The sequence below is a fragment of the Campylobacter sp. MG1 genome, from assembly GCF_026616895.1.
In the GTDB taxonomy this organism is placed as follows: Bacteria; Campylobacterota; Campylobacteria; order Campylobacterales; family Campylobacteraceae; genus Campylobacter_E.
In genome coordinates, this window is sequence record NZ_JANYME010000006.1 from 1 (window position 1) to 57671 (window position 57671).

The following is a 57671-nucleotide window of genomic DNA, read 5'->3' on the forward strand; positions in this document are numbered from 1 at the left end:
TAGTTACCGCCCACAGCAAAATCAGCGACTGGGGTGAAGTCGTAACAAGGTAACCGTAGGAGAACCTGCGGTTGGATCACCTCCTTTCTAGAGTACATACTCTTTAACTCACACTAAAGAGTAATAAATATTTCAAGAGCTCTTGAGAGCTTGTTTGGATATCAAAGGTTGAAATGAAATAAGATAACAATAATTCTACTTCTTAAGGGCCTATAGCTCAGCTGGTTAGAGTGCACCCCTGATAAGGGTGAGGTCACAAGTTCAAGTCTTGTTAGGCCCACCAGATTATCATTTATTATCCTTTATTTATTTTTTGTAAGTTTTTATTTTTAAGTGTGGTTTTTTATAAATTTTATATTAAAAATATTCATTATTAATTTATTTAGTTGTTTTTTGTTTTATTTTATACTATAATCGTTTTTTGAATTTGTAATAATTAGAAAATATGTTATATGGGATATACTTTTTTTATTACAATCAATAATATTACAAAAAGGAGAAATTATGAAAGTTTTATTAATTAAAGATGTAAAAGGCTTAGGTAAAGCCGGAGAAGTTAAAGAAGTAAAAGATGGTTATGGTCAAAATTTCTTAATCGGTAAAGGTTTTGCAAAAGTTGCTAGCACAGAAGTGCTTAGAAAACACGCAAGTGATTTAAAGAAAAAAGAAGAGCAAGACAGATATGAACTTGAATTAATGAATAAATTAAAAGATAGTTTAGCTGATAAAAAAGTTATTATTAAAAAACAATTAGGTGCTAATGGAGCATTATTTGGTGGAGTTACAAAAGATGAAATTTCACACGCTATTAAAGAGCAATTTAACCTTGAACTTGATAAAAAAAGTATTCAAGATTATGCTATTAAAGCAGAAGGTGAGTATAAAGTGAGTGCAAAATTAGGTCATGGCATTGTTGCTGAATTTGTAGTAGTGGTAAAAGGTGCTTAATGTTTCACGCTACTACGATTTTAGCTTATAAAGGAAAAGATGCTTCAGTAATTGGTGGTGACGGGCAAGTTACTTTTGGAAATACGGTTTTAAAGGGTAATGCAGTAAAACTTAGAAAGCTTTATGAAGGAAAAGTATTAGCAGGTTTTGCAGGAAGCACTGCTGATGCTTTTACTTTATTTGATATGTTTGAAAAAATGCTTGAGAGTAAAAAAGGAGATTTAGAAAGAGCTGTTATTGAGTTTTCAAAAGAGTGGAGAAAAGATAAATACTTAAGAAAACTTGAAGCTATGATGATAGTTTTAAACAGAAAACAAATCTTTTTATTAAGCGGGACAGGCGATGTAGTTGTGCCACAAGATGAGTGCATTTGTGCTATTGGAAGTGGTGGAGCATACGCACTTAGTGCTGCAAGAGCATTGCATAATCATGCGAATTTAGATGAATTAACTTTAGTTAAAGAAAGTCTTAAAATTGCAGGAGAGATTTGTATTTATACAAACACAAATATAACTACTTATGAATTAAGGGATTAAGAATGCAGATGTTACCTAAAGAAATTGTTGAATTTTTAGATGAATATGTAATAGGTCAAGAAAAAGCTAAAAAGGTAATTGCTATTGCTTTAAGAAATAGATATAGAAGATTAAAGCTTGAAGAAAGTATGCAAGATGATGTTGTTCCTAAAAATATTTTAATGATAGGAAGCACAGGTGTGGGTAAAACAGAAATTGCAAGAAGAATTGCTAAATTAATGGGCTTACCTTTTATTAAAGTAGAAGCTAGTAAATATACTGAAGTTGGTTTTGTTGGTCGTGATGTAGAAAGTATGGTAAGAGATTTAGCTAATGCGGCTTTAACTTTAGTAAAAAATGAACATTTAGAAAAAAACAAATCAAGATTAGCCGAACTAATAGAAAATAAAATTTTAGAAAAATTATTACCGCCATTACCAAAAGGTGTTAGTGAAGAAAAACAAGCAGAGTATGAAACTAGCTTAGAAAAGATGAAAGAGCGTCTAAGAAATAAAGAATTTGAAGATAAGGTTATAGAAATTTATGTAACCCAACGCTCACTTGAGACAAATCCAAATCTACCACCAGAACTTGCAAGTATGCAAGAGATGGTAAAAGTGATTGGTATTGCTGATAAAAAAGTAAAAAAAGAGTTAAAAATTAAAGACGCTAGAAAAGTTTTAGAAACTGAATTAACAGATAGTGTTTTAGATAATGAAAGTATTAAAGATGAAGCCTTAAAAAGAGTTCAAAATGAAGGAATAATCTTTATTGACGAGATAGATAAAGTTGCGGTAAGCTCGGGTAATTCAAGTAGACAAGACCCTAGCAAAGAAGGTGTTCAAAGAGATTTGTTACCTATCGTAGAAGGTAGTGTAGTAAATACTAAATTAGGTAATGTAAAAACTGATCATATATTATTTATTGCAGCAGGTGCATTTCATTTAAGTAAGCCAAGTGATTTAATCCCTGAATTACAAGGTAGATTTCCACTAAGAGTTGAGCTTGATAGCTTGGGTGCTGATGAATTGTATGAGATTTTAACAAGACCTAAAAACTCACTTTTAAAACAATATAAAGCACTTTTAGAAACTGAAGGAGTTAATTTAGTGTTTGAAGATGATGCTATTAAAAAAATTGCAAAAATAGCAGCACAAGCAAATGAAAGTATGGAAGATATAGGTGCTAGACGCTTACATACTGTTATTGAAAAATTAGTAGAAGATATTTCTTATGAGTGTGATAAATACAAAGATAAAGATTGTGTAATAGATACAAAATTAGTTGATGATAAATTAGGCTCTATTATAGAAAATCAAGATATAGCAAGATATATTTTATGAAAAGCGGTTTTGTAAGTGTAATCGGCAGAACAAATGCCGGTAAAAGCACAATGATTAATTCTTTACTAGGCGAAAATATTTGCCTAGTATCACATAAAGAAAATGCCACAAGAAGAAAAATGAATGTGGTAATAATGCACGATGAAAATCAAATAATATTAATAGATACTCCAGGCCTACACGAAAGCAATAAGAATTTCAATCAACTATTAATAGAAGCTGCTAAAAAGAGCTTAGATGAGTGTGATTTGATTGTATTCGTTATGAGTATTTTTGATAGTTTAGATGAATATAAAAAATTTTTAGATTTAAAGCCAAAGGTTGAGCATATTGTAGTTATAAACAAAGTTGATTTGGTTGAACCTAAAAAATTATTGGATAAATTAGAAGAATTTAATAAATTAGATATTGTTCCTAATATCATTCCTTATTCATCAAAAAATAAATTCTATAAAAATAAATTATTAGATGAGATGGTAAAGTATTTACCAGAACACCCATATTTTTTTGACCCAGAATTTAGCACTGATAAAACAACTAAAGATGTTATTAAAGAATTAATAATAGAAAGCATTTACCAAAATTTAAGTGATGAATTGCCATATTGTTGTGAAGTGTTAATTAATAAAATTATAGAAAAAGATAATTTTTTAACTATTTATGCCGATATTATTACAGATTCAGAAAATCATAAAGCAATGCTAATTGGTCGAAATGCTAATACAATTAAGCGTATTGGAATAGTTGCTAGGAAAAGAATTGCTGAAGTTTTTTTATTAAAAATTAACTTAAAGTTGGTTGCAAAAGTTCAAAAAAAATGGTATGATGACGAGAGATTTTTGAAAAAAATCGGTATTATGTCAAATCATTAAAAGGTGTTTAGATGTCTAAAGCGGTGAAAAAAAGGGATATTGTAGTTTTAGAGCCTAGTTCTAAAAAGCTTTATAAACTATCGGACAATATACTTAGTGAAATTACTGTCAAAGAAAAAAGTAATTCATCGTATAACTTAAGTTATATGCGTGGCGATAATGTTATGTACGCTTCAGTTGAGATTCCAAATGATAGTAAGGATGACGAGGTTAGCATAATTACTAATAAAGCTTATGAAATTTTAGGATTAGATATTGAAAAAGGATATAAAATATCATATAGTATATCTAATGCTAGTGTCGGTATTAATACTGTTTATAATGTTTTTGTTGTAGAAGATGAGAAAATAGACAGTGAATTTAAAGATGTAGCTAATAAAATGCAATATATTGATTATATTGATATGGAACCTTTGCTATATCAAAATTATTATTCTAATAAATTGATTGATAGTGCCGGTATTCAAGTATTTATATATTTTCATAAAACTTATACTACTCTTACTGTTTATAAGGATGGAGAACTTGTTAATTATAAAATTTTAAATATGATTAGCATAGATAAAGTTTATGGAGAATATGTTAGAGATTTAGGAGAAAGAATTCCAGAACATATTTTCATATCGGATTTAAATAAATATGGTTTTGATAATCCTGATAATATTAAAAGAGTATCTTTAAATACTATTTTTTGCAATTATTTTAGATTTGTTGGTTCAAATTTAGAATTAATATTAAGAGGCTTATCTAGGGATAGCGAGCAAATAACTAAAGTTTTTGTAGGAACTGATATTGGTTTTAGTCAAAATTTCTTACAAAAAGTAGAAGTATTCTTTGGATGTTTTAATAGTCCTGAAGAGAATAAATTAGATAAGTTATTAGAAAATGTTATTGAATCTAATCAAGATAGTTGTGTTGTTGGTGAATTTATCAATATTCATAAAATAAGATATGATTTATTTAAAAATGTTAAAAATTTTATAGTAGAGAACAATAATAACTCTGATTTTACTAATATGCCTGAAAAAGATAGCCCAGAGTTAAAAATCAATCCTTTTGTATTATTGTGTCTATTAAGAGGTAACGAGCAATTAAAATTACCTAGTGATATATTTAATATCTCTCCTTATTTAAGACCACCACCGTTTTTACAAAGATATTCAGGTAAATTATTATTGTCAGTATTAGTTGTTGCCGTGTTGTCTAGTATTTATCCTCTTTATAATGTCATCACTAATTTTTTTATTACACAAGAAATTGATAAGATAGTAGAGTCTTTACCTGAAAAAGAAGGTGTATATAAAAAAGTTGATAGTGAGATTAAGGCATTAAATGAAAAAATAGCTGGTGTTGAGCAAGAGGTAAGTGACGAGAAAAATAAAAGGGATTATAGATATAGACTACTTGATAATATTTATAATAAAAAAGTTAATTATTTATCTAAAGCAAAGGTTTTCGTTGATATTGGAAATATTTTAAATTCTACTAATATAAAGGTTACTAAGTTAGAAATAGATAAAGATAGAATCAGTTTATTACTAAAAGGTAGTTCTACTGGCATGACATCTTTTCTTAAAGAAATAGGTAATAATGATAATTATATAATAGAATCTAAAGAAGTTTTGATAAGTATTTTGGATAAAAACAATAAATTAAAAGAATATGAAAGTAATATTGTAATAAGGGTATTGAAATGAAACAAGTTAGTATATTTGATAAAATAGATAATTATTATGAAAAACAACCTAATACAAATGCGTTTTATATGACTATCTTATTAGTTGCTGTTCTTATTGGATACTTAATATATGATTATACCTATGAATCTACACAAGAGAATTTAGAAGAAAGCAGGGTAAAATTACAAGAAGTAACAAATAGACTCAATGAAGTAGATGGCTTTATAGAAACTCACAGGATTAATGATACGATTAAAAAACTAACTCTTAAATTACAAGATACTGAAAAAAATAGAGATAGCGTAATTGATGATAATAACTATTTTGACAATAAATTAAGAGAAGCATCTAAATTGCTTTACAATCAAAAGAACTGGTCTGAATTTATGGCTAAAATAAATGATTTATCAAAGACTTATAAGGTAAATTTATACGATGTAAAGAGTAGTATAAATGATTTAAATACTCAAAATGTTGAAGAAGTTTTTAATGTTGTATTTAATTTAGATGGAAAATTTCAAGATATTTTACATTTTGTAAATAAATTAGAGCAATCAGTTGATGTTGTTGATGTTAGTTACTTATCAATTTATAAAGATGGTGAAAATAAAGATGAAAACAATTCTTATAACAATAATTCATCTAATCAAAAGCAAGAAACTAACCCTATCAATAAAAATTCGATAAAAGCAGATATTAAAATATCAATATGGGGGATTAAATATTAATGAAAAAGTTATTGTTAGTCTTAGTTTGTTTGCAGTTAGCAAATGCCATGAATAGAGCTGAGTTAGATGATAAAGTTAAAGAGCTTATTCAAATTAGAACAACCATAGAATCTAGTGAAATATCTAGTGTAAATAACCCATTTTATCAAGATAAGGATCAAGAACAAGATACTATAACATTTAGTTTATTTGCTATCGTTGATAAAAGGGCTAAGATAAATCAAAAATGGTGTGGTATAGGTGAAGAAATTAGTAATGGTTATAAAGTAGTTTCAGTTAATAAAGAAAAAGTAGGAATATCAAATTCAAATAATTATATAGAATTAAATTTAAAGGATATGAAGAATGTTAAAATCAAAGTTAAATAAAGTAATTTTATCTTTAAGTGCAAGTTTATTATTAGCTTCATCTTTAAACGCATCGGACTGTACTCAAAAAGCTTTTGATATAAAAGTTAAAGAGGATACATCGGCTGGTGAAATAATAAATCAATTATCAAATATTTGTAATTTTAGTGTTGTGTATAAAGATTCTTATGCAAAAAATTCTTTAGGCGTTAGACAAGATGGTATTAATATAAAGAATATGCATATAAATAATATTTTTGATTTACTTATCAAAGAGCAAGGTTTGGATTATTATTTTGCTGATAATGTTTTAAGAATACAAGGTTTGCAAACAAAAACTTTTAAATTAGATTATATTACATCTATTCGTAAAGGTAGTGCGGTTACTAAGGCAAATGTTGAATCTCAATCATCAAGTAGTAGTGATAGTAGTAGTTCAAGTTCAAGTTCAAGCTCAAGTTCAGATAGCGATAATATGATCGAGACTAAAGAGGAATTTGATTTTTGGAAAAATATAGGTAAAGAAATTTCAGATATCATACAAGGTTCAGGTATGAGTATCCCATCAACTCAACCTACTATAAATTCTAATGCTGGTTTAATTACAGTTACAGCTAACCAAGAGATTTTAAATAGAATAGAGGCTTATTTAAGTCAGGTTCAAGAATCACTCAAAAAACAAGTAGTAATTGATGTTTCAATTATAGAAGTAAGCCTTAATAAATCTCATAAAACAGGTATAGATTGGACACAATTTAATTTAGGTTTTAGTACAGCTGGTTCTACTATAGGAGATCCATTACAATTTACTGGTAATGGAAGTTACTTGCCTACAATTTCGCTTGGTATTGGTAGTCCAAAGGATAAGACTGCAAATTATACAGGTTTTCAAGTTGGAAAATCTCATGATGGAAGATGGTTTGGCAAAGAAAATGTATCTTTAAATATGGGTCTAAATATGACAGGTATGATTAACTTCTTAAAAGAAAGTGGAGATGTTAAGGTTGTTTCAAGTCCTAAAGTAGCGGCATTAAATAATCAGCAAGCATTAATCACAGTTGGTAATACGTATAATTACAAAATTCAAAGTGGTAGCACTACAACTGATAGTGGCACAACAAACGATGGTGAAGAAGAAAAATCAATTTTCGTAGGTATTTTATTAAATATCTTACCTGAAATATCAGATGATAATAAGATTATGTTAAGAATTAACCCAAGTATTAGTGAATTATTACGCTCTGAAGATGCTAGCATTAATAATAGTGGCAAAAGTTATAGGGAAGTTGCACCTGATACAAGACAGAAAAAATTATCAACAGTTGTTCAAGTAAGAGATGGTGAAACTATAGTTTTAGGTGGTCTTATAACTGATTCAGAAGGATTTTCAAAAAATGGTATCCCAGTTTTACAAGATATCCCATTTGTAGGTAAATTATTTGGTAGTAAGAAAAAAAGCAAAGATAAATCAGAGTTGGTATTTGTAATAACTCCACATATAGTTGATTTTACACAAGATAAAAAAGAAGTTAAAAAATCTTTAGAGGATTTAGGATATTCTTTAGCACTTGATTATAAAGATGAGTTAAAACCTGATGCTACTAAAAATGTATTTAAAGAAAAACAAGAAGAATTTGATTCAGTAAATAATTCAAAATAAGGGATATTTGTGAACAAATATACATTGGCTAAGGAATTGTTTATAGATAATTTAGAAAGTCTTAGATTTATCAATTTAGATAAGTCTAAGATTGCCTATCATAAAATTATAACTTCATTAGAAAAACCACTTAAATTGATATTATTTTATGGAAAGCCAGGTTGTGGTAAGACTTTTTTATTAAATAAAATAGAAAAAGATTTAAAAGAAAAAAATAAAAAGATTATATTATTAGAACAGCCATTTTATTCAGAATCAGGATTTTACACAGAATTGCATAGAAAAATTTTTAATGAATATGTAGAGATTGAAAAATACGAAGATTTTTTAAGAATTTTTAAAGATAAAGTTACTCAAACACCTGAAGAATTAAAATACGATGGATATATGGTAATGCTTGATGAAGCACAAATGTATCCTGATATTTTAATAGAAAAAATTAGATTACTTTCAGATACTAGAATGTTTAAATTCTTATTTACCGTTCATAAAACAATAGCTGGTGAGGATATTTTAGCACAAGGTCATTTTACTACTAGGATTTGGGAAAGTATTGAACTTAGTGAATCTAGCGAAGACGAAATAAAAACTTATATTGATAAAAAATTAGAAACTTTAAAAAATGGGTTAGATAAGGGTTTTTTTAATAATAAAAATTATAAATTTATTTATAATGTAACTAAGGGTAATTTAAGAACTGTTAATATGCTTTTATATAAGGCATTTGAAATTTATGAGTTTTACGAACAAGAAAGATTTAGTGAATTTAATAATCCTAAAGTAAATGAAAAAGTTTTAGAAATGGCAGCACTTGATAAAGGTTTGTTAGATGCTTAATTTACATGAGATAATAGAATTAGAAAAAAAATGGCACGATTATAAAGAAAAACATAATAAAAAGAAAAGAAATATCATTTATTTTATTGTTGTTATTTTAGCTATTTGTTTAATTTTATTGCTTGTTTATTATTTTTATAACAAGGGTGCAAGTGAATTACAGCAAAATATTCAAAAGAGCAATCAAGAAATTAAGCATATAGTTAATGATAAGAAAGTAGAACTTGAAAAAAATAAAATTTTAAAAAAGAATAAAGAAAAAAATACTGAAAATACTTATGAAACAAATATTATTGAAAATAATGTATCTGTTAATAATGATTTAAATGATGTTAAAAATATAAAAAGTAACGATACTAAAATGCCTTCACTTACAATACAAAATATAGATGCTAAAAATTCAACATTTGTATTTAGCGAAAATAAAAATCAGGTAATTAATTCATCTCCAATTGATAATGGTAATATTGTTATATCAAATATCTCTAAAAATGTTGTTGAAAAAGTTAGTAATATTGATAATTTGGAGTATTTATTAATTAAATATAATGAAACAAATAGCATATATTTTGCTTTGGAAATTGCTGAAATTTATTACAATAAATTAGATTATATGAATGCTAGAAAGTGGGCTTTAACTGCTAATAAAAAAGATTATAATAATGAAAAAAGTTGGATAATTTTTGCTAAGTCAAGTTATAAACTCGGATATAAAGAACAAGCTATTAGCGCTTTAAATTCTTATTTAAATACAAAGGATTCAAATATAATAAGAAAATTATTAGATGATATTAGGAAAGATGAAATATGAAAAAATTGTTTATTATATTTATTAGTATAAATTGTTTTGCATTTAGTTTAGATAGTGTAAATAAAGCTATTGAAGATGGAAAATATGAGAAGGTATGTAATTCATCTATATATAATTTAGCTATTAGAAAAAATGATGATGGTTTATTAAATTTATATGCTATTGCCTGTTTAAAATCAGACTATATTAACAAATTATCAGATGTAATTATAAAATTAAGAAATTCTAAAGAAGCTAGAATAAATGCTGTTTATTATTCTACTATATTATATAAGAAAAAGCTTTTACATGCTGCTTTGGTTGATGGTATGGATATTAGTGTTATTAAATTGCCTAAGTGTGATCATATATTATCAGATATTTATGATGATTATATATCTAATAATTTTGTAAAAGATAATGATAAATATATTTTTAGTTATAATAATTTAAAATATGAGCTTAGCTTAAAAGAGGAACGTCCATTTACTAAAATGGTTTTAAAAGTTATTGATGAAAATAATAATATTAAAGAAGTAAAAGAGTACTGGTAATGGAATTTGTAGAAAAGTTAGGAACTTTAGTATATAGAAGAAATATTGAATTAAAAGATAAAATTTTATCTTTTGTTAGTCCAGAGGAAAAATTAAATTTTATTAAATCAACATTAAGTAGTGAAGAATTAGATAGTGTATTATATGAATTATACAAAGCATCTTCTATAAGTTTAGATGATATAGCTATTTATTTTGAGATTAGTAATAAAGATTTTTTAGAAAAATTAGCTAAAAAATTAAGATTTGAATATATTGATTTAGATTCTATAGATATTAATTATAAAATTTCGGAAAAAATTCAATATTCGGTATTGTCAAATTACGGTTTTTTACCATTTAAAGAAGATGAAATTAATCTATATGTAGCATATAAAGAGCCATTTAATTTAGAAACGCAAGATAGAGTTCAGCATTTATTTAATAGAAAATTGGTGAAAAATTATGTTGCTTTACCTTCTCAAATTGATAGATATTTAAATAAAATTCAATTAAATGAAAGTATAAAAGATATAGTTGCTGATATTAGAAAAGAGCTAAGTTCAGATGCTACAGTTGGTGGAGATCAAGATAGTTCAGGTATCTTAAAGTTAATTGAAGTTATCCTTAGAACTTGTATTGTGAATCGCTCAAGTGATATTCACATTGAACCAACAGAGACAAATTGTATTGTTCGTGGTAGGATTGACGGTATGCTTGCTGAAATTTTTATTTTTGATAAAGATATATATCCACCGATGGTTTCTAGGATGAAACTTTTATCAAATATGGATATTGCCGAAAAAAGAAAGCCACAAGATGGCAGATTTTCAGCTAGAGTTATGGATAAAGAATATGATTTTCGTATTTCAACATTACCTATTATAAATGGTGAAAGTATAGTTTTAAGGATACTTGATAAATCAAAGATTTTAATTAGTCTAGGCAATCTTGGAATGCACCCTACAAATCTTGAAAGATTTCAAGCAGCAATGCACGCTCCTTATGGAATTATCCTTGTAACTGGTCCAACGGGAAGTGGTAAAACAACTACTCTTTATGCTGCTCTTAATGATATGAAAAGCGTTGAGACTAAAATTATCACGGTTGAAGACCCTGTAGAGTATCAACTAAACTTAATTCAACAAGTGCATGTTAATGAAAAAGCAGGGCTGACATTTGCAGCCGCACTTAGGTCTATTCTAAGACAAGACCCTGATATTATAATGATAGGTGAGATTAGGGACGCTGAGACTTTAAGAATTGCTATTCAAGCAGCGCTTACAGGACACTTAGTATTTTCAACTCTTCACACTAATGACGCAGTTTCAGCCGTTACCAGGATAGTTGATATGGGGGTTGAGCCTTATATGGTTAGTGGTGCATTAACAGCTATTGAAGCACAAAGACTTGTAAGAAAGCTTTGTCCTGAATGTAAACAAGCTACTAAATTACCAGATAGTTTGTATGCAAAAGTTGAAAAATATTTAGGTGAGGTAGAAGAGCCTAAATTTTATAAGCCTGTAGGTTGCCCTAAGTGTTCTCAAACTGGTTATACAGGTCGTGAAATGATAAGTGAGATTTTACCAGTTAGCGACACTATATCATCAATGGTTGCAGCGGGTGCATCTAAAGAAGATATTAGAAGAGTTGCTTATGAAGAAGGTTTTGTTGATATGTTTCATGATGGGGTTGTAAGAGCTGCAAGAGGGATTACAAGTATGGACGAAGTATTAAGAGTTGCGAAAGAGTAGTAGATGAAAAAGTTTCAGGTTGAATATATTAGTAAAGGACAAAAAAAAGTGTTAACTCTTACAGCACAAACTAAAGCAAGTGCTGTCGAGCAGGCTAAAAATAGAAATTTAGGTCGTATAGTAAAAGCCGGAGAAGTTCAGACTGTATCTTTGGGAATTGTTGATAGAGTAAAAAATTTATCTTTTTTTAAACCTAAAATCAAATTACCGGATTTGATAGCTTCTATTAGTCAGTTAGGCGTTATGGCAGGAGCTGGTATATCTATACATGATAGTGTTAAGGAAGTTGCTGATTCTAGTTCTAATAAAAGAGTAAAAGAAATTTTTTCTAAAGTTTATGAGGACTTAAATGCTGGTCTTAGTATAAGTTTATCATTAGAGCCTTTTCATGCTGAACTAGGTGATATTACACTAGCTATGATAAAACTTGGCGAAAGTACTGGTAAATTAGGGGAAAGTTTGAAAAAACTTGCAGAAATTTTGCAAGAATTATATGACAATCAGCAAAAATTTAAAAAAGCATTAAGATATCCTATTATAGTTATAACAGCTATTGCTATAGCATTTACAATATTAATGCTTGTCGTTGTACCTCAATTTAAAGAAATCTTTGAGCAATTAGGGGCGAATTTGCCACCAGCTACTAAAGCCTTGTTATTTATAGAACATACTTTAAGGAATTATGGTTTGTATGTTTTAGGTGGTTTAATTGTATTTTTAGTAGCTAGCAAAAAGGCATATGCAAGTAATGATAATTATAAAATGTTAGTTGATAGATATGCTCTAAGAGTATATCTAATAGGTAAAATTATTTTATTTGCTACTATGAGTAGATTTAATCTTATTTTCACAGAATTAGTAAGAGCTGGTATTCCTATTGCTGATGCACTTGATACAGCTTTAAGAACAATAGCAAATACTACTATGAAAAATAAATTAAATGCTACTAAAATTTCAATTTCTAGAGGGCTTAGTTTAACTGAAGCATTTAAAGAAACAGAGCTTTATGAAAATATGCTTATTCAAATGATTAAAGCTGGTGAAGCCAGTGGTCAATTAGATTCAATGTTAGAAAAAGTTACAGCTTATTACAAGGACAGGTTTAATAATATAATTGATAACCTATCAAGTTATATTGAACCTATTTTGATGATTTTTATAGCAGGTATGGTTTTATTCTTAGCACTTGGTATTTTTATGCCTATGTGGGATTTGGGAAGTGCTGTAAAAAATTAAAAACTAATCATTTACTACGCTTATTTATACTTAACGGTTTTATGAAGGAGTGTATATATGAAAAAAGTTATTATATCTTTATTATGCGTTGGTTTTTTAAATGCATTAGAGCTAGGTGCTACATCTAAAAATGTATTAAATTTAAATATCGCACCTAGTGCTCAACGTGAAAACCCAAATGATATTAATTATATTTTATCCTATAACAATTCTATTAATGAGAGTAGAAAAAGTGTTGTTAATATTCTAGTAGAATCAAAGTCAAAAAATTTATTTTATGATGAAATGAATGGTATATTTAACGACCCATTTTTTAAGAATTTTTTTGATTTTATAAACCCTAAAGATGGCGATGATTTTTTAGATAAAAGATTAGGTTCAGGTGTTATTATTAGTAGTGACGGTTATATTATTACAAATAGCCATGTAGTTCAAGATTCTGAAAAAATCATTGTAAATATAGATGATAATGAATACAATGCTACTTTAATAGGTAGTGATAATAAAACTGATATTGCTATTATTAAAATAGATGCGAAAGAATTAAATGCCATTAAATTTGCTAATTCTGATGAAGTGCTTGTTGGAGATATTGTATTTGCTATAGGTAATCCTTTTGGCGTTGGAGAGACTATTACAAGTGGTATAGTTTCAGCTTTAAATAAGAATAATATAGGGTTAAATACTTATGAAAATTTTATACAAACTGATGCAGCTATAAACCCTGGTAATTCAGGTGGTGCTTTAGTTGATAGCCGTGGTGCTTTAATAGGTATAAATTCAGCAATAATCACTAGAAGTGGTGGTGCTAATGGAATAGGTTTTGCAATTCCTTCTAATATGGTAAAAAATATAGCAACTCAATTAATAGAAAAAGGCAAGATTGAAAGAGGATATTTAGGTGTTTATTTAACCGAGTTGAAAGGTGATTTAAAGAAGGCCTATAATAATCAAACTGGGGTTTTGATTACCCAAGTAGAAGTCGATTCAGTTGCTGATAAAGCTGGACTTAAACGCGGGGATTTGATTACTAAAATTGACAATATGGAAGTAAAAAATGTGGCTGATTTAAAAAATTATATTGGTGCATTAAGTCCAAATACTAAAGTAAGTATTAGTTATGAAAGAGATGGTAAAATGAGCTCAGTTGAAGTTTCATTATCATCTGATAAAATAAGTTTAAATGATGAAGAATTTTTAGGATTGATACTTAGTGATTTGACAAAAGAACAAGCGAAAAAATACAACAATGAAGGTGTTTTAGTAAAAAGTGTATCAAAAAAATCTAAGTCTTATGAAGCAGGTATTAAAGAAGGTGATTTAATAGTAGCAGTAGAAAATATTGAGACAAAAAATATAAGTCAATTAAAAAATGTTTTATCAAAATTTAAAAATAAACAATATTTAAAAATTTGGATAGAAAGAAATTCTTTAACTAATTTGGTTATTGTTAAATAAAGGGGAAGTTATGATTAAAATTTTAATGATTGAAGATGATTTAGAATTAGCTGAAGTTTTAGCAGAATATTTAGAACAATATGATATGAAAGTTGATATCGCAGATGAACCTTATATAGGTTTATCTAAGTTAAATTTAAATACTTATGATTTGATTATATTAGATTTAACATTACCTGGTATGGATGGGCTTGAAGTATGTAAAGAGATTAGGAAAAAACATACTAGTCCTATAATAATTTCATCAGCTAGAAGTGATATTAATGATAAGGTAGAAGCTTTAGAATTAGGTGCTGATGATTATTTACCAAAACCGTATGATCCAAAAGAATTAAAAGCTAGAATTACATCACATTTAAGAAGATTCGAGCAAATTCAAATAAGTGCAAACGAGCATAGTAACAAGACTTTAGAATATGATGAATTTAAACACGCTATTTATTTTAAAGGTAAAGAATTAGTTTTAACAAATGCAGAATTTGATATTTTAAGTTATTTGATTAAAAAAGAGGGCGGGGTAGTTAGTCGTGAAGAATTAATTTATAATTGCTCTTCAATTAATGAAGAAAGTTCTAATAAAAGTATAGATGTAATTATTTCTAGAATAAGACAAAAAATTAGTGATGATAGCAAAACTCCAACTCATATTCACGCAATTAGGGGAATTGGTTATAAGCTAACACAATGAAATCTAGTATCTTTTATGTAATTACTTTTATTTTTATATTAGCTAGCACTACTATAGGAATAGCTTTTATTTGGCTAATAAATTATGATAAAATAAACTACTCAAATGAATTAAATGCTAAATATTCTTATTTAGCAAATTTAAAATTACAAGAGATATCAAATGCTATATCAGAAAATGAATTTAACGATAAAAAAGAGCAGTTTAAATTAAGATTAATAGAAAAGCATAAAATTTCTAATATACTAAATGAATCAATAGTGTTAGCAGAAGATAGCAATAATTTAGGTACTAGTAAGATATTAACTAATAAAGGAAAAAATTATTTATATATAATATCAAATGACAAAGAATATTTATATGAAGATAAAAGCTTTAATCAATATAGATATATGAGTGTAAATATTATTTTATTTATAGTGATTTTAGTTCTTTTTGTTAGTTATATTTTTGTTATTAAAAAATTAAGACCTATTAGGGCTTTAAAAAGACAAATAGTTAAATTTGCTAATAATGATTTGGAAAATATTGAAAATGTATCATTAGGGAATGATGAAATTTCAGAAGTTTCAGAAGCATTTTATCAAGCTATTAAAAAAATTCAAAATTTAAATACTTCTAGACAATTTTTTTTAAGAAATATTATGCATGAGTTAAAAACACCTATTACAAAAGGTCGTATAACCGTAGAAATGCTAGAGGATAATAAATTTAAGCAAAGATTAACAAATGTTTTTGATAGAATGACTATGTTAATAGATGAATTAGCAGCCGTAGAACAGATTTCTAGTGGAGTTGCTAAAAACATTAAAAAAGTTTCTATTAATCATGTTTTTAATGAAGCAAAAGATATGTTATTGTTAAGTGATGAAAAAATAAGTTTAATCAGTAGTAATTCTTTTATAGTACTAATTGATTTTAAATTATTTACAACTGCAATAAAAAATTTATTAGACAATGCTATTAAGTATTCAGATGATAATAGTGTAAAAGTAACCATCTCTTCTAATATTATTAAGTTTTATAACAAGGGTAAAGAATTAGATAAAAGCTTAGATTATTATATAGAGCCTTTTACTCAAGGAGGGAATAAAATATCAAATTCTTTTGGTTTGGGTCTTTATGTCGTAAGTACTATTTTAGAATCCCATAAATTAAAATTATCGTATAATTATGAAAATGGTTATAATATTTTTTCAATATTAAATTTAGAAAATATTATATTAAAAGATCAAAATAATATATCTTAATAAGTTTTTATTAAATTTAAAAGGATAAAATAACAGCTTATTTCACACACACCAGTCCTTATTTGTTGCAACATTAGTTGTATTTGGGTGTGGAGGTAAAAACAATTTTTAAGGAGAAACCTATGGTTACAATGAGAGATTTATTAGAATGTGGTGTGCATTTTGGGCATCAAACAAGACGCTGGAATCCTAAAATGAAAAAATTCATTTTTGGTGAGAGAAAAGGTATTTATGTAATTGATTTACAAAAAACAATTAGATATTTTAGATATACATACAATATTGTTCGTGATGCAGCAGCTGAAGGTAAAACAATTTTATTTGTTGGAACTAAAAAACAAGCAAATGATGCTGTAAAAGAATATGCGATTAAATGTGGAATGCCATATGTAAATCACAGATGGTTAGGCGGTATGATGACAAACTTTGAAACTATTCGCCAATCAATTAGAAAACTTGAAGTTATTGAAAGTATGCAAGAAGATGGAAGCATTAATTTATTAACTAAAAAAGAAGCATTAATGCTAAATCGTAAAAAAGAAAAATTATTAAATGATCTAGGTGGTATTAGAGACCTTAAAACTCGCCCTGATATGATTTTTGTAATTGACACAGTAAAAGAAAAAATTGCAGTTGCAGAAGCAAATAGATTAAAAATCCCAGTAGTAGCTCCAATTGATACAAACTGCGATCCTGATGTTGTAGATTTTCCTATCCCAGGTAATGATGATGCTATTCGTTCAGTTCAATTATTCTGCCAAGAAATGTGCGAAGCTATATTAGAAGGTAAAGCTTTAAGAGAACAAGATGGTGAAGTAGTTGAAAGAGCAGAAGTTAGCGAAGATGAAAAACAAGAAGTATTAGAAGAAGCTATGATGGAAGGGGAAATGTAATGGCAGAAATTACAGCAGCTATGGTAAAAGACCTGCGCGAAAGCACAGGTGCTGGAATGATGGATTGTAAAAACGCACTTAAAGAGTGTGATGGAGATATGCAAAAAGCAGTTGAATACTTAAGAGAAAAAGGCTTAAGTAAAGCTGCTAAAAAAGCTGATAGATTAGCAGCTGAAGGTTTAATTGGTGTTAAACTTTCAAATAATTTAGCAAGTTTAGTAGAAATCAATTCAGAAACTGACTTCGTTGCTAAAAATGATAAATTTATAGATTTAGTAAATAAAACAGTTGAGCAAGTTCAAGTTAGTGGAGTTTGTGATGTTGAAAGTTTATTAAATAGCAATATTGATGGGGCTAAATTTGAAGATTATCTAAAAAATCAAATCGCAACTATTGGAGAAAATTTAGTTGTAAGAAGATTTGCTACTTTAAAAGCAAATGATAATGAAGCTTTAAGTGGTTATTTACACACAAATGGTCGTGTAGGTGTTATCGTTAAGGCTAAATTTAATAATGCTGCTAATAAAGCAAAAGTTGAAGAATTTTTAAAACAACTTTGTATGCATATTGCAGCTATGAAACCAAGTGTTTTAAGTTATAAAGATTTAGATAAGGAATTTGTAGAAGCTGAATATAGAGCTTTATGTGCTGAACTTGAAAAAGAAAATGAAGAATTAGTTCGCCTTAAAAAGCCACTTCATAAAATTCCACAATTTGCAAGTAGATTACAAATTACTGATGCAGTTTTAAAGAAAGCTGAAGAAGATATAAAAGCTGAATTAAAAGCTCAAAATAAACCAGAGCAAATTTGGGATAAAATTGTTCCTGGTCAAATGGCAAGATTTATAGCTGATAACTCAATTTTAGATTCTCGCCTTACATTAATGGGGCAATTTTATGTAAAGGATGATAAGAAAACTATAGAGCAAGTTATTGCTGATAAATCAGCTGAATTAAAAGATGAATTAGTAATTGAAAGCTTCATAAAATATGAAGTTGGCGAAGGCTTAGAAAAGAAAAACGAAGATTTCGCAGCAGAAGTTGCAGCTCAAATGGGTAATTAATGTTAAAAGCAAGCGGTATTGGTAAAAAATACGATGCCGTTTTATTTAACAATTTAAATTTAACTTTAAATCCGCAACAAACTTTAGCCGTTTTAGGCAAAAGTGGTTGCGGAAAATCTACATTATTGCATATTTTATCAACACTTTTAGCACCTGATAGCGGGGAAGTTTTTTATAAAGATAAGAATATTTATAAACTTAGCGAAGATGAAAGATTATTAATAAGAAGAAATGATTTTGGAATTATTTTTCAGCAGCATTATCTTTTTAAAGGATTTTCAGCTTATGAAAATATTGAATTAGCAAGTGTTTTATCAAATAATAAAATAGATGATGAGATAATTAATTTTTTAGGTATTAAAGAAATTCTAAATAAAAAAGCTAATGAATTAAGTGGCGGAGAGCAACAAAGAGTAAGTATTGCTAGAGTTCTTTGTAAAAAACCTAAAATTATTTTTGCTGATGAGCCAACTGGAAATCTTGACCCAACAAATGCAAAAATAGCTATGAAATTATTGATTGATTATGTTAAATTAAACAATTCAGCATTGTTTTTAATTACTCACGATGAAAATTTAGCTTTAATGTGTGATGATATTTTAAGGATAAATAATGAGTAAGTTAGTTTTTTTAAGTGGAGCTGGTCTTAGTGCACCATCTGGCTTAAGCACTTTTAGAGATAATGATGGTTTGTGGGAACAATATGATTTAGATATAGTTTGTAATTATCAAACTTGGATTAAAAATTTTAATTTAGTTCATGAATTTTATAATAAAAGAAGACTTGAATTAAGAAAAGTTAAACCTAATAAAATGCACGAAAAAATTGCTGAAATATCAAAGCGTTTTGAAATTATTAATTTTACTCAAAATGTTGATGATTTATTAGAGCGTGCAGGGTGTGAAAATGTAATTCACTTGCACGGAAAATTATTAGAATTACATTGCACAAATTGCAATGATATTACTAAACTTAGTTTGAATGATAATTTAGAATTTGAATTCGGAAATTGCAAAAAATGTCAAAGTAAATTAATTAAACCTAGCGTAGTATTTTTTGGAGAACAAGCGCCATTTTATACTGATTTATATTCAACATTTTATAATCTTAATGAAGATGATTTGGTGGTTATCATAGGAACAAGTGGTGCAGTTATTAATATAAATTATTTATTAAGGTTTGCAAAATCTAAAAACATACTAATTAATTTAGAAAAAAATAAATATATAAATGAAGCTTTATTTTCTCATATTATTTATAAATCTTGTGATGAATGTATAGATGAATTAGATAATATTATAAAGATATGGAATAATAAGTAGTATTTTAATATTATTATTTACATAATTATATGAGTTGTTTAAAGGAGGTTTTTAATGAAAGTTGTTTTACTTAATATTAATCCATCTATTTCAAGATTAATTGCTTTAAGTTTTAATAAATTACAAATAAATTATATAGAAATAAACAATATAGATAGTTTAGATTATTGTGATGTATTAATATTAGATAGTGATTTTAAAAATAATATAAAATTGTGCAAAGAGAAGTCAAAGGAAATTATTTTATTACTTGAAAAAAATGAAGTGAGTGAATTAACTTTTTGTATAAACAAGCCATTTTTACCTACAGATTTTATAAATTTATTTAATGGTTTGACAAAAAATTTAAAAATAGATGATAATGTTGATGAATTAGAGCAAATGCAAGAAGAATTAAAAAATATGATTAATGAAAGTATAGAAGTTAATAAGAATTTTAATACTATATATGATTATGATGATAAAGATATTGATGTTAAAGATGAAAATTTAAATAAATATAATATGCCAGAAACTTTTGAGGAATTAAGTAGGGATTATTATGATTTATTAAATGATGATGAAAAATTTGAAGAAGGAATAGATGTAACTGAGATGAGTACAAATGAAAATATTAATAATATGAGTGATATTTCTAATTTAAAAGAAAAAGATATATTAAATGCATTAGATAATGATATTAAAAATACTAGCAAGACTATAACTGAAACAATAACTGAGGCGGTTATGAATGGTACAAAAGAATACAAAAATTATATAAAAGATATAAACATATCTATTAATATTAAATTTAAAGATTAATTATGGCAGGAATTTTATTAATATCAGGCCCAAGTGGTGCGGGCAAAAGTACACTATTAGAGCGTTTAGCGCAAGATTATAATGATTTTTATTTTTCAATATCAGCAACCACTAGAGCTCCTAGAGTGGGCGAAAAAGAAGGTATAAATTATTTTTATTTAACTACGGAAGAATTTGAAGAGGGAATTAAAAATGATAAATTTTTAGAATATGCTAATGTTCATGGGAATTATTATGGAACGCCATTAAAACCAATTTATGACGCTTTAGAAAATGGTAAAAATGTTATTTTAGATATAGATGTTCAAGGCTTTAGAATAGTAAAAGATAAATTAGGTAAAGATTTTTTATCAGTTTTTATAAGTCCTGAGAATGAAAAAGTATTAAAAGAACGCCTTGTTTCTCGTGGCACAGAAAATCCTGATGTAATTGCTAAAAGACTTCATAATGCAACTGCTGAAGTTCAAGCTATTGGAAGATATGATTTTTTTATTATAAATGATGATTTGGAAAAAGCTTATAAAGAGCTTAAATTACTTTACCAAGCAGCAAACTTAAAAGTGTTAAATAAAGACATTAAAAAATTTATTTCAGAATGGAAAAAAGGAGAATAATATGGGAATAGGTAGTGGATGGCACTGGATTATTGTTTTATTAGTAATCATTTTATTATTTGGTGGTAAAAAATTACCAGAACTTGCAAAAGGCTTAGGAAAAGGTATTAAAACATTTAAAAAAGAAATGGCAGATGATACTACTGCAAAGCCTGTGAATGAAATTGATGAATTAGCTGATAATACTAAAAAAACTGAAGCTAATGAAGTAAAAAGCGAGCAAAAAGCCTAATGCTAAAGGAAAGTATTAAAGAGTATTTATCAAAAGTATTAGAATGCGAATTTAGTTTAGAAAGTCCAAAAGATAGAAATTTAGCTCATTTTGCAATGCCTTGCTTTAGCTTTGCAAAAGAGCTTAAATTAGCCCCAAATAAAATTGCAGCAGATTTTGCAGAAAAATTGAAAAATTGTGAGATTTTTAGCAGTGTTGAAGCAGTGAATGCTTATGTCAATTTCAAATTATCAAATGATTTTTTAGATAAATTATGTAAAAATGCTTTAAATAATCCAGAAGATTTTGCAAAAAGTCCTAAAAAAAATTATAAAATCTTGCTTGAATATGTAAGTGCAAATCCTACAGGACCACTTCACATAGGACACGCAAGGGGTGCTATTTATGGAGATAGTTTAAATAAAATTGCAAAACATTTAGGCTATACATTTGATACAGAATATTATGTAAATGATGCAGGTAATCAAATAGATTTATTAGGCGAAAGCGTTATTTTAGCTATAAGAGATTTTGTTTTAAAAGAAAATGTTGAATATCCTGAAAGCTTTTATGGTGGCGAGTATATGCAAGAACTTGCTAGGATTTTTTATGATAAATTTAAAGATGATTTTATAAATAACAAAACCAAAATAGCAAGTTTAGCTAAAGATGAAGTCTTAAAAGAAATCAAGCAAACTTTAGCAAATGCTAGAATTAAGATTGATAATTATGTAAGCGAAACTGCTTATTATCCAAAGCTTGAAGAAACTTTAGAAAAATTAAAAAAAGCCGAAGCAACATATTTAAAAGATGATAAATTATATTTAGCATCTACAAAATATGGAGATGATTTAGATAGAGTTATCGTGCGTGAAGATGGTAGGGGGACTTATTTAGCAGCTGATATTGTTTATCACGATGATAAATTAAGTAGGGGATATGATAAAGTTATTAATATATGGGGAGCTGATCATCACGGCTACATTGCTCGTGTAAAAGCTGCTATGAGTGCTTTAGGGCACGATGCTAATAATCTTGAAGTAATCCTAGCTCAAATGGTTAATTTGCTAAAAAATGGACAACCTTATAAAATGAGTAAAAGAAAAGGTAATGTCATTTTATTTAGCGATGTTTTAGATGATATTGGCGTAGATGCTTTAAGATATATTTTTATAAGTAAGCGTTGTGATAGTCCGCTTGAGTTTGATGTAGATGAGTTTAAAAAGCAAGATAATTCAAATCCTATTTTTTATATAAACTACGCACATGCAAGAATTCATCAAATATTTGCAAAAGCTAATAAAAACTTTAATGATGTAATTAATGTTAGTTTAAGTAATTTTAAAGATGAAAATGCACTTAATTTATTATTTGATGCTTTAGCTTTAAATGATGTTTTAGAAGACGCTTTTAATAGCAGAACTCTTTCTAAATTATGCGATTATTTAAAACAAATCGCAAGTTCATTTCATAAAATTTATAATGAAACTAGAGTTATTGGACATGAAAACGAAGAGCAATATTTAAAAATATTTGCTCAAGTTGCTTTATGTATAAAAACAGGTTTTAGCTTAATTGGTATAAATGCAGTAAGTAGAATGGAAAAAGAGTGAGTAAAAAACACAATAAATCCCCAGAGCAAGTAGCTTTGGGGGTAAATAAAATTTATAAAAGTAAAAAAATAGAAAGTTATGTAGTATTAGTAGTTTTAGCATTTTGTTCTTATGCTATTGGTGAATTAAGCTTTTTTAAGAACTTTGGAATATCAGCTTTAATAATTGCCGTAATTTTGGGAGCTGTTATTGGAAATTTCGCACATCATAATGTAAGCTTATTAAAAAAAACAGGTGCTTTAGGAGTATGCACTAAGCAGATTTTAAGACTAGGGATTATTCTTTATGGTTTTAGAATTTCTTTAAGTGATATTGAAAGCATTGGTTTAAGTGGAGTTGGACTTGCTTTTTTTATAGTTTTTTCTACATTTTTTATTGGCTTATTAATAGGAAAATTATTAAAAATAGACTTTTTACAATCAGCATTAATTGCTAGTGGTTCTAGTATTTGTGGAGCTGCTGCTGTTTTAGCTAGTGAGAGTGTGCTAAAAGGTGGTTCGGCAAGAGTTGGTATAGCAGTTTGCACCGTAGTTGTGTATGGTTGTATTGGAATGTTTGTTTATCCATTGGTTCAAAATTTATTTGATTTAGATGGTAGATTATTTGGCTTTTTAGTAGGAGGAACTTTACACGAAGTTGCACACGTTGTAGGAGCGGGTTCTAGTATAGGAGTTGATGGGGCAAATTCAAGTATAGTTATAAAAATGGTAAGAGTTTTAATGCTTGTTCCGTTTTTATTAATGCTTAGTTTTGGATTTAAAAAAGAAGAAAAAAAAGGCAATTTCCTAAATCAAATTCCTTGGTTTGCTTTAGGGTTTTTACTAGCTTGTGGCATATCAAGTTTGCCTATTTTAAATACAGAATATGCTTTAAATGTTATAAAGCCTAATATTGCTATTTTTGATACATTTTTATTAAGCTTAGCAATGGTGGCACTTGGAGTAAATATTAGAAAGGATATGTTAAGCAAAGCTGGTCTTAAGCCATTTATTATGGCAGCAATTTTATGCGTATGGTTAGTGCTTGCAGCTTATGCTTATATAAAGGTGTTTTGTTAATGAGAGCAGAATGGCAAAAATGTGAATATATATTATTAGCATTACCTCATAAAGATAGCGATTGGTCGCCTTATTTAAATGAGATTTTAAATTCTTATTTAGAATTTGCAAAAGCTATTGCAAATCATTGTAAGGTGCTTTTAGTTCATCACGAAAGTGCAAATCTTGATGAGTTTAAAAAGTTAAATAATATAGAGTTTTATTGTTTTAATACTAATGATACTTGGATTAGAGATTTTGGTCCAATTGATAATAATTTGGATTTTGTTTTTAATGCTTGGGGGAATAAATTTAGTTCTAATTTAGACAATGCTTTTAATGAAAATTTGTTTAAAAATTATCTTAAAAAAGACCTAAATAAAATTGATTTTATTTTAGAAGGTGGTAGCATTGATACTAATGGCAAGGTATTATTAACAACTACTGAATGTTTATTAAACGATAATAGAAATCAACAAAGCAAAGAAGAAATAGAAAATACACTTAAAAAATATTTAAAAGTTCAAGAAGTTTTGTGGCTTGAAAATGGTGTCATTATAGGTGATGATACGGATTCTCATGTGGATACTTTAGCTAGATTTATTGATGAAAATACTATCGCTTATAGTTCTTGCGAAGATGAAAATGATGAAAATTACGCTAGTTTAAAAGCCTTAGAAGATGAGCTTAAAAAAACTAAATATAATCTAATCTCACTACCAATTCCTAGCCCAAAACATTATAATGGCAAAAGATTAGGCTGCACTTATGCTAATTTTGTGTTTGTAAATGACGCTTTAATAATGCCTTGTTATGATGATAAAAACGATGAATTAGTAAGACAAAAATTACAAAAAGCTTTACCTAATCATAAAATTATTTTAGTAAATGCCTTAGTCTTCGTGAGGCAAAATGGCTCATTACATTGTTCTTGTATGAATATTTTTAAGGAGGATTAAATGATATATAATAATGTTTTAGAACTTATAGGAAATACACCTGTTGTTAGATTAAATAATATGGTTGATGATGATATGGCTCAAGTTTATTTAAAACTTGAAAGATTTAATATTACAGGTAGTGTTAAGGATAGGGCTGCATTGGCTATGATAATTGATGCTAAAAATAGCGGTAAATTAAAGAATAATTCAATTATTTTAGAACCAACCAGTGGTAATACTGGCATAGCTTTAGCTATGATAGGTAAGTTAATGGGATATGAAGTATGTATAGTTATGCCTGAAACTATGAGTAAAGAAAGAAGAGATTTGATAGCTGCTTATGGAGCTAAGCTCGTTTTAACTGAAGGTAAATTAGGTATGAGTGGAGCTATACAAAAAGCTAATGAATTAGCAAATAGTGATGATAGATATTTTATTCCTCAACAATTTAATAATTTTGCAAATTCAAATACTCATTATAATAATACAGCAGAAGAAATTATAAACGATTTTTCAAAATTAGATGCTTTTGTAGCTGGGGTCGGTACTGGTGGTACTATTAGTGGGGTTGGTAAAAAATTAAAAGAGAAATTTAATAATATAAAAATTATCGCAGTTGAACCAGAAAGTTCTCCAGTTTTAAGTGGTGGCAAAGCAGCACCGCATAAAATACAGGGTATAGGAGCTGGTTTTATACCTACTATTTATGATGCTAATGTTGTAGATTGTGTAGAAAAAGTTAGTAATGAAGATGCATTTTATTATGCAAAATTATTAGCACAAAAAGAAGGTATTTTGGCTGGAATTTCTACTGGTGCTAATGTTAAGATAGCTTTAGAATTAGCTAAAAAATTAGGTAAAGGTAAAGTTGTACTTAGCATATCACCTGATAGTGGCGAAAAATATATATCTACTGGAATTTATGATGTTTGATAGATTAAGATATGATATAAATAATATTTTAGTAAAAGACCCAGCAGCAAAAAGTAAGATAGAGGTCTTTTTGCTATATTCTAGTATTCACGCTGTATCAAATCATCGTTTAGCACATTTTTTTTACAAGCATAAGTTTTTTTTTATAGCAAGGGCAATATCTCAGTTTTCTAAATTTTTAACTGGTATAGAAATTCACCCAGGTGCTACTATAGGCAAAGGGCTTTTTATTGACCATGGACTGGGTGTTGTAATAGGCGAAACTGCTATAATAGGCGATAATGTTACGATTTATCACGGGGTTACCTTAGGCGGTACTGGTAAAGAGAGTGGTAAAAGACACCCAACTGTTGAAGACGGTGTATTAATAGGCGCTGGTGCTGTTGTTTTAGGAAATATCACAATAGGAAAAAATGCAAAAATTGGAGCAAATGCTATAGTTTTAAGCGATATACCTGAAAATGCTACGGCAGTTGGATTGGTAGGGCGAATTATTACAAGGGATTAATATGTTAAAAATTGGTTTAGTATCACAAAAATATAGCGAAAATATGAGAGAAATCACAAAAGCAAAGATTAAAAATGTTGCTAAAAAAGGTGCAAAATTAGTAATTTTACAAGAATTACACCAAAGTGCTTATTTTTGCCAAGTGCAAAATACTAATAATTTTGACCTAGCTAGTGATTATGAAAATGATTTGATTTTTTGGAGCGAAGTAGCAAAAGATAATAATATCGTATTAGTTACATCTTTATATGAAAAACGCCTAGAAGGTTTATATCACAATACTGCTATAGTTTATGAGAGTGATGGAAGTATTGCAGGAAAATATCGTAAAATGCACATACCTGATGATCCGCATTTTTATGAGAAATTTTATTTTACTCCAGGTGATTTGGGTTTTCGTGCGATTGATACAAGCGTAGGAAAATTAGGAGTTTTAGTATGTTGGGATCAGTGGTATCCTGAAGCTGCAAGACTTATGGCTTTAGATGGAGCGCAGATTTTAATATATCCTACAGCTATTGGTTGGCTTTATGAAAACGGCGTTAGTGATGATAGTGAAACTATGCAAGACCAATTAAATGCGTGGCTAGGCGTTCAAAGAGGACATGCAATAGCTAATTGTTTGCCTGTTGTGGGGGTAAATCGTGTTGGTTTTGAAGATGTAAGTCTTAGTGGCGAAAGCAGCATTACTCAAAATGAGAAAAAACATTTTATAAATAACAATGAAACTACTAAAAATGGTATTGATTTTTGGGGTAATAGTTTTGTATATGATGCACAAGGTAAAGAGCTATTTAGAAGCAATGAAAGCGAAGAGCTTGAAGTAGTAGTTGCTATAGATATGAAAAAATGCGAACAAATAAGACGCTGGTGGCCGTTTTTAAGAGATAGAAGAATAGAATATTATTCTAATCTAACAAAAAGAGCTATAAAAGAATAAATCAAATTATATTTTAGACTTGACAGTCTAAAATATATTAATATTTTTCTAGTATTTTTTTCTTAAAACATACATGAGATATTAAATAAGATATTGAAAATACTAAGAGTATTGTATAAAAATGATATTGTAATAGTAAGCTCATAGGAGTTAAATATATTAATAAAAATATTAAAATTGCTAAATATTCATGGCTTTTTTCATAGCGAGAGCTAATTATACTAAAAGCTAGTGCAAATTTAACACATGTGATTGGTAATAAGCTAAGTAAAATATATATTACTAATTCTTTTGATTTTGATGGTTCTTTATAGTTTTTCCAATATTCTTTGATTGAATTTATTCCACTGTTTTGAGATTTAATTAATGAATTAAATGTAAGTTCTTTTATTTGTAAAAATTCTAAATTTTGTTTAAAATTATATATTTTAACATCATCTAATTTAAAAGTAATCTTACTATTATCATTAATAATTTTTCCAGTTTTTGCTATTAGAATTTGTTTGTTTGTTTCATCAGTTTTAGGTACATATATGATTATATTTTTATAAATATCTTCATTAAATTCATCACTAAAATATATATAATTTCCTATTTTTTGTCCAAAATTATTACTTTTTAAATTTATTTGTGAGAATGCTTTTTTATAGTCTATAAAATTATCATATAAAGAAAAACTAATTGGTATAAAAATTAAACTAATAATTATCAAAATTGTGCTTATTACTATGGCTATAGTATTGAAAAAATTTAATATTACTTTAGGAGAATATCCTAAAGAAAATAACATTATTATTTCATTTTCTTTAGATAATCTTAAAATACACATAAAGCACGATATAAAAAAACTTATAGGTATTGTAAATAAAATTAATTTAACACTCATTAATGCATATAATTTAAATAATTCATATAGACTTAATTCTATATAAGAGGTAATTTTTGCTATTTGAAATAAAATTATTATAGAACTAATAATAAACAATGTTACGAATACAGACAAGAATGAACTAATAAATTGTCTAAATAAATATTTTTTAATCATTGCACATAATCTAAACAAAATTGACCAACGCTAGGGAAAAACCATACTAAAGCAAGTCCTATGCTTAAAAATGGTATAAAAGGAACTTGTATGTTTTCCTTGCCTTTTATTCTTAGATACATAAAAACAGGCAAACTCACAAAAGCTCCTAAAAATATAGCTACAAAACCAAGTTTAATTCCTAATAACGCTCCAATTAATGCCATTATTTCAATATCAGCTTCGCCCATTACTTGAATACATTCATCATCGCTTTTTGCTTTTGCATTCATTATGCTCTCTATTAAAGATTTTAGCAAATACGCACCACCTGAAAATATTAAAGCATCTTTAAAACTGCTTATTGAATGAGTATAAATTAGAGCAAAAATCAAAGTTAGCATTAAAGTAAAGCTAGGCACAGCAAGGTAGCGAACATCAATAATGCAAAGTGCAAATAATAAGCTAAATGATAATGCTAAGCAAATAGAATAAGCAAGATTTTCTAAACTACTAATATCTATGCAATATAAAAATATAAAGCCAACAATTAGCTCAATCAATGGATACTGAATGCTTATTTTACTTTTACAAAACCCACATTTACCACCTAAAACTAGCCAAGAAATAATAGGGATATTGTGATAGAATTTTAATTTGTTATTACAGCTTCCACAAGAACTTGGCGGATAAAAAACACTTTTTCTCTCAGGTAGTCTTAAAATCAATACATTTAAAAACGAGCCAAAAACAAGCCCAAATATAAAAACTAAAATACTAAACTCCACCGAAATTCCTTTTACAAATTCTATAATTTTTAATAATTTCTTTTAATTCATCTTCTTTAAAATCAGGAAACAAAGTAGGGGTAAAAACAAACTCTGCATAAGCACATTGCCAAAGTAAGAAATTTGAAATCCTAAAATGTCCGCCAGTTCTAATCAATAAATCAACATTGTTTTTAATATCTAAATATTTATTAAAATTATTTTCATCTATTTCTTCATCACTTGCTTTTAATTTTTTAAAAGCTCTTAAAATCTCATCTTTTCCGCCGTAATTTATGCCTAGATTAAAAATAATTCTTGAGTAATTTTTAGTTTTTTCTTCAAACTCATTAATTAAATTCTTAGTATCTACATCAAGAACACTAATATCTCCAAAGCTTTTAAATCTAATTTCGTTTTTTATAAAATTGTTTAATTCACTAGATAAGTATTCTTTAAGTAATTTGAAAATAAACTCAATTTCTTCTTTAGGTCTTTTCCAATTTTCGGTAGAAAATGCAAACAAACTAAGCTCTAAAACGCCTTCTTCAATACAAGCTTTTACCAATCTTTCAATAGTTTTTGCACCTGCTTTATGCCCGAAACTTCTTAATAAACCTTGATTTTTAGCCCATCTACCATTACCATCCATAATGATTGCTAAATGATTTAACTCGTTCATAAATTTCCTTTATAACTAAGGCTAAAAAAATCATCTTTATAAGTAGTCAATTCTACATTTTGCGAATATTCAAAGCAGATTTTTTGAACCTTAGAAAAGCTAGTTAATATTTTATTATCATTTAAAAAAAGGCTTAATTTAGCAAAAACATCATAATAAATTGCTAATTCATTTTTTTTCTTTCTATATTCAATTAATATAGGTTTTCCTTCAAGCAAACAAGGTAAATATAAAATATCTTCATTCAAAGCAAAAAGCATTGTTTTATAGCATTCATAATCTGATTTTTGATTTGTTTGGATTAATGAATTAATTAGCGTGTATTTAAAATCATCTCTAAAAGCGATTTTTAATAACTCAAAACAATCATAATCAATATAGGCAAAAACCTTATCAGCTTGAAGATTTTTAAAGACTAAACTATCATAAATTTCAGCTAAATAATAAGTATTTGGCTCTAAATTAATGTTTGATTTTGTGGTTAATTCTTTTTTACCAATTAATAATTTGTAGCGATTAAACATTAATTTATCAATTACTTTAAATTTAATTGGTAAAACATCATTAAACATCAGCTTTTACTCTATCAAAAATAATTTTTGCTAAGTTTTCTTTAGTATCAAAATACCCTTCACTAATGCCTGAATAATCACAGAAAAATATCTCGTTTTTACTTGAGCCAAATTGAGTATGTTCTCCTAAAATATTAAGACATAATAAGCTTAAACCTTTATTTACTAAAGCTTTTTTTGCATTATCATAGGCAGTCTTTTCATCACACTCTAGTTTAAAGCCGATTTTTTTACCAGAAAAATTAAAAGTAGCTAATAAATCATCATTAGGTCTTATTTTGATATTAAATTCTTCATCAAATTCATCTCTTTTTATTTTTCTTTCTTGTTTGATAGGGATAAAATCACTAACTGCAGCACACATAAATAAATAATCAAATTCTTTATAATCTTGCATTAAGGCTTTTAATTCAGCACTTGTATCGTAGCTTAATTGTGTGAAATTTTCATTTTTAATCTCATCACATCTAGCCTTTAAATACACCACATTTGCACCCCTTAAATAAGCTTGTTTAGCTAGTGCATCTGACATAGTTCCACTTGAATAATTTCCTATATTTCTTACCAAATCAATGCTCTCACGAGTGCCGCCGCCTGTTATTAAAATATTTTTTCCCATATAGAATTTATCTTTATAAATTTCTCTTAAAGTTGCTAGAAAAATATCTTTTGTATTAGCTAAAGCTCCTATGCCAAATTCTTTACAAGCTAAGGTTTTGCTAATTGGCTTTACTATTTTCACACCTAAACTCTTTAAATATTCTAAGCTTTTTTGAGTTTGACTTGCTAAATACATATTAGTATTTGCTGCAGGTGCTATTATTAGTGGTTTGTTTGAAGCAATTAAGGTGCTTAAAAATACATTATCACAAACTCCATTAGCTAGTTTATTTATTGAATTAACACTAGCAGGAGCAAATACAACAGCATCACAATCTTTTGAAAACATTATGTGATTTTTGTCGTTTTCCCAACTTTCATTCTCACTTGTTAAAACGCTTTCACATAATGCTTCATAAGCTAATTTATTTACGAATTTCAAAGCCCCATCACTTAATAAAGCTTTTACTTTAATTCCTTCTTCTTTAAACATAGAAATTAACTCAAAGCTTTTATAAAAGCTAATACTTCCACTAACACATAATAATACTTTCATTAAAAATCCTTAAAATTATTAAAAATCACGCCTTTATTACGCTCTATAAATAAATCTTTTGCTTTTAATTTAGCAGCGTCTTTGTTGCTAATCGTGCTACCTGCTGCAATTAAAGTATCGCTAGGTATGTTAATTGGTGCTATTAGGTTTGAGTTTGAGCCTATGAAGACATTTTTACCGATTTTGCTTAGGTGCTTGTTTTTGCCATCGTAATTACAAATTATCACACCACAGCCAATATTTACACCGCTACTAATCTCGCAATCTCCTAAATAAGCTAAATGCCCAGCTTTTACATCTTCTAATTTTGCATTTTTGCATTCTACGAAATTACCGATTTTACTATCTTTAATAACGCATTTTGGACGAATTCTAGCCATTGGCCCTATGCTTGAATTAATTATCTCACTATTTTCTATAACGCTATTTGCTAAGATTTTTGAGCTTTTTATAATAGAATTTGCCTTAATCACAACTCCGCTTTCAATCTCACAATCATTGCTAATTTGTGTATCAAGCTCTATGAAAATACTATCTTTATTATGCATAATAACGCCATTTATAAGCAATTCATCTTTTATTCTTTTTTGCATAATTTGCTCGGCTTGTTCTAAATCTAATTTATTATTAATGCCTAAAAACTCAATCTCATCAAAGGTGCATTCACTAACGCTTATTTTATCATCTATAGCCATTTTGATAATATCAGTTAGATAATATTCTTTTTGAGCGTTGTTGTTGTTTAGCTTAGGAATGTAAGTTTTTAATATATCTTTACTGATTTTATAAATTCCAGCATTACATAAAGTGCACTTTAATTCTTCATTGTTTGCATCTTTTGTCTCTACAATTTTACTTATTTTATCGTTTTCTTTAATCACTCTTCCGTAAGAATTAGCACTATATTTATTAAAAGTGCTTAAAACTATTTTAGAATTTGTATTAGCTATAATTTTTAGACTATTTAATGTAATTAAAGGCATATCAGCATTTAAAATCAACGCTTCTTCGTATTTTGGCTCATAATTTATTAAAGCCCCGCCTGTGCCTTTATGATTTTGCATATCTTGATATATATATTTTAAATTAGAATAATCTTTTAAATGCTCTTTTATAGCGTCTGCTTGATGGTGTAAAATCAAAGTTATATCATCACTAAGTTGCAAAGCATTTTCAATAATAATTTTAATTAAAGATTTCCCACAAATTGTATGCAAAGGTTTTGCTAAATTACTATTCATTCTAGTGCCAAAACCAGCTGCTAGTATTACTATGCTTGATTTCATATTTTTCCTTTAGATTTTAAGAAAATGTTAGCAAGTTTTGGATAATATCACTCATTATTTTTATATTGGAGTTTTATGAAAAAAATAATATTTTTTTTATGTATTTTAAATTTTAGTTCATTTTTATGTGCTAAAAGTTTAAAAGAAATATTAAATTTAGTAGAAAATAGCGAACAATTAAAAGCTAAATCATATATTGTTGATAGTACATTAAAAAAATCAGAGGGTATTAAATTAAAATATCTTCCTAGCTTAAATTTAGAGCTTAATTATTATAGTTTTGATAAAGATAGATATTTGATTTTACCGAAAAATACTATGAATGCTTCTTTAGTTTTAGATGTTTTATTGTATGATGGACAAAGAAGTTCTAATATAAAATTAGCTGAAAAAAATTATGAATTAAATAAGGTTGAATTAGAAAAAAATAAAAATGAATTAGAGTTAGAGTTAACAAAGTTATATTATACATACTTAACTCTTGATGATAATATTAAATTTAAAAAGCAAAATATTGATTATTTAACTGCAGCATTGAATCGTTTATCAAAACTTGTTAGTGTTGGTTTGAAAAATAATGATGAATTGCAAATTTTTAAAGCTAGAGTTGAATTAGAAAAAAATGATTTAAAACAAAGTCAGTTTCAGCAAGAAGAAATAAAAAGTATAATTTATGTTATAACTAACGAAAATTATATTCCAACGAAAGGCTCTTTAATATCATACAATGATAATTTAACAAATTCTTATGAAGTGCAAATAAATAAAATTAAGCAAGAGATGAGTTCATTAAATAAAGATGTAGCTTTTTCTAATTTTTTACCTAAGATTTTTGTTAAAAATATTTTTACAAAATCTAGATTAAATTATGATTATGAAATTTTTGCACCACTTGATGTATTAGTAAAATCTAAAGCTAAGGAGAATATGATTAGTAATACTTTTATATTTGGATTTTCATGGAATATTTTTTCATTTGGTGCTGATAAGAAATTTTTTGAAAGTGCAAAATTAGAAGAATTAGCAGCTAAAAATTTAGAAAATCAATCAATTAGAAAAAATAAAGAAAATATAAGATTAATAAAAGAAAAATTAACTATTATTGAAGAAGAAATTAAGGCAAATGAAAATATATTAAAAGCTAGTGATATTGCATTTAATAGTATAGAAAAAAAATATACAGCAGGGTTGTTAAGTTATGTAGAGTATTTAGATGCTTTAGGAAAGTTATATGGTGCTAATGCTAATTTAAGTCTTAGTAAAAGTAAGTATGAGATAGAAAAAGCTAAATTATTGTTAGAACAAGGTATTTTGATTAGCAATGCTGTTGTTGAGTTTTAGGAGTATGATTTGAAGAAAATATTATTTATTTTATTCGCTATAAATTTATATTCGGATAGCATATATGCTAGTTTTGATGTTGTAGCACAAAAAAGTGCAAAATTAGCTTTACCATCGGTAGGTATTGTTGATAATATATATGTTAGTGTTGGCGATAGTGTAAAAAAGGATGATATTTTGCTAAATTTAGATTATGCAATAGAACAAGTTGGACTTGATAGTTCTATGGTTGATTTAGATTTAGCTAATACAGCTTTAAAATTTGCTAATAATACTTTATCTCGTTACAAACAAGTTGAGTCAGTAATTAATAAACAAAATTTAGATGAAATAAGTTTTAAAAAAGATGAAGCTAGTAATAAATTAAGAGCAGCTAAAATTAACATTTCAAAATATAAAACTTTAATAAGTCAAAAACAGTTAAAAGCACCTTTTGATGGTGTTATTACTGCTAAATTTATAGAAGTAGGAGAGGGTGTTGGCGGAGTTGCCCAGCCTTTGTTTATTCTTGATTCTTATCCTGATGTTAAATTATTACTTAGTTTTGATGAAAAATATGTGAATTTGGTAAAAGTTGGTGATACTTATGAGTATATGTTAGATGGTTTGAAAATTAGTGGAAAAATTAGTAAAATATATCCTAATATTGATATGAAAACTAGAAAAGTTTATGCAGAAGTTTTGGCAAAAGATATAAAAATAGGTTCTTTTGGCGAAGGTTATATAATAACGGATAAATAATGTTAAAGTTAGCTATTAATAGACCTATTACAGTTTTAATGTTGTTCTTAGCATTTTTGTTGTTTGGAATTTTATCTTTATTTATTATGCCTGTAAATTTATATCCTAATGTTAATATCCCTTTGATTAAGATTACAACTTATGCTAATGCTGATTTGAATTATGTAAATTCACAGATTACAAGTAAGATTGAAAATGCTATATCTAGTGTTAGTCAGGTTAAGAAAATTTCTTCAAAAAGTTTTAATAATTTAAGTGTTATACATGTTGAATTCGAGCTAGGTAGAGATTTAGAAGTAGCTGTTAATGATATAAGAGAAAAAGTTTCTAAGTTAAAATTTGAATTTACTCCAAATGTTGAAAAGGTATCAAGTGATGCTGGATCAGTAATAAGTATTTTTGTAAATAGTTATAAGATGAACGATTCTGATTTTATGAATTTGGTTGATAATGAGATAATGCCTGATTTTCAACGAATAAAAGGTATTGGAGATGTTAATAATATAGGATTTTTAAAGAATGATATTAAAATTGAGCTTGATATTAATAAAATAAATAAATACCATTTAAATACTTTAGAAGTAACACAACTAATAAAAAGTCAAAATTTTAAAAATTATTTAGGTAGTATAGAAAATAATGATAAAAATATAAGTATAAAAGGATATTTTGATTCAAATAGTATAGAAGAACTTGGCAATTTGAGAATCGGACCAGGAATATTATTAAAAGATATAGCTATTATAAAAAGAGATTATATAAATTATGATAGTTATGCTTATTATGCTGGTGATAGCGGGGTTTTATTTGAATTAAAAAAAGTATCAGGTTATAATACATTAGAAGCTATAAAAAATACTAAAGAAGCCTTAAAAAATATACAAGCAAAATATAAAGATGTTAATATAACAGTTGTTTATGATAAGTCAGATAATATTAAAAAGCATATATATCAAGTTGTATTTGATATGTGTTTTGGGGTATTTTTAACAATTATAATTGTGTTTTTATTTTTAAGAAATTTAAGTGCTACTATAATTGCAAGTATAGCTATTCCAACATCTATTGTCTCTAGCTTTTTTTTAATATATTTATTTGGTTATGATTTAAATAGATTAACATTGATAGCGCTTACTTTATCAATAGGTATTTTTATCGACGATGCTATAGTGGTTATTGAAAATATTAGTAAAAAAATTCATTTAGAAAAAAATGCTTTATTAGCTAGTTATGCAGGTGTTAAAGAAATAGCATTTTCAGTATTTAGTATAAGTGTTGTATTATTGTGTGTTTTTATACCTATATCTTTTATGAATAGTATTCCAGGATTATTTTTTAATGCATTAGGACTTAGTGTTGCGTTTGGTGTGATAATCTCTTTTTTGGTATGTATATTTTTAATACCAACTATTAGTGCTAGGTTTTTAAATACTAATGAAAGTATTTTTCATAAAAAAACTGAAAAATATTTTGAAAAATTAGAAAATTCATATGAGAATATATTAGATTATATTTTAAAATATAAGAAGATTTTTGTATTTATTATATTATTTATTTGTTTTATATCTTTTTCTTTAGCTTCTAAAGTTGGTTTAAATTTTTTACCTATGGAAGATGATAGCGAATTACAAGTTCAAATTGATGCTAAGGAAGATGTGTCAATATATACTATGCAAAAACAAGGAATGTTAGCATTAAATCAAATAAAATCAAATGAAAATGTAGATTATGCTTATTTGTTAATAGGTTATGATGAGGCTAAGGATAGAAAAAAAGCTAAAATTTATGTTAAATTAAAACCATTAGAAGATAGGAAGTTAAGACAAAGCGAAGTCGTTCAAAATCTTAGAAATAGCATAAATTTCCAAAAATATAAAGTAAAAGTTTTAGAAATTCCTAAATTTGAAGGTGCTGGAGTTGATGAACCTATACAATTTGTATTATTAGGTGATGATTTTACATCGTTAGTAGGTGCAAGCAGAAAAGTTAAAAATTTATTAAATGAGATTGATGGAGTAGTAGATGTTGAAGATGATATAGATGCATTTTCTAATGTTTTAGCAATACATATTAATAGAGAAAAAGCAAGAAAATTAAATGTTAATATATTAGAATTATCACAGGTTATTCAAACAGCTTTTGCTAATGTTAAAATAGGTGTTTTAGATAATATAAATGATAGCGAAGATATTTATATAGCTTTAAGTAAGGAACAAAAAGAACATATAAACACTCTTGATAAAATACAAATTAAAACTTTAGATGGAAATATAATTGGATTAAATAGTATTGTTACTATAAAACAAATTAAAGATAATAGTAGTATTAATAGATTTAATAAAGAACGTTCTATAAAAATTACTTCAGGTATTGATAATATCTCTTTAGGCGATGTTAAAAAACAAATTTTAGATAATATTGATAATATCATAGATAGCAATAATATAAATTATAGATTTGTAGGTTTTATTGAATTATTAGATGAAACAATTATGGGATTTATTATTGTTATGGTTTTAGCATTTACTCTTATTTATCTAGTATTAGCTGCTCTTTATGAAAGTTTAATAGTTCCTTTCGTTATAATGCTTACTATGCCTTTAGCATTTGCTGGTGCTTGTATAGGTTTATTTATTACAAATAATCAATTTTCATTATTTGTTTTAGTAGCGTTGATATTATTGTTTGGTATGGTTGGAAAAAACGCTATTTTACTTATTGATGTGGCTAATAAATTATGTGATAGTGGTATGAATGTTAAACAAGCATTGAAGGTAGCTGGTAAAAAAAGAATTAGAGCGATATTAATGACTACGATTGCTATGATTTTTGCAATGCTTCCTTTAGCTATATCACATGGTGCTGGATATGAGAGTAATTCTCCTATGGCTATAGCTGTAATTAGTGGTTTGATTAGTTCTACTATTTTAACATTATTTGCTGTTCCGGCTATTTATGAAATTTGTTATAAAATAGATAGAAAGCTAAAATCAATTTATAAAAGAGATTTAATTTAGTTTATTAAAGGAGATTATTTGAAAAATATTTTATTTTTAGTTTTTTTACTAAATTTAAGTCTTTTTTCTTATGATAGAATTAGTGAATTAAATATGTATTGTGAAGAGGATAAAAACTCATTTGCTTGTAATGAAATAGGATATGCTTATCAGTGGGGTATTGATATTAAGAAAAATTTAAAAAAAGCAAATATATATTACAGAAAAGGCTGTAATTTAGGTAATACTGGTGCTTGTAATAATTTAGCTTATTCTTATGAAAAAGGTCTAGGAATGAGTAAAAATTACGATATGGCTATTAAACTCTATACGAATGCTTGTAATAAAAAAAATGGTATAAGCTGTAATAATCTAGCATATATTTATTATGATATTAAAAATGATTTAAAAAGTGCTAAGAAGTATTTTAAAAAATCATGTGATTTAGGTTATGAAGTTGCTTGTAAAAAATATAGTTTTATAAAGTAATTTAGATATAAATTTAAATTATTTAATAAAAAAAGATATATTTTAACTAATTTATTTTTTAGGATTTTTATGGATTTTAGTATTATTAAAGAATTTTATCCAATGTATATAGACGCATTAGTCCTTACTATAAAACTAGCATTTTATGGCATAGTTTTATCATTTTTAATAGGTTTATTTTGTATGTGGGTTGAGTTACATAAACTAAGGTTTTTAAAATTAATTTGTAATGCTTATATAGAGCTTTCAAGAAATACCCCACTTTTAATTCATTTGTTTTTTTTATATTATGCTTTGCCAAAATTAGGTATTAAGTTTGAAGCCTTTACTTGTGGTGTAATAGGACTTGCATTTTTAGGTGGAAGTTATATGGCTGAGAGTTTGAAATCAGGTTTAAACGCCGTTAGCAAACATCAAATAGAGAGTGGATATGCTTTAGCTTTAAATAAAAATCAAATTTTATATTACATAATTTTACCATTATCTTTAAGAGTATCTATGGCAGGAATTAGTGCAAATATAATATTTTTATTAAAAGAAACATCAGTAGTAAGCGTAATAGCTTTAGCTGATTTAGTCTACACAGCAAAAGATATAATAGGACTTTACTATGTAACTAATGAAGCTTTATTTATGCTTTGTGTTGCTTATTTTATAATGATTTTACCGCTTTCATTATTTTTAACTTGGTTTGAAGCAAGGATTAAAAAATGATTGAAATATTATTTGATTTATCAATTTATTCAAGGCTTTATGAAGGTTTAAAGGTTACTTTGTTTATATCTTTTGTATCTATATTTTTCTCAATTATAGGTGGGCTTGTTTTAGGCGTTTTTATGAGTTTGGGAAATAAAATTATTTTTTATATTTTAAAAATAATTCTTGAAATAGTTAGATTTATGCCTATTATTGTGTGGCTTTTTTTAGTATATTTTGGTTTTGCAAAATGGTTAAATTTACAAATAAATGCTGTTAGTGCTAGCATAATTGTATTTATAATTTGGGGTGTATTTGAAATGATGGATTTAGTAAGAGGAGCAATTACTAGTATACCAAAACACCAATTTGAGAGTTCAGTCGCACTCGCACTTAGTAAGTATCAGACATATAGATTTATTATCTTACCACTCGCTACAAGAAGGTTGATTCCAAGTGTAATAAATTTATTAAGCCGTATGATTAAGACTACTTCAGTAGCTTATTTAATAGGTGTTGTAGATATTTTAGCAATAGGTAATCAATTAAAAGAAGTTACATTATTTATTAGCAATATAGCACCTTTATATATTTATACAATTATATTTTTTATATATTTTATAATTTGTTATCCCTTATCAAAAATATCAAAAATACTAGAAAAAAGGTGGAGTTAATGAGTATTTTAAAACTTGAAAATATTAATAAATTTTACGGCAATAACCACGCTTTAAAGGATATTTCTTTTGAAGTTAATAAAGGCGAAGTTGTTGTTTTAGTAGGGCCTAGTGGCTGCGGGAAAAGCACAACTTTAAGGTGTATTAATGGACTTGAAAATATAGCTAGTGGAAATATTTATATAAAAAATGAAATAATTAATAAAGATTATAAAAACTGGCAAGAGATTAGAAAATATGTTGGAATGGTGTTTCAAAGCTATGAATTGTTTGACCATTTAAATGTGCTTGAAAATATCTTATTAGCTCCTATGAAAGTTCAAAAGCGTAAAAAAGATGAAGTTTTAAAACAAGCCCTAGATTTATTACAAAAAGTTGGTTTAGAACATAAACAAAACGCCTATCCAAAAGAGCTAAGTGGCGGTCAAAAACAAAGAATTGCAATAGTTAGAGCTTTATGTATGAATCCTGAAATTATGCTTTTTGATGAAGTTACGGCTGCGCTTGATCCTGAAATAGTAAGAGAAGTTTTAGATGTATTATTAAATCTTGCAAAAGAAGAAAAAACAATGCTAATAGTAACTCACGAAATGGCATTTGCTAGAGCTGTAGCTGATAAAATTATTTTTATGGATAGTGGCAAAATCGTTGAAATTGCAAGTCCTGAAGAGTTTTTTACAAATCCGCAAACTAATAGAGCTAAGCAATTTTTAAATATGTTTGAATTTAAAAAGGATTAAAATTATCTTTTATTAATTTTTTATGTGTAGAATTATAGACGATTTTATTTAAAGGAGAAATTATGAAAAAAGTTATTTTATCACTTGTTGCAGGGGCTTTACTAACCTGTTTTGCTAATGCTAGAAATATTGAAGAGATTAAAACTAGCGATAATATTAAAATAGGCGTTTTTGCTGATAAACCACCATTTGGCTTTGTTGATAAAGAAGGTAAGTTTCAAGGCTATGATATTTATTTTGCAAAAAGAATTGCTAAAGATTTATTAGGTAGTGAAGATAAATTAACCTTAGTTCCTGTTGAAGCTGCTAGTAGGGTTGAGTTTTTACAATCTGATAAAGTTGATATTATTTTAGCTAATTTTACAAAAACACCTGAAAGAGCAAGAGTTGTTGATTTTGCATTACCTTATATGAAAGTTTCATTAGGCATTGCAAGTCCTAAAAATGCAGAGATTAAAGACATTAAAGAACTAGATGGAAAAACTCTAATCGTAAATAAAGGCACAACTGCTGATGCGTATTTTACAAAAAATAAAAACGGAGTAAATCTAGCAAAATACGATCAAAATACTGAAACTTTTGGAGCATTATTAGATGGCAGAGGTGCTGCACTAGCACACGATAATACCTTGCTTTTTGCTTGGGTTAAAAACAATCCTGATTTTGTAGTAGGTATTAGTGAATTAGGAGATATTGATGTAATCGCACCTGCTGTTAAAAAAGGCAATAAAGAGCTTTTAGAATGGCTAAATAATGAGATAGTAAAACTAGGCGAAGAGCAATTCTTCCACAAAAATTATGATGAAACTCTAGCACCTGTTTATGGAACTGATATTGATAAAGAAAGTGTTGTTGTAGAAGGCGGCAAAATTTAAAATTCTAGGCTTAAAAAGCCTAGAATTTATTATTGTTTAATATAATTTGTTTTTAACTCATAAAAAGGTTGTTAATGATACTTGATATTTTAAAATATCCAAATAAAGCATTGTTTGTAAGAAGTGAAGAAGTAAAAGATTTTGATGCGAATTTACATGAATTATTAGATAATATGTATGACACAATGATTATTTCTAGTGGTATAGGCTTAGCTGCAATTCAAGTAGGAAAACCTTTTAGAATATTTATTATAAATTTAATTAATGATAATGAAGTTCAAGATAAAAATGATTTAATTGAATTTATCAATCCAAAAATTACACCTTTAGATGATAAAACTCAAATTTATGAGGAAGGTTGTCTTAGTGTTCCAGGTTTTTTTGAAGAAGTTATTCGTCATGAAAATATTAGAGTAGATTTTTATGATAGATACGGTAATATAAGTACACTAGAAGCTAGTGGCTTACTTTCAGTTGCAATACAACATGAAAATGATCATTTAGATGGTCATTTGTTTATAGAAAAAATTGGTTATCAGGCTAGAAAAAAATTAGAAAAATATTTAAAAGAAAATAAAAAATCAAAAAAGTAATCTTTGTAAAAAATAAAATTAATATTTTATGAAAATATGAAAAATTATATAACTATTTTGTATTTATATTTGTTTTATTTTATTTTGTGTAAAATATACTCATTAATCATCAAATTTAAAAAAAATATATTATTTATTAATATTTTTTACTAAACTACATTTTATACATATTTAATTAAAAGGAGATAGAAGTGCATAAGATTCTCGTATTGGATGGTGTTAGTGAATTAGGTGTAAAAATTTTAGAAAAAACTTGTAAAATTACTGAAATTCCAAAAATTTCATATGAAGAGTTATTAGAAATTATTAAAGATTATGATGCTGTAATAGTAAGATCAGCTACTAAAATTACTGAAGAAGTATTGGATAAAGCAATAAATTTAAAAGTAATAGGTAGAGCAGGTGTTGGTGTTGATAATATTGATATAAAAGCTGCCACAAAAAAAGGTATCATAGTTTTAAATGCTCCAAATGGTAATACTAATGCTGCTACTGAACATACTATGGCACTAATGCTTAGCTTAACAAGAGCTATCCCACAAGCACACGCTAGTATGAAAGCTGGACGCTGGGATAGAAAGTCATTTTTAGGTTTAGAATTAAAAGATAGAACTTTAGGTGTTTTAGGGCTTGGAAGAATTGGTGCAGGCGTAGCTAGTAGGGCACAAGCATTTGGTATGAAAGTATTAGCGTATGACCCTTATTTAAGCAATGAAAGAGCAGAACAATTAAGTGTAAAAAAATGTGAAATGGATGAGGTATTAGCAAATGCTGATTTTTTAACACTTCATTTACCTTTAACAGATGAAACAAAAGGAATGATAAATAAAAATAGCATAGCAAAGATGAAAAAAGGCGTTAGAATCATAAATGCAGCTAGGGGTGAGTGTATAAATTTAGATGATTTAGTAGTGGCATTAAAAGAAGGTAAGGTTGCAGGTGCAGCACTTGATGTATTCCCTAGTGAGCCGCTTGGTGAACATGAAATTACAAAATTAGATAATGTAGTTTTAACCCCGCATTTAGGTGCATCTACAATAGAAGCTCAAGAAGGAGTAGCTGTTGATGTTGCTATCGCTATAAAAGAAGCATTAAATGGACAAATGGTAGCTAGTGCATTAAATGCCGTGCCAGTTAGCCCTGATATGTTAAATAAAATTAAACCTTATTTTAATTTAGTAAAAGCATTAGGTTATATTGCGTGTGCTATTACAAATTCTCCTATAAAAGAAGTAAAAATTGAATATTCTAATGTATTTAAAGATTTAGATACTAGAGCACTAAATCAAATGATGCTTTGTGGTTTATTGAATTCAATATTGCAAGAAAGAATTAATATTGTTAACGCACCTATGATAGCACAAGAAAGAGGTATTCATTTAGTAGAACAAAAAAGTGATTATAATGTTAATTCAATAAAAGTAACAATTATTAGTGAGTTAGGAGAACACGAAATAACAGGTGCTTTAATGTCTGATAAAAGTGCTTATATCACGGCTATTGATGAGTACGAAATTAAATTTGAGCCAAGTGGAGTATTGTTGTTAATACCACATGATAATGTTCCTGGAATGATAGGTTTGATAGGAACTGCGTTAGGTAATGCTGGAATAAATATTTCAAGTATGCAGGTTAGTAAAACTCATAAAAGTGGTGAAAATATTATGGCTATAAGTATAAATAAAAAACCATTAAAGGCTGATTTTAAGAATATTTGTGATATAGCTGGGGTTCATGGTGTAAAACTTATAGATTGTAGTGAGATTTGTGATGACTAAGATAATTTTATTAAGACATGGGCAAACTAATTGGAATAAAGAGGGTCGTTATCAAGGACAAATTGATACTGATTTAAGCGAGTTAGGAAAAGAACAAGCTAAATTATTATCTAATGCATTAAAAAAAATAAAGATTGATGAATTTATTGCAAGTCCATTGAAAAGGGCTTATGAAACAGCTTGTGAGAGTGCAAAATTTCATAATAAACAAGTTATTAAAGATGAAAGATTATTAGAGATTAATCACGGTACTTGGGAAGGAAAATTATCTAGTGAAGTAGAAAAAATGGATAAAGAATTACTTAAAATGTGGAAACAAACACCACATTTAGTAAAAATGCCTAATGGTGAAAATTTACAAGATATTTTAAATAGAGCTTTACCTTGTGTTGTTGAATTTGCTAAAAAATACGATGGTAAAACTATAGCTTTTTTTGCACACGATGCTGTTAATAAAGTATTGTTAGCACATTTTTTGAATGCACCTCTTAGTTCATTTTGGAATATTTTACAGGATAATACTTGTATAAATGTGGTTGAATTTAACGATGATTTATTTAAAATCGTAACTTTAAATAATACTAATCATTTAGGATATTTATTTTCTGGCGAAATTCAATTAGGTTTATAATGTATAAAAAATTAAATAGTATTTATATGTTTTATAAATACTATTTAATAAATATTAATTGTTTATCAAAATAAGATACAATTAGTGCTTAATTATTAAAAAGGAGATATTATGAAAAAAGTATTATTAAGTTTAGCAGCATTATCTTTATTAAGCACTGCAGCAATTGCTAGCGATGGAGCTACATTATTTAAAAAATGTATTGCCTGTCACGGTAAAGCAGCTGAGAAAAAAGCTCCAGGTGCAGAAATTATCATCAATACTTTAGATGAAAAAACAATTTTAGAAGCTTTACAAGGTTATAAAGCTGGAACACTTGGTGGAAAAGCTAAGAAAACTATGGAATTACAAGTTAAAAATCTTAGCGAAGATGATATGAAAGCACTTGCAGCTTATATTGTAACTCTAAAGTAATTTTATAATCGGTTATTTTATAACCGATTACTCACTAAGTCTTAAAGAAAAATCAACCCAAGTAGCTTTATAAATATTAGCTCCACTACTTATCACATCAACTCCACTTTTTGCGTATTCTACGATTGTATCCTCGGTAATGTTACCACTAGCTTCTAGTTTTATTTTTAAACCTAATTTGTTTTTTAAATTTACTATATCAGCACATTCTTTAGGACTCATATTATCTAATAAAACAGCATTTACATCCGTTTTAAAGGCTTCTTTTACTTGTTCTAAGGTATCACATTCTATTTCTATTGGAGTGTAATATGGTATTTTTGTTTTTAGTGTTTTTATAAAATCAACAATATTATCAACACCAGCTAAATGTGTATCTTTAATCATTATGCAATCATCTAAGCCAAGTCTATGGTTTTGTCCGCCACCACAGCGAATTGCGTATTTTTCAAACACTCTAAGACCAGGTCTTGTTTTTCTAGTATCTAGTAATGCTACGTTATAATCTTTTATTAATTCTTTCATTTTATTAACCTTAGTAGCTATACCACTAGCGTGTTGTACAAAATTTAGAAGCGTTCTTTCGGTTAATAATATTATATTTTTTTTACCTTTTAATTTTGCTAGAATATCACCTTTTTTAAATTTTTCACCATCTTTTATAAATAATTCACAATTAATGTTTTGTATTTTACAAATTTCTTTAAAATAAGGTTCGCCTGCAAAAACACCATCGCTTTTAGCCTTTAAAGAAGCATTAATATCGTTAAATTCACCTAATTGTGAAAATAAATCACCCCTACCTAAATCATCATTTAGTTCTTTTTGAATTAGTTTAATTTCACTGTCAATAAGCATTTTATCCCCCTTTTTATTTATCAAAGATTATTTAATAATTTTAACAAACACTCGCTTAACAGTTCAACTTGTTCAAATTCTACACTTTCATTAACTGCATGTATTTTGTCATTAACAACACCTATTTCACATACTTCAACACCAAATTTAGCTAATAATCTAGCATCACTCGTACCACCTTTTGTATTTAAATTTGGATTTTCTATTCCCATATCTTTAAGTGATTTTATTAATGTTTTTATTAATTTACTATCAGTGTTTGTATAAAATGGTTCAGAACCTTGTTTTATTTCTAGTTCATAATTAATATTTCCTAAACATTTTTTTAGATATTTTTCTAAATCATCTTTATTTGTAAGTGGTGAATTTCTAACGTTTAAGCTTATTAAAAAATCATTAGGTGTTACATTAGAAGCACCTATACCAGCTTTTAAATTTGTTATGACTATCTTACTAGGTTCAAAAAATTCATTTCCTTCATCTAAATTTTTTCCAGCTATTAATGATAAGGCATTTGCTCCTATATGGACAGGATTGATACATTTTTCAGGGTATGCGGCATGTCCTTGTTTTCCTATAATTTTTATATTTGCATGTATACTACCTCTACGACCAACTTTAATACTATCTCCAAAATATTTTTCGCAAGTAGGTTCAGCTACTATTGCTAAGTCTGGTAAATCATTGTTTTTTGCTAAATATTCAAGTGCTAATATTGTTCCGTTTTTTCCATCACCTTCTTCATCGCTTGTTAAAATAATGCTAATTTTTCTTATGTTTTTTCCATTAAATTTTTTACAAGCATATAAAAATGCAGCAACACCACTTTTCATATCTTGTGTGCCTCTTGCAGTTATTATTCCATTATTTTCAACTGGTAAAAATGGATCGCTATCCCAACCATCTCCAGCAGGGACAACATCAATGTGACCACAAAATGCAAAATGTATCCCAGTATCATTGTATATTTTACTTAAAATTTGATTACTTGTACCATCTTTATTTATGTATTCACATTTAAAGTTATCTAAAAAATTTTTAGTAATATCAAAACATTTTTTTGCATCTGGTGTTATAGATTTTTCTTTTAATAATTCTAAAAAAATTTTTTTAAGCATTTTACTCCTTTATTTTATAAAATTCTAAGTCAATTTCATTTAAACTAAAAGTAGGACTTGGTTTTCCTAGATAAAAGCCTTGAAATTCGTCAATTTCTAATTCTATGCATTTTTGAAGTATTTTTTCATCGCTAATATGTTTTGCTATTGTTTTTATACCTAATTCTTTAGAAAATGATACTATAGCTTTTACTATATTTGCATTTTTTTCACTTGCATTAATATTTTTTATGATATTAGAATGGAATTTAATATAATCAGGCATTAATTCTACTAAATAAGCAAAATTGTTAGTACCATAACCAAAATTATCTATTATTATTTTACATCCTAATTCTCTAGTTCTTTTTATAAAGTCTTTTATTTTTTCATTTTTAGGCATTTTTTCATCTTCAATGATTTCTATTATTAGTCTATTACCCAGCATATTTTTTCTTAAAAGTGTTATAAATTCATTATTTTTTATACTATCATTCATATTTTGACTGCTTAAATTTATGCTTAAAATAATATTGTTATTTTCAAGTAAAATCTGTATTACTTTTTCAAAAATATATTCTTCTATTATTTTATATTGCTTCATTTTGATGGTACTTAATAAGAATTCATCTGGTAATATTATTTTAATACCATCTTTTGTCTTTTTAGTCATTCTCACTAAAGTTTCGTAATGCGTTATATTTTTATCCTTATCAAATACTGGTTGAAAAAATGGTAAAATTTCATTTTTATGTATATTTTCTATTGAAATTTGATTTGTATTTATAGTGTTAAAATAATTTGTTTCATTATCTATAAATTTAGAATAGCAAACGAAATTTTTATTATTTAATTTTGCTTTTTTTAGAGCTACCATGGCTTTTTTTAGTATGTCATCATCATCAACACAACATCCCATAGTAACTGTTAAAATAATGTTTATTGTTTGATTGTTATATTCTATACTTAAATCTTTATTAGCTAGTTCTTCTATTAATTTTTTACTTAAAAATTCATATCTTTTTTCATCATCAATACTATCCTCTAGCAAAGCAAATAAATCACCATTAACTCTATATATTTGCATATTGTTTTCTTTAGCAAAATCATCTATTATTAATGCGATATGTTTTAATAAATCATTTGCAGTTTCAGAATCAAAATAATTGTTTATTTTATTAAATTCATCAATATCTACTAATAATATTTTAGGATTTTTCATTATATTTATATTTTTTTCTAAATTTTTCTTATTTTTTAATTGTGTTAAATTATCTATATTTGCTTCAAGTTCTAATTTTTCTATTTTTTTATTACAAGTAGCGATTGTTTTTATATATTGATTTTCAGTTATATTCCTTTGCTTGTGTAGTATAAATATAAAAATTAATAAACATATATTTATTAAAAATGATATGTAAAACTGGTATGTATTAGCATTGTCAAGTTTAAATTCTTCTTGAAAACCTTGAAAATAATTTTTATATAGCACATAATATGTTATGTCAAAATTATCTTTATTTGTTTTTAAATAATTAAAAATTTTATTTTTGTTTGCTAGTTCTTTTATTTGTTCTTCGTCTAAATTAGGATTAACACCATTTATAGTAATTATTTTATTGTCAATTATTCTAAATTTAGTGAAATCATTATGTTTATCTTTTAATGAGTTAAAATAATTCTCCGCAAATACTTTAATATATTTTTTAGAATCCATAAAAAGATAAAGGTTTAGTATTAAAAAAATACAGACTAAAAAATATATACTTTTTTTTATTTTTTTCATGAAATTCCTATAATTTTAAAATTTTTGCACCAAATCCACCTTGATTAGCAGGAGCATCACTGAAACTTTTTATGTTTTTATGTGCATTTAAAAATTCTTTTACAGCCATAGCTAATTTTCCAGTTCCTATTCCATGATATACCATCACTTCATCAAAACCAGCTATAAGAGCATCAGATATAAATTTATCAAGTTTTTCTATAGCCTCATCAACTCTTAGTCCGTGCAAATCTAGTTTTACACTAGCATTTTTAATATTTTTTTCATAACTGATTTGAGATTTTGCAGGTTTTGGAATATTTCCTGAGTGTTTTAACATTGATATATCTAGCTTTAATTTTATCATATCGCTTTGAACAGTTGCAATATTTTTATTTAATGCTATAATTTTTCCTTTTATTTTATCATATTTTACAAAATCTCCGACTTTAAATTCTTCTCTTACAATAATATCAGGTTTTATTTCTTTTTTTAAATTATTTGCTACATTGATTTGTCTTTGCTTATCTTTTAAATCAGTAAAATCTAAGGTCTTTTTGGCAGCATTTATAGCTTTAAAATATTCATTTTCTAGTTCATTTTTTCTTGTTTTATATTCTTCTATTAATTTAGCTTCTTTATCTTTTAAATTTTCTAATAATTTATTTAATTTATCTTCTTTTTTTTCATTTATAGAAATTTGTAATTTTAATTTAGCATCTAATTCTAAATTTTTATTTATCATCTCATTAATATTTTGTTCTTCTTGAGAAAAGCTTTCTTTGGCTTTAGCTATTAAACCAGGACTAATTCCATATCTTAAAGCTGTTTCATAAGCGTATGATTTGCCAATAATTCCAGCTAAAAATTCATATTTTGGTTTTTCATTTTTTAAATCATATAAAGCAGCTAATAATTCTACACCTTGTTCTTTTGCAAGTAACATTGCTAATCTTTTATGATGTGTAGTTATTATTATTTTTCCATATTTTTTTAGTTCCGTTATTAGTGTAAAAAATAACGAACTAGCCTCTTCAAAATCAGTTCCTAATTCTATCTCATCTATTCCTAATAAAAAATTTCTTTTTCCATTAATTTGTGCAAATGCAAGCATTCTTCCAGCAAATGTTGATATATCATTTTTAGAATTTTGTGGGTCTTGTATAATGCTAATATATTCTTTAAATGGACTTATATGTGATTTGTTAGCATTAACTTTCATAGGAATTAAATATTTACATAAAAAACTAGCAGCCATTATACTTTTTAATAGCATAGATTTTCCACCAGCATTAACACCAGTAATAAGTAAAACATTTTCATTAAAATTTACACTTATTGGTTTTGGATTTGTTAAGACAGGATGAGTAAATTCATGTAAAATTATTTTTTCATCATTGCTAGGTATTACAAAGTTTAAGTCATTTTTTTTAGCAAAAATAACTCTTGCAATATATCCATCAATTAAATCAAATTCCTTATTTATAAATTTTAAAAATAATAAATTTTTGTGTAAAATTTCACTAAATTTTTTAGCATACTCATATTTTATTTCATCAATTTCTTTATTTAATCTTTTTATCCCATTTTTATAGTTTGCTATACTTAATGGTTCTACATAAAACCCACCACCATTACTTCTAGCTATGATGTTACCATCAAGTATTTTTAAAAAACCACCTCTTAAAAGAATACATTCAGTATCATTAATATAATGAATTTGTGTATCTATTGCATAACTAGCTATTTTTGAATTATTTAAAATTGTTCTTAATTCTTGGTTTATTCTATTGTTTAGCTCTTTTAATTTTTCTTTTATAGTGATTAATTTTTCATCTAAATTTTCATCAAATTTATCATCTTTAAAATATTTTGTAACCTCTTCTATATCTTTTGGAATTATTATTTTATCTAAATAATTTTTAAATGAATTTTTGAATTGTATTGTGAAAAGATATTTAAAATATGATATTATTTTTATAAATTCTTCTATTTCATCTAAATGTAATATACCTTTTTTACTTAAGTGGTTAAGGCTATTTGTTAAATCTTTTATAGGTTTGATTTCTTTTAAATTATATTCACATAATTCTTCTATTCTTTTTAAATGTAAATTTGTATCACCTTGTATAAAAATAGGTTTTTCTCTAGCAAAATTTGAACATAATTCATCTAAGTAATCATTTAAATCTAAACTTTTAATTAGTTTTTGCATTGAAAAAATTCCTCTATTATATTTTGCATTTTTGTGTGATTATTTATTCTATTGACTTCATCTCTAAAATTGCTAGCATTAGGACTACATTTAGAATATTCATGAAGGTGTTTTCTAAAAATAGAACAAGCAAATTCGCCATATAAATTACACATTAATTCAAAATGATGTAGGATTATTTTTGATTTATTTATTTCTTTATTTTTATTTTTGATTTGTGAAAAAATCCAAGGATTTCCTATAGCATTTCTTCCTATCATAAGTCCATCAGCATTTGTAATTTTTAATACTTCTTTATGGTTTTCATAAGATATATCACCATTTGCTATTATTTTTGTTTTTGATAAAGATTTTGCTAGTCCTATTGCATTATAATCAACTTTAGCACTATACATACCTTTTCTAGTTCGTCCATGAATGCTTATAAAATCTAGTTCCAATTCATTTAATGCTAAAATTATTTTTTCTATTTCACACTCATCAAATCCTATTCTAATCTTTACACTTGTGGTTCCTGTTTTATTATTTTTTTTTATTATTTCTAATAGTCTTTTTAAATGATCTAAGTCTTTTAATAATGATGAACCAGCATGCTGTTTTATCACTTTATTTACTGGACATCCACAATTAAAATCAATTCCATGTATGTTTTCTTTTGTATTTATAATATCAACAGCTTTTTTTATTATTTCAGGGTTTGAACCAGCAATTTGTGTTATAAAAGGATTTTCATTATGTGATTTTTCAAGCATTTTAAATGATTTTTCGCTCTCATATACTAAGGCATTTGAGCTAATCATCTCACTTATTGTAACATCGCAATCATAATCCTTAACTAGAGTTCTAAATGCAAGGTCGCTAAGTCCTGCCATAGGTGCTAAAAATAATGGTTTAGAATTAGAAAATAAGTTTGTCAACATTATATGTTTTACCTTGTTCTTTTAAAAATATTAATAACTCAAAATCATCAAATTTATTTTCTTGTGAATATATTATATCTCTTATTTCATCATATTCTGCTAATTTTGCTAATATATATAAATATGCTCGTGTTGCTTCGTTGTTTTCATTTTGTATTTTTTTAAAAATAGCTTTTAAACTATTTGATTCTATTTTTTCATATAATTTTTTTGCTATATTAATATATTCATTTTCATCAAATTTTATACTTGATATTAGAATTTCTAATTCAGCATTGCTAAGTTTTAACTCATCGTTATAATATCTTTTTAGCAATAATTGAACATCGTTTTTTGATTTTTTAATTTTGAGCATTTTTATGTTTGCATAAATATCATTATTTAATATGTTAATGTAGGCATTTAGAGTAATTTCATTATTTATATCTATTTTATTTTTTATAATATTATAAGCATAACTTAAATCGGTTTTAGCTTTATTGATTTCGTTTTTTATATATAATGAATTGTCTTTATTTAACTTAAAAGGTTTTAAATCACAAACTTCATTATTATTCAACATAGACTTTAGAGCTAATGCGGAATTTAGTTTATTAGATTTTGTATTAATTTGTTCATAGTATAGATTTTTTATTAATTCACTTATATTTTTAAATTCTTGAGTTTTAAAACTATATTTTTCCTTTTTATCTAATACTAATTTTTCTAAAAAAGATTCAAAATTAGATTCATCTTTTTTTAATTTTTTCTTTATAAAATGTATCGACATAAAAGAATAATAAAAATATATTATAGAAAAAATCATATAAATAATTATTGGAATGTTAATCCATATTAAATTTTGTAATTCTAAATTGTATGAAAAATTAAATATTGTTAATGTAAATATACTTGTGTTTAGAATTGATTCATTAAAGAATAATATTAATATTACTTCAAATAAAATAATATATAATATTGAATAGATTAAAAAATTTTTTGCTTTCATAATTGTTCCTTTCTACTTATGATATGGATGGTTTTTATTTATACAAATTCCTCTATAAATTTGTTCTAGTAATAATATTCTAGCTAATTCATGGGAGAATGTTAGTTTTGATAAGCTTACAACATAATCACAAGAATTTAAAAATTCATCATTAAATCCATAAGCACCACCTATGAAAAAATTTATCTCATTTTTATCTTTTAATAAATTAGCAAATTCAAAACTATTTATATTTTTACCATTTTCACTAAGAGCTATAGAATAATTTTTTTTATATTGACTATAGGCTTTAGTATATTCTGCTTTAGCCTCGTTTATACCTATTTCATGTGCTTTTGCAATTTGTTTAGAAAATATATTATTAATATTTATTTTTGCAAATTGAGAGATAAGTTTTATATATTTATTCTCTAATCTCTCATTTGTATCAATTTTTTTTTGTATGTAGTAAATATTTAAATTCATTTAAAATATCGTAAAAAATCAGTTATAAATTCTTTTTGTTCGCTTCTTTTTACGATAGCGTCAATTAAACCATGCTCTAATAAAAACTCAGCACTTTGAAATCCTTCAGGTAAATCAGCTCCTATAGTTTGCTTAATAACTCTAGCACCAGCAAAACCAATTTGTGCCATAGGTTCAGCTATTACTAAATCACCAAGCCAAGCAAATGATGCTGAAACTCCTCCGAAAGTTGGATTTGTAAGTAATGAAATGTATGGCAACCCTTCTTTAGATAATAATTTTAGAGCAGCTGATGTTTTTGCCATTTGCATAAGTGAATATGTGCTTTCTTGCATTCTAGCACCACCACTTGCACTAATTATTATAAGCGCTTCTTTTTTTTGCATTGCACGTTGAACTGCACGAACTATTTTTTCACCTTCTACACTTCCTAGCGAACCACCCATAAAAGAAAAATCAAATACACATAATTGAACGCCAATTCCACCGATTTTACATTCGCCTGAAATTACCGCACTTGTTCTACCAGTCTTATCTTCACTTTCATTTAAGCGTTTTTTATAACTTTTAGAATCGACAAATTTTAATGGGTCATTTGCTCTTAAAGTTTTATCATATTCAACAAAACTTCCTTCATCAACTAGCATTTCTATTCTTTCACTAGGGCTTAATTTCATATGTAAGCCACACTTAGGGCACACATTAAAGCAACTTGCAACTTCTTTGTAATACATTAAAGCATGACAATTATCACATTTTACCCAATGATTTGGTGCTTCATTTGGCTTTGATTGTGTTCTTCTAATTTTAAATATATCTGCAAGATTCATTAACTTCTCCTAAAAAGTACTTCCTATACTAAATTCAAATGTATTTGTTTTATCGCCATCTTTTTTATTTAGAGGTTTAGAGAAAACAAAATTTAATGGCCCCATAGGTGTTGTCCAGTCAAGACTTAAACCAACGCTTTCTTTTTTAATTTCACTAAGTTTTTTCTCACCTATCATACCATAATCATAAAATACTGAACCTCTTAATTTTAATTTATCAATTAAAGGGAAATTTAATTCAACACTTGAATTTAAACTTTTCGCACCACCTTTATCATATATAGCTCCTAATTTACCTATACCTTTAGGACTTATTGTATCGCTTTCAAATCCACGAACAGAACCTAAACCCCCTAAGTATAATCTAGAGTTAATAGGTGTTTTATTGTAATCAAATATGTGGTTATAAGAAGTTTTAAATCTAAAAATTATGTCAGTATCAAAATCTTCTTTTAAGCCTTTATAATATTTAAAATCAAATGCAGCTTTTTTATATCTTTGAGTTCCACCAAGTCCTACATAAGTATAAGCAGCTCTAGCAAATATACCACTTCTAGGCAAGTAATAATCATCAGTATTGTCAAAGTAAATGTAAGGAGTTATAGCTGACTTTGTTGATTTTCCTAATTTTTCGCCACTATTTATCATTTCATATGTTGCTTTTCTCAAATCACTTTTTTCATAATTATAAATGGCACCAACTCCCCAGAATCTACCAATTTCTCTACCTAAGCTAAGCTCTAAACCATGGTTATATTCTTCATAGGTATCCCAATCTCTTTTGTAACTATATAAACTAATTCCTGATGAAAATTTACTATCAAAAATTCTAGGGTTATTTAAAAATATTTTTCCTGTTACATCTTTATCTGATTTTTCAATGTTTATACCACCGTGCAATCCACTTCCTAGTATATTTCTATCGCTTACTGATGCATTTAGTAAAAATCCATCAGACGTACTATAGCCTATACCACCAGTTATAGAACCAGTTGGTTTTTCTTTTACTTCCACTAATAAGTCTATACTTCCTAGTTGATTTGGTTGAGGTGTGATTTTTACATCATCAAAATATCCAGTCTTTTTAAGAGATAATATACTGTCATTTAAATCAGTTCTACTAAATTGCATACCTTCAGTTAAATATAACTCTCTTCTTATTATTTTATCTAATGTTTTATCATTGCCCTTTATTATAACTTGACCTATGTTGTATTTATTTCCAAGTTCAACTTTGAAGTCTATATCTATTATAGTTCTTTCATCATTTTTGCTTATATCAGGATAAACATTCACTAAAGCGTAGCCTTTATCTTGGAATTTTGTAGATATGTAATCTATATCAGATTTTATTTTTTCGGAATTTACATACTTACCTTTTTTGCTTCTTAAATCTTTTATATTTAATTTTAATTCATTTTCTAATGGATTTTCTATGCTAATACTTTCTATTTTATATCTTTTACCTTCATATATGTAGTATGTTAGTTCAGCAGTATAATTTTGCATATTTGCTTCTAAAAATGCATTTGATATAGTAGCATCTAGATATCCTTTTTTAAGATATTCATCTTTAATTCTAGCTGGATCATTAGGTAATTCAGTAGAATATAATTTACCATCATTAAAGCCCCAAAACCAACCTAAAAATTCCTTTTCTTTGTTTGCTATTACTGGGTCAAAATGTTTGTATTTTAGCTTTTCAGAACCAACTAGATTAACCTTTTGTATTTTTATAGTTTCACCTCTATTTATGTTAAATACTAGAGCTACAGCGTTATTTGGTAATTCTTCTTTATCAACTTCAACAAGGCTATCATAATATCCACGAGATTGATAGTAAAGTACTATTTTTTCCTTTGCATCATTTATTTTCTTTTCGTTATATGCTTCACCTTTTTTAATTGATATAAAACTTTGAATTTGTTTCATATCATTTGATGATGTTCCTTTAACATCCACTTTTGCTATGAAAGGTTTTTCAATTACGTTGAAAGTTAATTTTCCATTTGAATTTTCTACAAAAATATCATCAAAAAAACCATATGAAAATAAATTTTTTATAGCTTGATTGATTTTATAAACATTGATTTCATCACCTTGCTTTAAATCAGCAACTTGTTGTGCTTGTTCATTTGATAAATGGTAAAGACCTTTAAACTCTACACCAGTTATATTCTGTGCATATATTAAAGAGCTAAACATAGATATATACAATACTTTTTTCATAATGTGCCTATTTTTTGTAAAATTGAATAGATATAATAATGTAAAAAAGTTAATATATATAAGCCCTAATTTATAGGGCTTTCAGCTTAAATATAACCTTGTTCTATCATTGCATCTGCAACTTTTTTAAATCCAGCTATATTTGCACCAGCTACTAGATTATTTTCAAAACCAAATTCTTTAGCTGTTTCACTTGTTCTTGTATAAATATCTTTCATTATGGCATGAAGTTTTTGATCTACTTCTTCAAAAGTCCAAGATGTCATATTTGCATTTTGTTGCATTTCTAAACCACTTGTAGCAACTCCACCAGCGTTTGCAGCTTTAGCAGGTGCATAAAAAATTCCACTATCTAAAATAAATTTTTGTGCTTCTAAAGTACAAGGCATATTAGCACCTTCAGCGATTAATTTACAACCATTTTTATGTAAATTTTTAGCATCTTCTAAACTTAGTTCGTTTTGAGTAGCACTAGGGAAAGCACAATCACAAGGAACACTCCAAACTCCATTTGTGCCTTTTTCATAATTTACTTTTGATATATATACAGCACCTTTTTTTTCATTTGCATAATCACTTACTCTTAATCTTCTAACTTCTTTGATATCTTTTAGTAGTTCTAAATCAATACCATCTTTATCATATACATAACCATCACTATCACTTATAGCTACTACTTTTGCACCGTATTGGTGTAATTTTTCAATTGTGTAAATAGCAACATTGCCACTGCCTGATACTACACAAGTTTTTCCTTCAAAACTATCTTTGTTATCTTTTAAAATTTCATTTGCAAAATATACTGCTCCATAACCTGTAGCTTCTTTTCTAACTAATGAACCACCCCAATTAATAGCTTTACCAGTTAGAGTGCCATCAAACTTAGAAGTAATTTTTTTATAAGCACCAAACATATATCCTATTTCTCTAGCACCAACTCCAATATCACCTGCAGGAACATCAGTAGAATATCCTATGTGTTTACTAAGTTCACTCATAAATGCTTGACAAAATCTCATAATTTCAGCGTCACTTTTACCTTTAGGATCAAAGTTAGCACCACCTTTTCCACCACCTATGTGTAAGCCTGTTAATGAATTTTTGAAAATTTGTTCAAATGCAAGGAATTTTAGAATATCTAAATTTACGCTTGGATGAAATCTTAATCCACCTTTATAAGGTCCAAGAACGCTAGAAAATTGTACTCTATATCCAAAATGAGTTTGTGCATGGCCTTTATCGTCTATATAGACAACTCTAAAAATGATTGTTCTTTCCGGCATTACCATTCTTTGCAATACAGCATGCTCTTCATATTGTTTGTTTAAAT

Annotated in this window: 57 protein-coding genes, 1 tRNA gene and 1 rRNA gene (1 of these 59 running past the window's edge); 43 read left to right on the plus strand and 16 right to left on the minus strand. The window is 26.7% G+C overall.

Annotated elements, in window-relative coordinates; translation table 11 throughout:
* The 31 genes from NY022_RS05900 to NY022_RS06050 form a co-directional block, all read left to right on the plus strand.
* Positions 1–87: ribosomal RNA gene (locus NY022_RS05900) — 16S ribosomal RNA — on the plus strand; the annotation flags it as partial.
* A 119-nt stretch (positions 88–206) separates the two neighbouring features.
* Positions 207–283 (plus strand) — tRNA-Ile (locus tag NY022_RS05905).
* Between the two features lie 221 nt (positions 284–504).
* Complete coding sequence (rplI, locus tag NY022_RS05910; protein WP_214120108.1) at positions 505–948, plus strand: 50S ribosomal protein L9; 444 nt, start codon at positions 505–507, stop codon at positions 946–948.
* Positions 948–1484: an ATP-dependent protease subunit HslV gene (gene hslV / locus NY022_RS05915; protein WP_214115754.1), complete on the plus strand. Its 537-nt coding sequence runs from the start codon at positions 948–950 to the stop codon at positions 1482–1484. Before rplI ends, hslV begins: the two co-directional genes overlap by 1 nt.
* A gap of 2 nt (positions 1485–1486) precedes the next feature.
* Positions 1487–2806, plus strand: a complete 1320-nt coding sequence (hslU, locus tag NY022_RS05920; protein WP_214150108.1) for an HslU--HslV peptidase ATPase subunit — start codon at positions 1487–1489, stop codon at positions 2804–2806.
* On the plus strand, positions 2803–3678 hold the full coding sequence (era, locus tag NY022_RS05925; protein ID WP_267524383.1) for a GTPase Era: 876 nt from the start codon (positions 2803–2805) through the stop codon (positions 3676–3678). Before hslU ends, era begins: the two co-directional genes overlap by 4 nt.
* Positions 3679–3689: 11 nt before the next feature.
* On the plus strand, positions 3690–5375 hold the full coding sequence (locus NY022_RS05930) for a hypothetical protein (protein WP_267524384.1): 1686 nt from the start codon (positions 3690–3692) through the stop codon (positions 5373–5375).
* On the plus strand, positions 5372–6085 hold the full coding sequence (locus tag NY022_RS05935) for a hypothetical protein (protein WP_267524386.1): 714 nt from the start codon (positions 5372–5374) through the stop codon (positions 6083–6085). The genes NY022_RS05930 and NY022_RS05935 overlap by 4 nt, the downstream gene beginning before the upstream one ends.
* The gene (locus NY022_RS05940) at positions 6085–6453 is read left to right on the plus strand and encodes a hypothetical protein (RefSeq protein WP_267524388.1); all 369 of its coding nucleotides are present in this window, start codon (positions 6085–6087) and stop codon (positions 6451–6453) included. Before NY022_RS05935 ends, NY022_RS05940 begins: the two co-directional genes overlap by 1 nt.
* A complete protein-coding gene (gene mshL, locus NY022_RS05945; RefSeq protein WP_267524389.1) occupies positions 6431–8092 on the plus strand; it encodes a pilus (MSHA type) biogenesis protein MshL in 1662 nt (553 codons plus the stop codon). The genes NY022_RS05940 and mshL overlap by 23 nt, the downstream gene beginning before the upstream one ends.
* A gap of 9 nt (positions 8093–8101) precedes the next feature.
* Complete coding sequence (locus NY022_RS05950) at positions 8102–8929, plus strand: ATP-binding protein (protein ID WP_267524392.1); 828 nt, start codon at positions 8102–8104, stop codon at positions 8927–8929.
* Positions 8922–9740 carry a hypothetical protein gene (locus NY022_RS05955; protein ID WP_267524394.1) on the plus strand — a complete coding sequence of 273 codons (819 nt, stop codon included), beginning with the start codon at positions 8922–8924 and terminating at the stop codon, positions 9738–9740. The genes NY022_RS05950 and NY022_RS05955 overlap by 8 nt, the downstream gene beginning before the upstream one ends.
* Positions 9737–10273, plus strand: coding sequence for a hypothetical protein (locus tag NY022_RS05960; protein WP_267524397.1), 537 nt, complete (start codon positions 9737–9739; stop codon positions 10271–10273). Before NY022_RS05955 ends, NY022_RS05960 begins: the two co-directional genes overlap by 4 nt.
* Positions 10273–12006 (plus strand): GspE/PulE family protein, encoded by a 1734-nt coding sequence (locus NY022_RS05965; RefSeq protein WP_267524399.1) that lies wholly within the window; start codon positions 10273–10275, stop codon positions 12004–12006. The genes NY022_RS05960 and NY022_RS05965 overlap by 1 nt, the downstream gene beginning before the upstream one ends.
* A 3-nt stretch (positions 12007–12009) precedes the next feature.
* On the plus strand, positions 12010–13242 hold the full coding sequence (locus NY022_RS05970; RefSeq protein ID WP_267524401.1) for a type II secretion system F family protein: 1233 nt from the start codon (positions 12010–12012) through the stop codon (positions 13240–13242).
* Positions 13243–13299: 57 nt separating this feature from the next.
* Positions 13300–14700, plus strand: coding sequence for a Do family serine endopeptidase (locus NY022_RS05975; protein ID WP_267524402.1), 1401 nt, complete (start codon positions 13300–13302; stop codon positions 14698–14700).
* 10 nt (positions 14701–14710) lie between these two features.
* Positions 14711–15388, plus strand: coding sequence for a response regulator transcription factor (locus NY022_RS05980; RefSeq protein WP_267524404.1), 678 nt, complete (start codon positions 14711–14713; stop codon positions 15386–15388).
* A complete protein-coding gene (locus NY022_RS05985; protein ID WP_267524406.1) occupies positions 15385–16638 on the plus strand; it encodes an ArsS family sensor histidine kinase in 1254 nt (417 codons plus the stop codon). Before NY022_RS05980 ends, NY022_RS05985 begins: the two co-directional genes overlap by 4 nt.
* Before the next feature lie 122 nt (positions 16639–16760).
* On the plus strand, positions 16761–17531 hold the full coding sequence (gene rpsB, locus NY022_RS05990) for a 30S ribosomal protein S2 (RefSeq protein ID WP_267524408.1): 771 nt from the start codon (positions 16761–16763) through the stop codon (positions 17529–17531).
* Complete coding sequence (tsf, locus tag NY022_RS05995) at positions 17531–18595, plus strand: translation elongation factor Ts (protein ID WP_267524410.1); 1065 nt, start codon at positions 17531–17533, stop codon at positions 18593–18595. Before rpsB ends, tsf begins: the two co-directional genes overlap by 1 nt.
* The gene (locus NY022_RS06000; RefSeq protein WP_214120152.1) at positions 18595–19215 is read left to right on the plus strand and encodes an ABC transporter ATP-binding protein; all 621 of its coding nucleotides are present in this window, start codon (positions 18595–18597) and stop codon (positions 19213–19215) included. Before tsf ends, NY022_RS06000 begins: the two co-directional genes overlap by 1 nt.
* A complete protein-coding gene (locus tag NY022_RS06005; RefSeq protein ID WP_267524413.1) occupies positions 19208–19918 on the plus strand; it encodes an SIR2 family NAD-dependent protein deacylase in 711 nt (236 codons plus the stop codon). Before NY022_RS06000 ends, NY022_RS06005 begins: the two co-directional genes overlap by 8 nt.
* Positions 19919–19972: 54 nt before the next feature.
* Positions 19973–20719, plus strand: coding sequence for a hypothetical protein (locus NY022_RS06010; RefSeq protein ID WP_267524416.1), 747 nt, complete (start codon positions 19973–19975; stop codon positions 20717–20719).
* Between the two features lie 2 nt (positions 20720–20721).
* Positions 20722–21333, plus strand: coding sequence for a guanylate kinase (gene gmk, locus NY022_RS06015; protein WP_267524417.1), 612 nt, complete (start codon positions 20722–20724; stop codon positions 21331–21333).
* 1 nt (position 21334) lies between these two features.
* Positions 21335–21565: a twin-arginine translocase TatA/TatE family subunit gene (gene tatA, locus NY022_RS06020; protein WP_214115733.1), complete on the plus strand. Its 231-nt coding sequence runs from the start codon at positions 21335–21337 to the stop codon at positions 21563–21565.
* Positions 21565–23157 (plus strand): arginine--tRNA ligase, encoded by a 1593-nt coding sequence (gene argS / locus NY022_RS06025; protein ID WP_267524420.1) that lies wholly within the window; start codon positions 21565–21567, stop codon positions 23155–23157. Before tatA ends, argS begins: the two co-directional genes overlap by 1 nt.
* Positions 23154–24215 carry a YeiH family protein gene (locus NY022_RS06030; RefSeq protein WP_267524423.1) on the plus strand — a complete coding sequence of 354 codons (1062 nt, stop codon included), beginning with the start codon at positions 23154–23156 and terminating at the stop codon, positions 24213–24215. The genes argS and NY022_RS06030 overlap by 4 nt, the downstream gene beginning before the upstream one ends.
* Complete coding sequence (locus NY022_RS06035; protein ID WP_267524425.1) at positions 24215–25153, plus strand: agmatine deiminase family protein; 939 nt, start codon at positions 24215–24217, stop codon at positions 25151–25153. Before NY022_RS06030 ends, NY022_RS06035 begins: the two co-directional genes overlap by 1 nt.
* Positions 25154–26068 carry a cysteine synthase A gene (cysK, locus tag NY022_RS06040; RefSeq protein ID WP_267524427.1) on the plus strand — a complete coding sequence of 305 codons (915 nt, stop codon included), beginning with the start codon at positions 25154–25156 and terminating at the stop codon, positions 26066–26068.
* The gene (gene epsC, locus NY022_RS06045) at positions 26061–26576 is read left to right on the plus strand and encodes a serine O-acetyltransferase EpsC (RefSeq protein ID WP_267524430.1); all 516 of its coding nucleotides are present in this window, start codon (positions 26061–26063) and stop codon (positions 26574–26576) included. Before cysK ends, epsC begins: the two co-directional genes overlap by 8 nt.
* Before the next feature lies 1 nt (position 26577).
* Complete coding sequence (locus NY022_RS06050) at positions 26578–27516, plus strand: carbon-nitrogen hydrolase (RefSeq protein ID WP_420707987.1); 939 nt, start codon at positions 26578–26580, stop codon at positions 27514–27516.
* Positions 27517–27553: 37 nt separating this feature from the next.
* Here the strand turns inward: NY022_RS06050 and NY022_RS06055 are convergent, their stop codons facing one another.
* Genes NY022_RS06055 through glmU form a run of 6 tightly spaced genes read right to left on the minus strand, consistent with a single transcriptional unit; the run spans position 27554 to position 33003 of the window.
* A complete protein-coding gene (locus tag NY022_RS06055) occupies positions 27554–28561 on the minus strand; it encodes an LptF/LptG family permease (protein ID WP_267524432.1) in 1008 nt (335 codons plus the stop codon).
* A complete protein-coding gene (locus NY022_RS06060) occupies positions 28558–29328 on the minus strand; it encodes a prepilin peptidase (RefSeq protein WP_267524434.1) in 771 nt (256 codons plus the stop codon). Before NY022_RS06060 ends, NY022_RS06055 begins: the two co-directional genes overlap by 4 nt.
* The gene (uppS, locus tag NY022_RS06065) at positions 29318–29989 is read right to left on the minus strand and encodes a polyprenyl diphosphate synthase (RefSeq protein ID WP_214149817.1); all 672 of its coding nucleotides are present in this window, start codon (positions 29987–29989) and stop codon (positions 29318–29320) included. The genes NY022_RS06060 and uppS overlap by 11 nt, the downstream gene beginning before the upstream one ends.
* Positions 29986–30561 (minus strand): hypothetical protein, encoded by a 576-nt coding sequence (locus tag NY022_RS06070; protein ID WP_214117337.1) that lies wholly within the window; start codon positions 30559–30561, stop codon positions 29986–29988. The genes uppS and NY022_RS06070 overlap by 4 nt, the downstream gene beginning before the upstream one ends.
* Positions 30554–31717: a bifunctional phosphopantothenoylcysteine decarboxylase/phosphopantothenate--cysteine ligase CoaBC gene (coaBC, locus tag NY022_RS06075; protein WP_214117336.1), complete on the minus strand. Its 1164-nt coding sequence runs from the start codon at positions 31715–31717 to the stop codon at positions 30554–30556. The genes NY022_RS06070 and coaBC overlap by 8 nt, the downstream gene beginning before the upstream one ends.
* Positions 31717–33003: a bifunctional UDP-N-acetylglucosamine diphosphorylase/glucosamine-1-phosphate N-acetyltransferase GlmU gene (gene glmU / locus NY022_RS06080; RefSeq protein WP_267524438.1), complete on the minus strand. Its 1287-nt coding sequence runs from the start codon at positions 33001–33003 to the stop codon at positions 31717–31719. The genes coaBC and glmU overlap by 1 nt, the downstream gene beginning before the upstream one ends.
* A 75-nt stretch (positions 33004–33078) precedes the next feature.
* On the opposite strand from glmU, the gene NY022_RS06085 reads away from it, so the two are divergent.
* The 12 genes from NY022_RS06085 (at position 33079) to NY022_RS06140 (ending at position 44974) form a co-directional block, all read left to right on the plus strand.
* Entirely contained in the window at positions 33079–34344 is a 1266-nt protein-coding gene (locus NY022_RS06085; RefSeq protein WP_267524439.1) for a TolC family protein, read from the plus strand.
* A gap of 9 nt (positions 34345–34353) precedes the next feature.
* Entirely contained in the window at positions 34354–35085 is a 732-nt protein-coding gene (locus tag NY022_RS06090) for an efflux RND transporter periplasmic adaptor subunit (RefSeq protein WP_267524441.1), read from the plus strand.
* Complete coding sequence (locus tag NY022_RS06095; protein WP_267524443.1) at positions 35085–38102, plus strand: efflux RND transporter permease subunit; 3018 nt, start codon at positions 35085–35087, stop codon at positions 38100–38102. The genes NY022_RS06090 and NY022_RS06095 overlap by 1 nt, the downstream gene beginning before the upstream one ends.
* A gap of 18 nt (positions 38103–38120) precedes the next feature.
* Complete coding sequence (locus NY022_RS06100; protein ID WP_267524445.1) at positions 38121–38570, plus strand: tetratricopeptide repeat protein; 450 nt, start codon at positions 38121–38123, stop codon at positions 38568–38570.
* Between the two features lie 69 nt (positions 38571–38639).
* Positions 38640–39284 (plus strand): amino acid ABC transporter permease, encoded by a 645-nt coding sequence (locus tag NY022_RS06105; RefSeq protein WP_267524447.1) that lies wholly within the window; start codon positions 38640–38642, stop codon positions 39282–39284.
* Positions 39281–39943 carry an amino acid ABC transporter permease gene (locus NY022_RS06110; RefSeq protein ID WP_267524449.1) on the plus strand — a complete coding sequence of 221 codons (663 nt, stop codon included), beginning with the start codon at positions 39281–39283 and terminating at the stop codon, positions 39941–39943. Before NY022_RS06105 ends, NY022_RS06110 begins: the two co-directional genes overlap by 4 nt.
* Complete coding sequence (locus NY022_RS06115; RefSeq protein WP_267524451.1) at positions 39943–40683, plus strand: amino acid ABC transporter ATP-binding protein; 741 nt, start codon at positions 39943–39945, stop codon at positions 40681–40683. Before NY022_RS06110 ends, NY022_RS06115 begins: the two co-directional genes overlap by 1 nt.
* A gap of 62 nt (positions 40684–40745) precedes the next feature.
* Positions 40746–41558 carry a cysteine ABC transporter substrate-binding protein gene (locus NY022_RS06120; protein WP_267524453.1) on the plus strand — a complete coding sequence of 271 codons (813 nt, stop codon included), beginning with the start codon at positions 40746–40748 and terminating at the stop codon, positions 41556–41558.
* 74 nt (positions 41559–41632) lie between these two features.
* A complete protein-coding gene (gene def / locus NY022_RS06125) occupies positions 41633–42151 on the plus strand; it encodes a peptide deformylase (RefSeq protein WP_267524454.1) in 519 nt (172 codons plus the stop codon).
* A gap of 191 nt (positions 42152–42342) precedes the next feature.
* The gene (gene serA, locus NY022_RS06130; RefSeq protein WP_267524456.1) at positions 42343–43929 is read left to right on the plus strand and encodes a phosphoglycerate dehydrogenase; all 1587 of its coding nucleotides are present in this window, start codon (positions 42343–42345) and stop codon (positions 43927–43929) included.
* Entirely contained in the window at positions 43922–44560 is a 639-nt protein-coding gene (locus NY022_RS06135) for a histidine phosphatase family protein (RefSeq protein WP_267524458.1), read from the plus strand. Before serA ends, NY022_RS06135 begins: the two co-directional genes overlap by 8 nt.
* A gap of 111 nt (positions 44561–44671) precedes the next feature.
* A complete protein-coding gene (locus NY022_RS06140; RefSeq protein WP_267524460.1) occupies positions 44672–44974 on the plus strand; it encodes a c-type cytochrome in 303 nt (100 codons plus the stop codon).
* Between the two features lie 27 nt (positions 44975–45001).
* On the opposite strand, the gene nadC is transcribed toward NY022_RS06140, so the two are convergent.
* The 10 genes from nadC to gdhA form a co-directional block, all read right to left on the minus strand.
* Positions 45002–45832 carry a carboxylating nicotinate-nucleotide diphosphorylase gene (nadC, locus tag NY022_RS06145; protein ID WP_267524462.1) on the minus strand — a complete coding sequence of 277 codons (831 nt, stop codon included), beginning with the start codon at positions 45830–45832 and terminating at the stop codon, positions 45002–45004.
* 20 nt (positions 45833–45852) lie between these two features.
* A complete protein-coding gene (dapE, locus tag NY022_RS06150) occupies positions 45853–46950 on the minus strand; it encodes a succinyl-diaminopimelate desuccinylase (protein ID WP_267524464.1) in 1098 nt (365 codons plus the stop codon).
* A 1-nt stretch (position 46951) separates the two neighbouring features.
* On the minus strand, positions 46952–48715 hold the full coding sequence (locus NY022_RS06155; RefSeq protein WP_267524466.1) for an EAL domain-containing protein: 1764 nt from the start codon (positions 48713–48715) through the stop codon (positions 46952–46954).
* A gap of 7 nt (positions 48716–48722) precedes the next feature.
* Positions 48723–50909, minus strand: coding sequence for an endonuclease MutS2 (locus NY022_RS06160; protein WP_267524468.1), 2187 nt, complete (start codon positions 50907–50909; stop codon positions 48723–48725).
* Positions 50897–51829: a tRNA dihydrouridine synthase gene (locus NY022_RS06165; protein ID WP_267524470.1), complete on the minus strand. Its 933-nt coding sequence runs from the start codon at positions 51827–51829 to the stop codon at positions 50897–50899. The genes NY022_RS06160 and NY022_RS06165 overlap by 13 nt, the downstream gene beginning before the upstream one ends.
* Positions 51807–52817 carry a hypothetical protein gene (locus tag NY022_RS06170; protein ID WP_267524472.1) on the minus strand — a complete coding sequence of 337 codons (1011 nt, stop codon included), beginning with the start codon at positions 52815–52817 and terminating at the stop codon, positions 51807–51809. Before NY022_RS06170 ends, NY022_RS06165 begins: the two co-directional genes overlap by 23 nt.
* A 12-nt stretch (positions 52818–52829) precedes the next feature.
* Positions 52830–53282, minus strand: coding sequence for a 23S rRNA (pseudouridine(1915)-N(3))-methyltransferase RlmH (locus NY022_RS06175; protein ID WP_267524473.1), 453 nt, complete (start codon positions 53280–53282; stop codon positions 52830–52832).
* Complete coding sequence (accD, locus tag NY022_RS06180; protein WP_267524475.1) at positions 53279–54112, minus strand: acetyl-CoA carboxylase, carboxyltransferase subunit beta; 834 nt, start codon at positions 54110–54112, stop codon at positions 53279–53281. Before accD ends, NY022_RS06175 begins: the two co-directional genes overlap by 4 nt.
* A gap of 9 nt (positions 54113–54121) precedes the next feature.
* The gene (gene bamA, locus NY022_RS06185) at positions 54122–56341 is read right to left on the minus strand and encodes an outer membrane protein assembly factor BamA (RefSeq protein ID WP_267524477.1); all 2220 of its coding nucleotides are present in this window, start codon (positions 56339–56341) and stop codon (positions 54122–54124) included.
* A gap of 86 nt (positions 56342–56427) precedes the next feature.
* Positions 56428–57671, minus strand: the 3' portion of a protein-coding gene (gene gdhA / locus NY022_RS06190) for an NADP-specific glutamate dehydrogenase (RefSeq protein WP_267524478.1). The gene runs 118 nt beyond the window's last position; the window shows 1244 of its 1362 coding nt (coding positions 119–1362); its start codon lies off the right edge, out of view; it ends in the stop codon at positions 56428–56430.

Bases quoted from the DNA above. Each gene is read 5' to 3' on its own strand.
- NY022_RS05960 (WP_267524397.1), top strand. From the start codon at position 9,737: ATGAAAAAATTGTTTATTATATTTATTAGTATAAATTGTTTTGCATTT.
- NY022_RS06055 (WP_267524432.1), bottom strand. From the start codon at position 28,561: ATGATTAAAAAATATTTATTTAGACAATTTATTAGTTCATTCTTGTCT.
- NY022_RS06085 (WP_267524439.1), top strand. From the start codon at position 33,079: ATGAAAAAAATAATATTTTTTTTATGTATTTTAAATTTTAGTTCATTT.
- NY022_RS05935 (WP_267524386.1), top strand. From the start codon at position 5,372: ATGAAACAAGTTAGTATATTTGATAAAATAGATAATTATTATGAAAAA.
- NY022_RS05980 (WP_267524404.1), top strand. From the start codon at position 14,711: ATGATTAAAATTTTAATGATTGAAGATGATTTAGAATTAGCTGAAGTT.
- NY022_RS05965 (WP_267524399.1), top strand. From the start codon at position 10,273: ATGGAATTTGTAGAAAAGTTAGGAACTTTAGTATATAGAAGAAATATT.
- NY022_RS05930 (WP_267524384.1), top strand. From the start codon at position 3,690: ATGTCTAAAGCGGTGAAAAAAAGGGATATTGTAGTTTTAGAGCCTAGT.
- NY022_RS06035 (WP_267524425.1), top strand. From the start codon at position 24,215: ATGAGAGCAGAATGGCAAAAATGTGAATATATATTATTAGCATTACCT.
- NY022_RS06120 (WP_267524453.1), top strand. From the start codon at position 40,746: ATGAAAAAAGTTATTTTATCACTTGTTGCAGGGGCTTTACTAACCTGT.
- NY022_RS06110 (WP_267524449.1), top strand. From the start codon at position 39,281: ATGATTGAAATATTATTTGATTTATCAATTTATTCAAGGCTTTATGAA.
- argS (WP_267524420.1), top strand. From the start codon at position 21,565: ATGCTAAAGGAAAGTATTAAAGAGTATTTATCAAAAGTATTAGAATGC.
- epsC (WP_267524430.1), top strand. From the start codon at position 26,061: ATGTTTGATAGATTAAGATATGATATAAATAATATTTTAGTAAAAGAC.
- NY022_RS06160 (WP_267524468.1), bottom strand. From the start codon at position 50,909: ATGCAAAAACTAATTAAAAGTTTAGATTTAAATGATTACTTAGATGAA.
- accD (WP_267524475.1), bottom strand. From the start codon at position 54,112: ATGAATCTTGCAGATATATTTAAAATTAGAAGAACACAATCAAAGCCA.
- NY022_RS06010 (WP_267524416.1), top strand. From the start codon at position 19,973: ATGAAAGTTGTTTTACTTAATATTAATCCATCTATTTCAAGATTAATT.
- NY022_RS05970 (WP_267524401.1), top strand. From the start codon at position 12,010: ATGAAAAAGTTTCAGGTTGAATATATTAGTAAAGGACAAAAAAAAGTG.
- gmk (WP_267524417.1), top strand. From the start codon at position 20,722: ATGGCAGGAATTTTATTAATATCAGGCCCAAGTGGTGCGGGCAAAAGT.
- NY022_RS05955 (WP_267524394.1), top strand. From the start codon at position 8,922: ATGCTTAATTTACATGAGATAATAGAATTAGAAAAAAAATGGCACGAT.
- nadC (WP_267524462.1), bottom strand. From the start codon at position 45,832: ATGCTTATTGACAGTGAAATTAAACTAATTCAAAAAGAACTAAATGAT.
- NY022_RS06170 (WP_267524472.1), bottom strand. From the start codon at position 52,817: ATGAAAGCAAAAAATTTTTTAATCTATTCAATATTATATATTATTTTA.
- def (WP_267524454.1), top strand. From the start codon at position 41,633: ATGATACTTGATATTTTAAAATATCCAAATAAAGCATTGTTTGTAAGA.
- NY022_RS05975 (WP_267524402.1), top strand. From the start codon at position 13,300: ATGAAAAAAGTTATTATATCTTTATTATGCGTTGGTTTTTTAAATGCA.
- NY022_RS05940 (WP_267524388.1), top strand. From the start codon at position 6,085: ATGAAAAAGTTATTGTTAGTCTTAGTTTGTTTGCAGTTAGCAAATGCC.
- NY022_RS06155 (WP_267524466.1), bottom strand. From the start codon at position 48,715: ATGAAAAAAATAAAAAAAAGTATATATTTTTTAGTCTGTATTTTTTTA.
- rpsB (WP_267524408.1), top strand. From the start codon at position 16,761: ATGGTTACAATGAGAGATTTATTAGAATGTGGTGTGCATTTTGGGCAT.
- dapE (WP_267524464.1), bottom strand. From the start codon at position 46,950: ATGCTTAAAAAAATTTTTTTAGAATTATTAAAAGAAAAATCTATAACA.
- cysK (WP_267524427.1), top strand. From the start codon at position 25,154: ATGATATATAATAATGTTTTAGAACTTATAGGAAATACACCTGTTGTT.
- mshL (WP_267524389.1), top strand. From the start codon at position 6,431: ATGTTAAAATCAAAGTTAAATAAAGTAATTTTATCTTTAAGTGCAAGT.
- NY022_RS06000 (WP_214120152.1), top strand. From the start codon at position 18,595: ATGTTAAAAGCAAGCGGTATTGGTAAAAAATACGATGCCGTTTTATTT.
- tsf (WP_267524410.1), top strand. From the start codon at position 17,531: ATGGCAGAAATTACAGCAGCTATGGTAAAAGACCTGCGCGAAAGCACA.
- NY022_RS06105 (WP_267524447.1), top strand. From the start codon at position 38,640: ATGGATTTTAGTATTATTAAAGAATTTTATCCAATGTATATAGACGCA.
- tatA (WP_214115733.1), top strand. From the start codon at position 21,335: ATGGGAATAGGTAGTGGATGGCACTGGATTATTGTTTTATTAGTAATC.
- NY022_RS06095 (WP_267524443.1), top strand. From the start codon at position 35,085: ATGTTAAAGTTAGCTATTAATAGACCTATTACAGTTTTAATGTTGTTC.
- bamA (WP_267524477.1), bottom strand. From the start codon at position 56,341: ATGAAAAAAGTATTGTATATATCTATGTTTAGCTCTTTAATATATGCA.
- hslV (WP_214115754.1), top strand. From the start codon at position 948: ATGTTTCACGCTACTACGATTTTAGCTTATAAAGGAAAAGATGCTTCA.
- NY022_RS06140 (WP_267524460.1), top strand. From the start codon at position 44,672: ATGAAAAAAGTATTATTAAGTTTAGCAGCATTATCTTTATTAAGCACT.
- rplI (WP_214120108.1), top strand. From the start codon at position 505: ATGAAAGTTTTATTAATTAAAGATGTAAAAGGCTTAGGTAAAGCCGGA.
- NY022_RS06050 (WP_420707987.1), top strand. From the start codon at position 26,578: ATGTTAAAAATTGGTTTAGTATCACAAAAATATAGCGAAAATATGAGA.
- NY022_RS06175 (WP_267524473.1), bottom strand. From the start codon at position 53,282: ATGAATTTAAATATTTACTACATACAAAAAAAAATTGATACAAATGAG.
- NY022_RS06005 (WP_267524413.1), top strand. From the start codon at position 19,208: ATGAGTAAGTTAGTTTTTTTAAGTGGAGCTGGTCTTAGTGCACCATCT.
- NY022_RS06115 (WP_267524451.1), top strand. From the start codon at position 39,943: ATGAGTATTTTAAAACTTGAAAATATTAATAAATTTTACGGCAATAAC.
- coaBC (WP_214117336.1), bottom strand. From the start codon at position 31,717: ATGAAAGTATTATTATGTGTTAGTGGAAGTATTAGCTTTTATAAAAGC.
- uppS (WP_214149817.1), bottom strand. From the start codon at position 29,989: ATGAACGAGTTAAATCATTTAGCAATCATTATGGATGGTAATGGTAGA.
- NY022_RS05985 (WP_267524406.1), top strand. From the start codon at position 15,385: ATGAAATCTAGTATCTTTTATGTAATTACTTTTATTTTTATATTAGCT.
- hslU (WP_214150108.1), top strand. From the start codon at position 1,487: ATGCAGATGTTACCTAAAGAAATTGTTGAATTTTTAGATGAATATGTA.
- NY022_RS06135 (WP_267524458.1), top strand. From the start codon at position 43,922: ATGACTAAGATAATTTTATTAAGACATGGGCAAACTAATTGGAATAAA.
- era (WP_267524383.1), top strand. From the start codon at position 2,803: ATGAAAAGCGGTTTTGTAAGTGTAATCGGCAGAACAAATGCCGGTAAA.
- NY022_RS06165 (WP_267524470.1), bottom strand. From the start codon at position 51,829: ATGTTGACAAACTTATTTTCTAATTCTAAACCATTATTTTTAGCACCT.
- glmU (WP_267524438.1), bottom strand. From the start codon at position 33,003: ATGAAATCAAGCATAGTAATACTAGCAGCTGGTTTTGGCACTAGAATG.
- NY022_RS06070 (WP_214117337.1), bottom strand. From the start codon at position 30,561: ATGTTTAATGATGTTTTACCAATTAAATTTAAAGTAATTGATAAATTA.